General features: G+C 72.0%; 52 protein-coding genes and 2 pseudogenes (2 of these 54 only partly in view). 25 read left to right on the plus strand and 29 right to left on the minus strand.

Annotated features, from left to right (window positions below; all coding sequences use genetic code 11):
* The 3 genes from ACIRF9_RS16435 to ACIRF9_RS16445 all read right to left on the minus strand — a co-directional run.
* On the minus strand, nt 1-464 hold the 5' portion of the coding sequence (locus tag ACIRF9_RS16435; RefSeq protein ID WP_403821687.1) for a GNAT family N-acetyltransferase. It extends 406 nt beyond the left edge of the window; 464 of the gene's 870 nt are visible here — the first part of the coding sequence; its start codon is at nt 462-464; its stop codon lies beyond the left edge, outside the window.
* A 42-nt stretch (nt 465-506) separates the two neighbouring features.
* Nucleotides 507-1,076 (minus strand): GNAT family N-acetyltransferase, encoded by a 570-nt coding sequence (locus ACIRF9_RS16440; protein ID WP_403821689.1) that lies wholly within the window; start codon nt 1,074-1,076, stop codon nt 507-509.
* A gap of 75 nt (nt 1,077-1,151) precedes the next feature.
* Nucleotides 1,152-2,177, minus strand: coding sequence for a chitinase (locus tag ACIRF9_RS16445; protein WP_403821692.1), 1,026 nt, complete (start codon nt 2,175-2,177; stop codon nt 1,152-1,154).
* Between the two features lie 209 nt (nt 2,178-2,386).
* On the opposite strand from ACIRF9_RS16445, the gene ACIRF9_RS16450 reads away from it, so the two are divergent.
* Nucleotides 2,387-3,034 carry a class I SAM-dependent methyltransferase gene (locus ACIRF9_RS16450; protein WP_403821695.1) on the plus strand — a complete coding sequence of 216 codons (648 nt, stop codon included), beginning with the start codon at nt 2,387-2,389 and terminating at the stop codon, nt 3,032-3,034.
* Between the two features lie 6 nt (nt 3,035-3,040).
* Here the strand turns inward: ACIRF9_RS16450 and ACIRF9_RS16455 are convergent, their stop codons facing one another.
* Together ACIRF9_RS16455 and ACIRF9_RS16460 are read right to left on the minus strand one after the other, a co-directional pair.
* The gene (locus ACIRF9_RS16455) at nt 3,041-3,439 is read right to left on the minus strand and encodes a Zn-ribbon domain-containing OB-fold protein (protein ID WP_403821697.1); all 399 of its coding nucleotides are present in this window, start codon (nt 3,437-3,439) and stop codon (nt 3,041-3,043) included.
* On the minus strand, nt 3,436-3,885 hold the full coding sequence (locus ACIRF9_RS16460) for a DoxX family protein (protein WP_403821700.1): 450 nt from the start codon (nt 3,883-3,885) through the stop codon (nt 3,436-3,438). The genes ACIRF9_RS16455 and ACIRF9_RS16460 overlap by 4 nt, the downstream gene beginning before the upstream one ends.
* Before the next feature lie 215 nt (nt 3,886-4,100).
* Between ACIRF9_RS16460 and ACIRF9_RS16465 the strand changes: the two genes are divergently transcribed.
* From ACIRF9_RS16465 to ACIRF9_RS16495, 7 genes are all read left to right on the plus strand, one after another.
* Nucleotides 4,101-5,690 (plus strand): subtype B tannase, encoded by a 1,590-nt coding sequence (locus tag ACIRF9_RS16465; RefSeq protein WP_403822430.1) that lies wholly within the window; start codon nt 4,101-4,103, stop codon nt 5,688-5,690.
* Nucleotides 5,691-5,941: 251 nt separating this feature from the next.
* Nucleotides 5,942-7,141 carry a flavin-containing monooxygenase gene (locus tag ACIRF9_RS16470; RefSeq protein ID WP_403821702.1) on the plus strand — a complete coding sequence of 400 codons (1,200 nt, stop codon included), beginning with the start codon at nt 5,942-5,944 and terminating at the stop codon, nt 7,139-7,141.
* Between the two features lie 178 nt (nt 7,142-7,319).
* Nucleotides 7,320-8,837 carry a flavin monoamine oxidase family protein gene (locus tag ACIRF9_RS16475; protein WP_403821705.1) on the plus strand — a complete coding sequence of 506 codons (1,518 nt, stop codon included), beginning with the start codon at nt 7,320-7,322 and terminating at the stop codon, nt 8,835-8,837.
* Between the two features lie 166 nt (nt 8,838-9,003).
* The gene (locus ACIRF9_RS16480) at nt 9,004-11,229 is read left to right on the plus strand and encodes an acetate--CoA ligase family protein (RefSeq protein ID WP_403821708.1); all 2,226 of its coding nucleotides are present in this window, start codon (nt 9,004-9,006) and stop codon (nt 11,227-11,229) included.
* A gap of 39 nt (nt 11,230-11,268) precedes the next feature.
* The gene (locus tag ACIRF9_RS16485; RefSeq protein ID WP_403821711.1) at nt 11,269-11,754 is read left to right on the plus strand and encodes an ankyrin repeat domain-containing protein; all 486 of its coding nucleotides are present in this window, start codon (nt 11,269-11,271) and stop codon (nt 11,752-11,754) included.
* Nucleotides 11,723-12,514, plus strand: coding sequence for an enoyl-CoA hydratase/isomerase family protein (locus ACIRF9_RS16490; RefSeq protein ID WP_403821714.1), 792 nt, complete (start codon nt 11,723-11,725; stop codon nt 12,512-12,514). Before ACIRF9_RS16485 ends, ACIRF9_RS16490 begins: the two co-directional genes overlap by 32 nt.
* A 101-nt stretch (nt 12,515-12,615) precedes the next feature.
* Complete coding sequence (locus ACIRF9_RS16495) at nt 12,616-13,200, plus strand: flavin reductase family protein (RefSeq protein WP_403822433.1); 585 nt, start codon at nt 12,616-12,618, stop codon at nt 13,198-13,200.
* Nucleotides 13,201-13,291: 91 nt separating this feature from the next.
* Here the strand turns inward: ACIRF9_RS16495 and ACIRF9_RS16500 are convergent, their stop codons facing one another.
* Nucleotides 13,292-14,608 (minus strand): MFS transporter, encoded by a 1,317-nt coding sequence (locus ACIRF9_RS16500; RefSeq protein ID WP_403821717.1) that lies wholly within the window; start codon nt 14,606-14,608, stop codon nt 13,292-13,294.
* A gap of 71 nt (nt 14,609-14,679) precedes the next feature.
* Here ACIRF9_RS16500 and ACIRF9_RS16505 point away from each other — a divergent pair, with 71 nt between their 5' ends.
* The 3 genes from ACIRF9_RS16505 to ACIRF9_RS16515 all read left to right on the plus strand — a co-directional run bounded on the left by ACIRF9_RS16505 (nt 14,680) and on the right by ACIRF9_RS16515 (nt 18,784).
* Nucleotides 14,680-15,744, plus strand: a complete 1,065-nt coding sequence (locus tag ACIRF9_RS16505) for a GlxA family transcriptional regulator (protein WP_403821720.1) — start codon at nt 14,680-14,682, stop codon at nt 15,742-15,744.
* A gap of 377 nt (nt 15,745-16,121) precedes the next feature.
* Nucleotides 16,122-18,509: a sensor histidine kinase gene (locus tag ACIRF9_RS16510; RefSeq protein ID WP_403821723.1), complete on the plus strand. Its 2,388-nt coding sequence runs from the start codon at nt 16,122-16,124 to the stop codon at nt 18,507-18,509.
* A 5-nt stretch (nt 18,510-18,514) separates the two neighbouring features.
* Nucleotides 18,515-18,784: a hypothetical protein gene (locus ACIRF9_RS16515; RefSeq protein ID WP_403821726.1), complete on the plus strand. Its 270-nt coding sequence runs from the start codon at nt 18,515-18,517 to the stop codon at nt 18,782-18,784.
* A gap of 18 nt (nt 18,785-18,802) precedes the next feature.
* Here the strand turns inward: ACIRF9_RS16515 and ACIRF9_RS16520 are convergent, their stop codons facing one another.
* The 3 genes from ACIRF9_RS16520 to ACIRF9_RS16530 all read right to left on the minus strand — a co-directional run bounded on the left by ACIRF9_RS16520 (nt 18,803) and on the right by ACIRF9_RS16530 (nt 22,056).
* Entirely contained in the window at nt 18,803-19,852 is a 1,050-nt protein-coding gene (locus tag ACIRF9_RS16520) for a Zn-dependent alcohol dehydrogenase (RefSeq protein ID WP_403821729.1), read from the minus strand.
* An 18-nt stretch (nt 19,853-19,870) separates the two neighbouring features.
* Nucleotides 19,871-21,016, minus strand: a complete 1,146-nt coding sequence (locus ACIRF9_RS16525; protein ID WP_403821732.1) for an acyl-CoA dehydrogenase family protein — start codon at nt 21,014-21,016, stop codon at nt 19,871-19,873.
* A 125-nt stretch (nt 21,017-21,141) separates the two neighbouring features.
* Nucleotides 21,142-22,056, minus strand: a complete 915-nt coding sequence (locus ACIRF9_RS16530; protein WP_403821735.1) for an SDR family oxidoreductase — start codon at nt 22,054-22,056, stop codon at nt 21,142-21,144.
* Between the two features lie 84 nt (nt 22,057-22,140).
* Here ACIRF9_RS16530 and ACIRF9_RS16535 point away from each other — a divergent pair, with 84 nt between their 5' ends.
* Nucleotides 22,141-23,067: a cyclase family protein gene (locus ACIRF9_RS16535; protein WP_403821738.1), complete on the plus strand. Its 927-nt coding sequence runs from the start codon at nt 22,141-22,143 to the stop codon at nt 23,065-23,067.
* Nucleotides 23,068-23,518: 451 nt separating this feature from the next.
* On the opposite strand, the gene ACIRF9_RS16540 is transcribed toward ACIRF9_RS16535, so the two are convergent.
* The 4 genes from ACIRF9_RS16540 to ACIRF9_RS16555 form a co-directional block, all read right to left on the minus strand.
* Complete coding sequence (locus ACIRF9_RS16540; protein ID WP_403822435.1) at nt 23,519-24,085, minus strand: ATP-binding protein; 567 nt, start codon at nt 24,083-24,085, stop codon at nt 23,519-23,521.
* 550 nt (nt 24,086-24,635) lie between these two features.
* On the minus strand, nt 24,636-25,514 hold the full coding sequence (locus ACIRF9_RS16545) for an acyl-CoA dehydrogenase family protein (RefSeq protein ID WP_403821741.1): 879 nt from the start codon (nt 25,512-25,514) through the stop codon (nt 24,636-24,638).
* A gap of 39 nt (nt 25,515-25,553) precedes the next feature.
* Nucleotides 25,554-26,684 (minus strand): acyl-CoA dehydrogenase family protein, encoded by a 1,131-nt coding sequence (locus ACIRF9_RS16550; RefSeq protein ID WP_403821744.1) that lies wholly within the window; start codon nt 26,682-26,684, stop codon nt 25,554-25,556.
* The gene (locus tag ACIRF9_RS16555; protein WP_403821747.1) at nt 26,684-27,877 is read right to left on the minus strand and encodes an amidohydrolase family protein; all 1,194 of its coding nucleotides are present in this window, start codon (nt 27,875-27,877) and stop codon (nt 26,684-26,686) included. The genes ACIRF9_RS16550 and ACIRF9_RS16555 overlap by 1 nt, the downstream gene beginning before the upstream one ends.
* Nucleotides 27,878-28,024: 147 nt before the next feature.
* Here ACIRF9_RS16555 and ACIRF9_RS16560 point away from each other — a divergent pair, with 147 nt between their 5' ends.
* A complete protein-coding gene (locus ACIRF9_RS16560; protein ID WP_403822438.1) occupies nt 28,025-29,527 on the plus strand; it encodes a class I adenylate-forming enzyme family protein in 1,503 nt (500 codons plus the stop codon).
* A 19-nt stretch (nt 29,528-29,546) separates the two neighbouring features.
* Here the strand turns inward: ACIRF9_RS16560 and ACIRF9_RS16565 are convergent, their stop codons facing one another.
* Nucleotides 29,547-30,059, minus strand: coding sequence for an EF-hand domain-containing protein (locus tag ACIRF9_RS16565; RefSeq protein ID WP_403821750.1), 513 nt, complete (start codon nt 30,057-30,059; stop codon nt 29,547-29,549).
* 191 nt (nt 30,060-30,250) lie between these two features.
* On the opposite strand from ACIRF9_RS16565, the gene ACIRF9_RS16570 reads away from it, so the two are divergent.
* On the plus strand, nt 30,251-30,694 hold the full coding sequence (locus ACIRF9_RS16570) for a hypothetical protein (RefSeq protein WP_403821753.1): 444 nt from the start codon (nt 30,251-30,253) through the stop codon (nt 30,692-30,694).
* Here ACIRF9_RS16570 and ACIRF9_RS16575 read toward each other — a convergent pair.
* Complete coding sequence (locus tag ACIRF9_RS16575) at nt 30,691-31,110, minus strand: STAS domain-containing protein (protein ID WP_403821756.1); 420 nt, start codon at nt 31,108-31,110, stop codon at nt 30,691-30,693. The two genes, ACIRF9_RS16570 and ACIRF9_RS16575, sit on opposite strands and share 4 nt — an antisense overlap.
* 340 nt (nt 31,111-31,450) lie before the next feature.
* On the opposite strand from ACIRF9_RS16575, the gene ACIRF9_RS16580 reads away from it, so the two are divergent.
* Both ACIRF9_RS16580 and ACIRF9_RS16585 read left to right on the plus strand, forming a co-directional pair.
* Entirely contained in the window at nt 31,451-32,032 is a 582-nt protein-coding gene (locus ACIRF9_RS16580) for a sigma-70 family RNA polymerase sigma factor (RefSeq protein ID WP_403821758.1), read from the plus strand.
* Nucleotides 32,029-33,357 carry a zf-HC2 domain-containing protein gene (locus ACIRF9_RS16585; RefSeq protein WP_403821761.1) on the plus strand — a complete coding sequence of 443 codons (1,329 nt, stop codon included), beginning with the start codon at nt 32,029-32,031 and terminating at the stop codon, nt 33,355-33,357. Before ACIRF9_RS16580 ends, ACIRF9_RS16585 begins: the two co-directional genes overlap by 4 nt.
* A 105-nt stretch (nt 33,358-33,462) precedes the next feature.
* Here the strand turns inward: ACIRF9_RS16585 and purU are convergent, their stop codons facing one another.
* Both purU and ACIRF9_RS16595 read right to left on the minus strand, forming a co-directional pair.
* A complete protein-coding gene (purU, locus tag ACIRF9_RS16590) occupies nt 33,463-34,347 on the minus strand; it encodes a formyltetrahydrofolate deformylase (protein ID WP_403821763.1) in 885 nt (294 codons plus the stop codon).
* A 46-nt stretch (nt 34,348-34,393) separates the two neighbouring features.
* Nucleotides 34,394-34,894: a hypothetical protein gene (locus ACIRF9_RS16595; protein WP_403821766.1), complete on the minus strand. Its 501-nt coding sequence runs from the start codon at nt 34,892-34,894 to the stop codon at nt 34,394-34,396.
* A gap of 118 nt (nt 34,895-35,012) precedes the next feature.
* Between ACIRF9_RS16595 and ACIRF9_RS16600 the strand changes: the two genes are divergently transcribed.
* Nucleotides 35,013-36,335 carry an ABC transporter substrate-binding protein gene (locus ACIRF9_RS16600; protein ID WP_403821769.1) on the plus strand — a complete coding sequence of 441 codons (1,323 nt, stop codon included), beginning with the start codon at nt 35,013-35,015 and terminating at the stop codon, nt 36,333-36,335.
* A 29-nt stretch (nt 36,336-36,364) separates the two neighbouring features.
* Here ACIRF9_RS16600 and ACIRF9_RS16605 read toward each other — a convergent pair whose 3' ends face one another.
* On the minus strand, nt 36,365-38,074 hold the full coding sequence (locus ACIRF9_RS16605; protein ID WP_403821772.1) for a hypothetical protein: 1,710 nt from the start codon (nt 38,072-38,074) through the stop codon (nt 36,365-36,367).
* Between the two features lie 201 nt (nt 38,075-38,275).
* On the minus strand, nt 38,276-39,661 hold the full coding sequence (locus ACIRF9_RS16610) for a transcriptional regulator (protein WP_403821775.1): 1,386 nt from the start codon (nt 39,659-39,661) through the stop codon (nt 38,276-38,278).
* A gap of 266 nt (nt 39,662-39,927) precedes the next feature.
* Between ACIRF9_RS16610 and ACIRF9_RS16615 the strand changes: the two genes are divergently transcribed.
* The 3 genes from ACIRF9_RS16615 to ACIRF9_RS16625 all read left to right on the plus strand — a co-directional run bounded on the left by ACIRF9_RS16615 (nt 39,928) and on the right by ACIRF9_RS16625 (nt 43,072).
* Nucleotides 39,928-40,590 carry a bifunctional DNA primase/polymerase gene (locus ACIRF9_RS16615; protein WP_403821778.1) on the plus strand — a complete coding sequence of 221 codons (663 nt, stop codon included), beginning with the start codon at nt 39,928-39,930 and terminating at the stop codon, nt 40,588-40,590.
* A 122-nt stretch (nt 40,591-40,712) separates the two neighbouring features.
* The gene (locus ACIRF9_RS16620; protein WP_403821781.1) at nt 40,713-41,486 is read left to right on the plus strand and encodes an ABC transporter ATP-binding protein; all 774 of its coding nucleotides are present in this window, start codon (nt 40,713-40,715) and stop codon (nt 41,484-41,486) included.
* On the plus strand, nt 41,483-43,072 hold the full coding sequence (locus tag ACIRF9_RS16625) for a transporter (RefSeq protein ID WP_403821784.1): 1,590 nt from the start codon (nt 41,483-41,485) through the stop codon (nt 43,070-43,072). Before ACIRF9_RS16620 ends, ACIRF9_RS16625 begins: the two co-directional genes overlap by 4 nt.
* A gap of 31 nt (nt 43,073-43,103) precedes the next feature.
* On the opposite strand, the gene ACIRF9_RS16630 is transcribed toward ACIRF9_RS16625, so the two are convergent.
* Nucleotides 43,104-44,045, minus strand: a complete 942-nt coding sequence (locus ACIRF9_RS16630) for an alpha/beta fold hydrolase (protein ID WP_403821787.1) — start codon at nt 44,043-44,045, stop codon at nt 43,104-43,106.
* Nucleotides 44,046-44,585: 540 nt separating this feature from the next.
* Complete coding sequence (locus ACIRF9_RS16635; RefSeq protein WP_020130217.1) at nt 44,586-45,278, minus strand: metal-dependent transcriptional regulator; 693 nt, start codon at nt 45,276-45,278, stop codon at nt 44,586-44,588.
* 272 nt (nt 45,279-45,550) lie between these two features.
* Between ACIRF9_RS16635 and ACIRF9_RS16640 the strand changes: the two genes are divergently transcribed.
* Nucleotides 45,551-46,306 carry an SIS domain-containing protein gene (locus ACIRF9_RS16640; protein ID WP_403821790.1) on the plus strand — a complete coding sequence of 252 codons (756 nt, stop codon included), beginning with the start codon at nt 45,551-45,553 and terminating at the stop codon, nt 46,304-46,306.
* A 34-nt stretch (nt 46,307-46,340) separates the two neighbouring features.
* On the opposite strand, the gene ACIRF9_RS16645 is transcribed toward ACIRF9_RS16640, so the two are convergent.
* The 3 genes from ACIRF9_RS16645 to ACIRF9_RS16655 form a co-directional block, all read right to left on the minus strand.
* The gene (locus ACIRF9_RS16645; protein ID WP_403821793.1) at nt 46,341-47,768 is read right to left on the minus strand and encodes a PAS domain-containing protein; all 1,428 of its coding nucleotides are present in this window, start codon (nt 47,766-47,768) and stop codon (nt 46,341-46,343) included.
* 105 nt (nt 47,769-47,873) lie between these two features.
* Nucleotides 47,874-48,335, minus strand: a complete 462-nt coding sequence (locus ACIRF9_RS16650; RefSeq protein ID WP_403821795.1) for a GNAT family N-acetyltransferase — start codon at nt 48,333-48,335, stop codon at nt 47,874-47,876.
* Between the two features lie 31 nt (nt 48,336-48,366).
* A complete protein-coding gene (locus tag ACIRF9_RS16655; protein ID WP_403821797.1) occupies nt 48,367-48,771 on the minus strand; it encodes a RidA family protein in 405 nt (134 codons plus the stop codon).
* A gap of 74 nt (nt 48,772-48,845) precedes the next feature.
* Between ACIRF9_RS16655 and ACIRF9_RS16660 the strand changes: the two are divergent.
* The 3 genes and pseudogenes from ACIRF9_RS16660 to ACIRF9_RS16670 all read left to right on the plus strand — a co-directional run.
* Nucleotides 48,846-49,238: pseudogene (locus ACIRF9_RS16660) on the plus strand (LysR family transcriptional regulator); the annotation flags it as partial.
* Nucleotides 49,218-49,562 (plus strand): annotated as a pseudogene (locus ACIRF9_RS16665) (RRXRR domain-containing protein); the annotation flags it as partial. The pseudogenes ACIRF9_RS16660 and ACIRF9_RS16665, both read left to right, overlap by 21 nt.
* 758 nt (nt 49,563-50,320) lie before the next feature.
* Nucleotides 50,321-51,349 (plus strand): isopenicillin N synthase family dioxygenase, encoded by a 1,029-nt coding sequence (locus tag ACIRF9_RS16670; protein WP_403821799.1) that lies wholly within the window; start codon nt 50,321-50,323, stop codon nt 51,347-51,349.
* Between the two features lie 30 nt (nt 51,350-51,379).
* On the opposite strand, the gene ACIRF9_RS16675 is transcribed toward ACIRF9_RS16670, so the two are convergent.
* A complete protein-coding gene (locus ACIRF9_RS16675) occupies nt 51,380-52,480 on the minus strand; it encodes a citrate synthase 2 (RefSeq protein WP_403821801.1) in 1,101 nt (366 codons plus the stop codon).
* Nucleotides 52,481-52,713: 233 nt separating this feature from the next.
* Between ACIRF9_RS16675 and pdxH the strand changes: the two genes are divergently transcribed.
* Nucleotides 52,714-53,394 carry a pyridoxamine 5'-phosphate oxidase gene (pdxH, locus tag ACIRF9_RS16680; protein ID WP_403821803.1) on the plus strand — a complete coding sequence of 227 codons (681 nt, stop codon included), beginning with the start codon at nt 52,714-52,716 and terminating at the stop codon, nt 53,392-53,394.
* A gap of 6 nt (nt 53,395-53,400) precedes the next feature.
* On the opposite strand, the gene ACIRF9_RS16685 is transcribed toward pdxH, so the two are convergent.
* The 4 genes in view from ACIRF9_RS16685 to ACIRF9_RS16700 are tightly spaced (each overlapping or abutting the next) and all read right to left on the minus strand, a layout consistent with a single transcriptional unit that may run on beyond the window.
* Nucleotides 53,401-53,949, minus strand: coding sequence for a hypothetical protein (locus tag ACIRF9_RS16685; RefSeq protein ID WP_403821805.1), 549 nt, complete (start codon nt 53,947-53,949; stop codon nt 53,401-53,403).
* Nucleotides 53,949-54,575: a TetR/AcrR family transcriptional regulator gene (locus ACIRF9_RS16690; protein ID WP_403821807.1), complete on the minus strand. Its 627-nt coding sequence runs from the start codon at nt 54,573-54,575 to the stop codon at nt 53,949-53,951. Before ACIRF9_RS16690 ends, ACIRF9_RS16685 begins: the two co-directional genes overlap by 1 nt.
* Nucleotides 54,563-55,342, minus strand: a complete 780-nt coding sequence (locus tag ACIRF9_RS16695) for an enoyl-CoA hydratase family protein (protein WP_403821809.1) — start codon at nt 55,340-55,342, stop codon at nt 54,563-54,565. Before ACIRF9_RS16695 ends, ACIRF9_RS16690 begins: the two co-directional genes overlap by 13 nt.
* On the minus strand, nt 55,339-55,782 hold the 3' portion of the coding sequence (locus ACIRF9_RS16700) for a 4-coumarate--CoA ligase family protein (protein ID WP_403821811.1). Its footprint extends 1,125 nt past the window's final position; the window shows 444 of its 1,569 coding nt (coding positions 1,126-1,569); the start codon falls outside the window, past its right edge; it ends in the stop codon at nt 55,339-55,341. Before ACIRF9_RS16700 ends, ACIRF9_RS16695 begins: the two co-directional genes overlap by 4 nt.

The raw sequence follows: 55,782 nt of genomic DNA on the forward strand, positions 1-55,782 counted from the left end.
ATCCGCGGGGCGCCGTCGGGCACGGGCTCGGGGACCGTCAACTCCTCCAGGCGATAGAGGCGTTGCGCCTTCCAGAGGCCGGCCTCGGCGCCGGTGCGACGCTTCCAGGCGGCCACGAAGGCGTCGGCCGTGCCGCGCTCGGCGGAGACACCGGGGAGACGGTGTCCGGCGGACGCCAGCCGGGCGGCGAGGGCGTCGGCCTGTACCTCGGTGAGGGGGGTGAGAGAGATCCAGTACGGCGGCGTACGGAGGAACACCGCGGCGACCTCGCCGTCCGCACCGTCGGGCTCCAGCGTGCCGAAGACGGGGGCCTCCTCACCGTAGGTGTGCACCCCCCTGCTCCGGAGGTTCTCCGTCACCGTGAGCAGCACGGTGTGCATCGCCGGCCGGGAGGCGAGGAAGTCTCCGGCGCGGTCGAGGAACGCGTCGAGGTCGTGGGTGAGGTGCCAGTCGTCTGGATGCATGCCCCGCATGGTCGCGCAGCCGCCGCCTGCACCGCCCTCGATTTACGGCGCCTTCGGCTCCGGGTCGGTCGCCAGGCGGCCGTGGCGGTGGACGTCCCGGAAGGCGTCCCGGCGCTCCGCCTCCCACATCGCGCCGCGCAGGGTCCCCTCGTAGAGGAACCCGCATCGCTCGGCGACCCGGCAGGAGACCTCGTGGCCGAGGGCGTGGCCCAGTTCGAGGCGGTGCAGTCCGACCTCGTCGAACGCCCAGCGGGCGGCGAGCAGCAGACAGCGGGTGGCGACCTGCCGGCCGCGCGCCTCGGGCAGCACCCAGTAGCCGACGATGCCGTTGCTCAGGATCCGGTCGATCGCGTTGACGGAGACCTGTCCGAGGACCGTCCCGTCGTCGGCGTCGGTGACACAGAACGTCATGGCGCGCCCGGCGTCCACGTCCGCGGCCTTGGCCTGGATCGAGGCCCGGGCGGTGGCGGTGTCGGTGATCGTCCTGATCGGTGTGTTCCAGCGCCGGAACTCGGGATCGAGGTGCCCGCGCAGCCAGGCGTCCACATCGGTGGCGGAGGCGGGGTCCCAGGGCCGCAGGGCGAGGCCGTAGCCGTCGAGAACATCGGTCATCCGGCCATTGAACACCTGAACGCCTCCGGTCCGGTCCGCACTCCGCCCCCTCGGAGCACGGACCGGGAAAGACCGTCAGTGTCGTGCGAACCGCTCGAACACGTGGCTGAAGTACCAGGTGTCCTGGGCGACGCCGGAGCAGGAGTCGGAGCCCCCGGTGCCCACGCAGCCGCCGTTGTCGCGCTGGAGCGCCCAGAAGGAGAGCGTGTTGACCCCCTTGGCCTCGGCCCACTTCTCCACCGTGACGGCGTTCTGCGTGGTGAAGGTCTCCTCGGGGCCGTAGTCGTCGATGCCGGGCATCTCGATGACGCCGATCATGTTCCACAGCTTCTTGGGGCTCTTCTTCGGGTAGAGCGCGGCCAGTTGGCCGTACAGCCCCTCGGCGGCCGTCTCGGTGTCGGCGGCCATGTCGTGGGTGGCGCCGTCGTAATAGTCGAACGTCATGAGGTTCACGACGTCCACGCGCGCGCCGTTGTCGCGGGCGTTCTGCAGCACGGCCAGGCCGTTGGCCTCGAGCCCCTTCGTGGAGGTCGGCAGGGTGTAGGAGAACTGCACGCTGCGGCCGGTGCGTTCGGCCCAGCGCTGCACCTTGGCGATGGCCTTGTTGCGGCGGTCGATGCCGGCCGCGTTGTCGATGGAGTCGCCCTCGACGTCGAGGTCGATGCGGGTGATGCCGTAGGTGGTGACGAGGCTCTTGTACACGTCGGCGATCGCGTCGACGCTGGTGCAGCTGTCTGCCAGTTCGGTGCCGGTGGTGTCCGCGGTCCAGCCGCCGAAGGACGGGATGACGTTGCCGCCGCGGGCCTGGATCGTGGCGATGTCCTCGCCGAAGGTCTTCCGGGAGATCGGCTGGTCGGTCTCGCCGTTCCAGTACGTGTCGCACGAGCCGGCCGTGGCCGTCTGCAGGAAGGCCAGCGTGAGGTACTTGTTGCCCGAGGCGGCGGCGAGCGCGGCCGGGCTCTCGCCGGTCCATGCCTCGAAGTACGGCGCCGCCACATGAGCCGGCAGGGGCTTCGCGAAGCCGGAGGCGGGGAGCGCGTGCGGTGCGGCGAGCGCGCTCCCTCCCCCGAGCCCGACGAGCCCGGCGGACAGCGCGGTCACGCTCAGACAGGACAACAGCGCACGAAAGGAACCAGGTCGTCTCACTGACGCTCCCAGGGTGGAAGGGCTGGCGGGGAGAACAGCGACCATGTTTGGACTAGACCATTTAACTGTCAAGGTTCTTTACAGTTACCTGACCGAGCGAGACGGCCACGGACTCTTCGCCTTCGGGCTCACGGACTCTTCGCCTTCGGGCTACCGTCACGCGCATGGTCGACTCCGATTCCCTGCGAGCCACCCGCGAGGCCTACGACGCCATCGCCCCCGCCTACGCGGAGCAGTTCCGCGACACCCTGCGCGGCAGACCGCTGGAGCGCGGGATGCTGGGCGCGTTCGCCGAGCTCGTCCGGGCGGGCGGCGGCGGGCCGGTCGCCGATCTGGGGTGCGGGCCCGGTCATATCACCGCGCATCTCAGCGAGTTGGGGCTGAAGGCCTTCGGTGTCGACGCCTCCCCCGCGATGATCGCGCTGGCCCACGAGGCGTATCCGGCCCTGCGGTTCGAGGTGGGCTCGATGGGCGCACTGGACCTCGCCGACGGCGAGCTGGCCGGCGTACTCGCCCGCGCCTCCGTCATCCACACCCCGCCGCACGAACTCCCCGCCGTCGTGGCGGAGTTCCACCGGATCCTGGCACCCGGCGGCCATCTGCTGGTCGGCTTCCCGGCCGGCGAGGATCCTTCCCTCCCCGCCCAGCCCTACGACCACAAGGTGGCGACGGCCTACCGGTGGTCGCCGGACCACTTCTCCGGGATCCTCCGCGCGTCGGGGCTGGTCGAGGTGGCCCGCCTGGTCCGCGAGCCCGAGCCCACCGACCTCCGGCAGTTCCGCGAGGTGCAGTTGCTCGCCCGCAGAGCCTGAGCCCCCTCACGCCCTCCGGAACACCGGCACGCCTTCCCGGAAGTCCACCTGGAGCGCCATCCCGGCCGACAACCGGTCGAGCGCCCCCGCCTCCACGTCCACCACTTCCGTCGACATCCGCGGCCCCTCCGCGAGGTCGACGACCGCGGCGACGTACGGGGTCCGCGAGCCGAAGGGCGGCAGGTCGTTCCTGTGCACGACGGACCAGGTGTACAGGGTCGCCCGGCCGCTCGCGTCCTCCCAGGTCACGTCCTCGCTCCAGCAGTTTGGGCAGAACTCGCGCGGGTAGTGGTGGGCTCGCCCACAAGCCCCGCAGCGCCGGACGAGCAGCCGGCCCTCGGCGGCGGCGTCCCAGTAGGTGCGGGTGAAGGTGTCGACCTCGGGGAGGTCGTACCGCGCGCTCACAGGAACAGCCCCAGCGCGCTGTCCACCGACCAGGTCTGCCACGCCATCCCGCCCAGCCCGACCACCGAGATCAGCGCCATCATGCCGTTCTGTCCCTGCTCGGCCCAGTCGTGGATCATGAGGACCAGGTAGATCAGGTTGAGGAGCAGACCTCCGGCCAGCGCGACCGGGGTCAGGAAGCCCGCGATCAGCCCCAGGCCCAGGGCCAGTTCCGCGTAGACGACGACGTACGCCATCACGCGCGGCCGCGGTTTCACGACGACGTCGAAGCCGGAGCGTACGGCGTTCCAGCGGTGCTTGGCCGCCACGTCCGCCGCCCAGGCGATGCCGGAGCCCTCGAACCAGCTCTTCTTCTCCTTGTGCCGCCAGCTCTCCAGCCACCACAGCCCGAGCCCGATCCGCAGCACCGCCAGCCACTGGGCACCGTCGAGCCAGATCGCATCCATAGATCTGACGGTACGTCAGATCCCGGGATCCGGGAACCCCGTGTATTTCCGATGAGAGAAACCTGTACGCCTCCCATGAAGCTGTGGGTCCTCCATGAATAGCCCCGGATTGTTGGCAATCTTGTCCGCACTCTCGGTACGTTCACATCCGCAAGCACAGAACTCGAGGGAGTCGAAGCGTGAAGCACAGGGCAATCAAGCGCAGGTCGGTCGTCATGGGCATCGGTGCCACCGCCGGCGTGGCCGCGGTGGGCGGCATCGCCCTGACCGCGAACGCGTCGGACTCGGCGTCGTCCTCGTCCTCCCCGTCCTCGGACTCCCTGGCCTTCGACCCCGACGCCTACACCGAACTGACGACGACCGTCACGGACACCGACGGCGACGAGCACACCGTGAAGTACCACTTCTGGAAGGCGATCACCTACGTCGCCAACCCGGTGGACGCCACCTACCAGTCCCTCGTCGTCAGCGCCCCGGTCGAGATCGACGGTACGGCGGTCGACGCGAGCGACGCGCCGATCCTGCTCGCGAACTCCATCGGCGGGTACATGCCGGCCTCGGTGGCGGATGCCACCGGTGTCGGCGCCGGCGGGTCCGGCGGCGGTATGCCCGGCGGGGCCGCACCCTCCGGCGCTGCCGACGCCGGCGCCTCGGCCGCCCCCAACGCCAACGAGAACACCAACGCCAACGGCGGTGCCACCTCCTCCAACCAGCTCCTGGCCCTGGCCGCCGGTTACGTCGTCATCGAGCCCGGCGCCCGCGGCCGTACGCTCAAGAACTCCGACGGCGAGTACTACGGAGTCGCCCCCGCGGCGATCGTCGACCTCAAGGCGGCCGTGCGGTACATCAGGTCCAACAAGGGCCGCATCCCCGGCAACACCGACCGGATCGTCTCCGCCGGCACCAGCGCCGGCGGCGCCCTGTCCGCCCTGCTCGGCGCGTCCGGCGACAGCCCCCTCTACGACAAGCTCCTCGAGGAACTCGGCGCGGCCGACGCCTCCGACGCGATCTTCGCGACCGGCGCCTGGTGCCCGATCACCGACCTCGACCACGCGGACGGCGCCTACGAGTGGAACTGGGGCTCCAACGCCACCAGCTCCGGCTCGAAGGTCGACCAGAGCGTGTCGAAGGAGTTGCAGTCGCAGTTCGCCGAGTACCAGGCCGGTCTGAAGCTCAAGGGTCTCGACGGCACCAGGCTGACCGCCCGCAACTACGACGAGTACCTGGTCGAGCAGTACCTGCAGCCTTCGGCCACCAAGTACCTGACCGATCTCTCGGACTCCGACCGCGAGACCTACCTCGCCTCGAACACCTTCATCACCTGGAAGAACGGCAAGGCGACCTTCTCCTGGTCCGACTTCCTCACCCACGTCGGCGCCCGTAAGAAGACCGCCCCGGCCTTCGACGCCTTCGACCTGTCGGCGGGCGAGAACAACCTCTTCGGCAAGGGCACCACCGAGACCCGCCACTTCACGGCGTACAGCCTGAAGAACGACACCACCGGGGTCACCTCCAAGCGCCTCGACAGCGACCTCCCCGAGGTCCTGCGGCTGATGAACCCGATGTACTTCCTCGCCGAGAAGCCCAACCGGGCCCGCACCAAGCACTGGTGGATCCGCCTGGGGACCAACGACTCCGACACCGCGCACACGGTCTCCGCCAACATCGCCGCCGCCGCGCACACCCTCGGCGACGACGTGAACCACCTCTACTACTGGGACGAGGGCCACGGCGCCAACACCGACCCGGGCGACTTCATCAAGTGGATCGCGAAGGTGACCGGCTACAAGAACAATAGGAAGTGACACGTCCCCCCGGCCGGACGCGCCGGGGGACCCCTGATCGCGGCGGCGTCCGTTTCCCGTCATAGCTACAGACGCCGTCCGCCCGCGACGCCTGGCCCAAGCGCACCTGGACCAGGCGTCGCACCTTTTTCACCATCGGAGTGGTCTACGTCACCGGTCCTACCCACAACTCCCCCAAGCGTGATCGATCCGCAACCAATTCCGGTCTTGACCGAGACCCATCAATCGCCTGCGTGATTACGCTCGCGCCCATGGAAGACTCCGCACCGACCGCCCCCACCCCCGCGACCTCGGCGATCACCACCGCGAACCCCGCCGACCGCCCCGTCTACGTCATCGGCGGCGGCCCCGGCGGACTCGCCACCGCGTACGCCCTGCGCGCCCAGGGGATACGTGCCGTCGTCGTGGAGAAGGCCGACGGGGTCGGTGCGTCCTGGCGGCGCCACTACGACCGGCTGCATCTGCACACCACCCGCCGCCTCTCCGCCCTGCCGGGACTGAAGATCCCCCGCCGCTTCGGCCGCTGGGTGGCCCGCGACAACGTGGTGCGGTACCTGGAGAAGTACGCCGAGGTCCACGAACTGGAGATCGTCACCGGAGTCGAGGTCTCCCGGATCGAGCGCACCCCCGACGGCACCGGCTGGCTGCTGCACGCCACCGGCGGCCGCGAGATGACCGGCTCTGCCGTCGTCGTCGCCACCGGCTACAACCACACCCCGCACCTGCCGGACTGGCCCGGCCGCGACACGTTCACGGGCGACCTCGCGCACGCCTCCCGCTACCGCAGCGGCAAGCCGTACGCCGGCCGTGACGTCCTCGTCGTCGGCGTCGGCAACACCGGCGCCGAGATCGCCGTCGACCTGGTGGAGAGCGGTGCGTCCCGGGTCCGGCTGTCCGTGCGCACGGCCCCGCACATCGTCCGCCGCTCCACCGCCGGCTGGGCCGCCCAGTACACCGCGATCCTCGTACGACGGCTGCCCGTCGGGCTCGTCGACCGGCTGGCGCGCCCGATGGCGAGGCTCAGCGTGCCGGACCTGTCGGCGCACGGGCTGCCGCGCCCCACCACCGGTCTCTACACCCGGGTGAAGGAGGGGGCGATCCCGGTGCAGGACGTCGGGCTGATCGACGCGGTCCGCAAGGGCCGGGTGGAGGTCGTGGCCGCCGTCGAGGGCTTCGAGGACGGCGGCAAGGTCGTCCTCGCCGACGGCACCCGGATCTCCCCGGAGGCCGTGGTCGCCGCCACCGGCTATGTCCGCGCCCTGGAGGGCCTGGTCGGCCACCTCGACGTCCTCGACGAACGCGGCCGCCCCCTCGCCCACGGCCCGCGCAGCCCGAAGAACGCCCCCGGCCTCTACTTCACCGGGTTCACCACCCCGATCAGCGGCACCCTCCGCGAACTGTCGATCGACGCGGAACACATCGCGAAGGCCGTACGCCGCCGGCTCCGTTGATCGCGACCGCCGCGGTCACTGCCGACTGCTTCGGCTACTCCCGGTAACTTCCTTCATTCCGCTGCCAGTTACACATGTGCCAGATGTGGCGAGAGCGTTGTCGCGCGCCCTCGCGCGGAGCCAGAATGTGAGCCCTGTTCACCTTTCCGGCTCCGCCCCCTCTCTACGGAGGACGCACGTGGCAAGTGAAAGACACCTCCCCCGCCGCTCCGGCGACGGCCTCTCCCGCCGTTCCCTGCTCGGCCGCACGGCCGCCGTGGCCGCCGGCGCGACCGCCCTCACCGCGACCGCCGCCGGCCCGGCGTCCGCCGCGGCCACCCGGGAGGTGGACGTCGCGATCGTCGGCGCCGGCCTCGCCGGTCTCACCGCGGCCCGCGACCTGGTGGCGGCGGGCAGGACGGTCGCCGTCCTGGAGGCCCGCAACCGCGTCGGCGGCCGGGTCCTCAACCTGCCCCTCGCCAATGGCGGGGTGACCGAGGGCGGCGGCGAGTTCATCGGCCCCACCCAGGACCGCATCAAGGCCCTCGCCGACTCCCTCGGCGTGGCGACCTTCGCCACCTACAACACCGGCAAGAACCTCCTCTACAAGGACGGCAAGAAGACCCCGTACGCCACCGACGGCCTCCTCGGCTCGGTCCCGCCGGTCGACGCCGCCGGACTCGCCAACGCCGCGATCGTGCAGGCCGCGCTGGACGACATGGCCAAGACGATCCCGGTCGACGCGCCCTGGACCGCCGCGAAGGCGGAGGAATGGGACCGGCAGACCTTCGAGACGTATCTGCGCGCCAACGCCGTCATCCCGTCGGCCAAGTTCCTCCTGGACGTGGCCTGCACCTCGATCTTCTCGGCCGAACCCCGTGAGCTCTCCCTGCTGTTCGTCCTCTTCTACATCGCCGCCGCCGGCAACGAGTCCACCGTCGGCACCCTGGAGCGCCTCACCGAGACCGCGAACGGCGCCCAGGAACTGCGCTTCGTCGGCGGCTCCCAGCAGGTGCCGATCAAGCTCGCCACCACCCTCGGCGACCGGGTCGTGCTGAGCGCCCCGGTGCGCACGATCACCCAGTCCGGCAGCAAGTACGTCGTCACGGCCGACGGCATCACCGTCACCGCCAAGAAGGTCGTCGTCGCCGCGCCCCCACCGCTGGCCTCGCGCATCGTGTACGACCCGCTGCTCCCGGCCGGCCGCGACCAGCTCACCCAGCGCCTGCCGATGGCCTCGGTCGCCAAGGCGATCGCGATCTACGACACCCCCTTCTGGCGCGCCGACGGCCTCAACGGCCAGGTGGTCAGCGACACCGGTGTGGTCAGCTCCACCTTCGACAACTCCCCGCCCGACGCCTCGTACGGCGCGCTGATGGGCTTCATCGAGGCCGACGAGGCCCGGGCCTACGACGCGGCGAGCGAGGCGGAGGTCAGGGCGGCCGTCCTGAAGGACTACGTGACGTACTTCGGCGAGAAAGCGGCCTCCCCCACCTCCTTCGTCCTGCAACGCTGGAACAACGAGGCCTACACGCGCGGCGGCCCCGTCTCCATCGCCGCGCCCGGTGTCCTGACCCAGTACGGCCCGGCCCTGCGCAAGCCCGTGGGCGGCATCCACTGGGCCGGGACCGAGACCTCGACCTACTGGATGGGCTTCATGGACGGTGCCGTCCGCTCGGGCGAGCGGGTGGCGAAGGAGGTACTGGCCGCGCTGTAGCCGCCGTGAGCGCCGTGGGAGCGGTACCGGCCGTGGCCGCCGTTCGGTGCCGGGCCGCCGAAAGGTCCGCTCCTTTCTCTCTGCACGCCCATTCCTGACATCCCGTCAGGTATGTAATCTGACTGTGCGTCAGTTACTTGGCAGTCACACAGGAGCGGGCGGACCGATGCTTGGATCAACCCACGGCACCCTCACCACCGACTCCCGCCGGGCCCGGGTCATCGCCTGCGGCGAGCAGCCCGGACCCGCCGTCCACGGCCGGCCGGCCGACGTCGACGACCTGGACGTCAGCGGCCGGCCGTTGTATTCGGCCGTCCCCGATCTGGACCGGTTCTTCCGGCCCGAGTCGGTGGCGGTCGTCGGCGCCTCGGACGCCGAGGGACGCCCGAACACCGGTGTCACCCGGCAACTGGTGGACTGGGCCGAGCGGGTGGGGGCACGGCTGCACCCCGTGCACCCCACCCGCGAGTCCGTCTTCGGCATCCCCTGCGCCGCGTCGGTCGCCGACCTGCCGGAGCAGGTCGACCTGGCCGTGCTCCTGGTCGCCGATCCGCTGCCCGTCATCGAGCAGCTGGCCGAGGCGAAGGTGAGGTTCGCGGTCGTCTTCGCCTCCGGTTTCGCGGAGACGGGCGAGGAGGGCGCCGCGGCACAGGCCCGACTCGCGGCGGCCGTGGAACGCTCGGGCCTACGTCTGCTCGGCCCCAACACCAACCTCAACGCCTTCGAGCGGTTCCGCGAGGATCTCACCGGCCCGTCGATCGCGCTGATCACCCAGTCCGGTCACCAGGGCCGCCCGGTCTTCGCCCTCCAGGAGCTGGGCATCCGGCTCTCCCACTGGGCGCCGACCGGCAACGAGGCCGACCTGGAGACCGCCGACTTCCTGTCCTACTTCGCCGAGCGCCCCGAGGTCGGCGCCATCGCCTGTTACCTGGAGGGCCTGAAGGACGGCCGCGCCTTCCTCCTGGCCGCCGACCGGGCGGCCCGGCGCGGGGTCCCGGTGGTCGCCGTGAAGGTGGGCCGCACCGAGACCGGCGCCCGCACCGCAGCCTCCCACACCGGCAAGCTGACCGGCGCGGACGAGGTGGTGGACGCCGCGATGCGGCAGTACGGCGTGATCCGCGTCGACGGCCTGGACGAGCTCCAGGACACGGCGTCCCTGCTGGCCCGCGCCCGCCCCCCGCGGGCCGACGGGGTCGTCATCTACTCGATCTCGGGCGGCACCGGCGCCCACGCGGCCGACCTGGCGACGACGGCGGGCCTGCGCCTGCCCGCCCTGTCGGCCGCCAAGCAGGCCGAGCTGCACCAGTGGATCCCCGAGTACCTGAGCGTGGCCAACCCGGTCGACAACGGCGGCCATCCGGTGGGCGACTGGCGCGGCCGGAAGATCGTCGACGCGATCCTCGACGACCCCGAGGTGGGCGTGCTGATCTGCCCGATCACGGGTCCCTTCCCGCCGCTGAGCGACCGTCTAGTGCGGGACCTGGTGGACGCGGCGGAGCAGACGGACAAGCTGGTGTGCGTGGTGTGGGGCTCGCCGGTGGGCACGGAACCGGCCTATCGCGAGGTGCTGCTGGGCTCCTCCCGGGTGGCGACCTTCCGCACCCTCGGCAACTGCATCACGGCGGTGCGCGCCCATCTCGACCACCACCGCTTCGTGAGCGACTACCGCTCGCCCTTCGACCAGGCGCCGCGCACCCCGTCCCCGTCCTTCCGCAAGGCGCAGATGCTGATGCGCCCCGGCCAGCAGCTGAGCGAGCACGCGGCGAAGCAGCTGCTGCGGGCGTACGGCATCCGGGTCCCGCGCGAGCAGCTGGTGACGAGCGCGGCGGCGGCCGTCCGGGCGGCGGGCCTGGTCGGCTACCCGGTCGTCATGAAGGCGTCCGGCGCGCAGATCGCCCACAAGACCGAGCTGGGCCTGGTGAAGATCGGCCTGACCTCGGCGAGCCAGGTCCGCGACGCCTACCGCGAACTGACCGACATCGCCCGCTACGAGGGCGTCTCGCTGGACGGCGTCCTGGTGTGCCAGATGGTCGAGCGGGGCGTGGAGATGGTGGTCGGGATGACCCACGACGACCTCTTCGGCCCGACGGTCACGGTCGGACTCGGCGGGGTCCTGGTGGAGGTCCTGCGCGACGCCGCCGTACGCGTCCCGCCCTTCGGCGAGGACCAGGCCCGCGACATGCTCGCCGAACTCCGCGGACGGCCCCTGTTGGACGGCGTCCGGGGCCGCCCCCCGGCCGACATCGACGCCCTCGTCGAGGTGGTCCTACGGGTCCAGCGCATGTCCCTGGAACTCGGCGCCGACCTGGCCGAACTCGACATCAACCCCCTGGTGGTACTGCCGTGGGGGCAGGGGGCGGTGGCGCTGGACGCGTTGGCGGTGTGCCGGTGAGGGGTGCGCGGGAATCGCCGTACCGGCGAAGATCACGCCATGGACGCGACGAACGGGACGGGCCCGGGAGCCCGCAGAAGCCCACGCATCGGCAAGGGTTGGCGCGACGAGCCGATCGAGGAGTGGAGGGCCCGGCAGCCGACGGCCAAGGCGCTCTACGCGGCGGTGCGGCAGAACCACGTCGGCGCGCTCCGCGCCCTCATCGAGGCGGGAGCCGACCCGGACCAGCTCATCGGCGAGTACGACGACTGGACGCCGCTGACCCTGGCGGCGGTCTACGGCCACCTGGCCGTCGTTGATCTACTGCTCGACGCCGGCGTGCACCCCGACTCGCAGAACCGGTTCGGGCTCCTGCCCTCGGTCCTGGCGGCTTCGGGCGACACGGGTCCGCACCCGGAGGTCGTCGACCTGCTGCTGCGGCGCGGGGCCAACCCCGACGCCGAGATGAAGGGAACACCCGCTCGCCACTGGCTGGACCCTGTCAGAACGGAGCATGACCGTGCCCTGGACCAGGAAGACGACTGACCGCCACGTCACCCACCTCACCCTCGACCGTCCCGAGACCCTCAACGCCCTCACCCCCGACGAGCGCGACCACCTGATCGACCTCTTCGCCGAGGCGTCGGCCGACCCGGACGTCAGGGCGGTCGTCCTCACCGGCACCGGCCGGGGCTTCTGCGCGGGCGCGGATCTGCGGGGCGGGGCGCCGACCGGCGAACGCGTCGCCGGTGACGTGGCCCGCACCCTCCGCCTCGGCGCCCAGCGTCTGATGGCGGCCGTCCTGGACTGCGAGAAGCCGGTGATCGCGGCGGTGAACGGCACGGCGGCCGGCCTCGGCGCGCACCTCGCCTTCGCCTGCGACCTGGTCCTGGCCGCCGAATCCGCCCGCTTCATCGAGGTGTTCGTCCGCCGCGGTCTGGTCCCCGACGGCGGCGGCGCCTATCTCCTCCCCCGGCTGATCGGCCCCCAGCGGGCCAAGGAGCTGATGTTCTTCGGGGACGCGCTCACCGCGCCGGACGCCGAACGCCTGGGCCTGGTCAACCGGGTGGTCCCGGACACCGACCTGGACAAGACGGCCCGCGAGTGGTCGACCCGCCTCGCCGCCGGTCCCACCCGCGCCCTGGCCCTCACCAAGCAGCTCGTCAACGCGTCCCTCGACACCGACCGGAGCACGGCCTTCGCCGCCGAGGCCGCCGCTCAGGAGATCAACATGACGACGGCGGACGCGAGGGAGGGAGTGACGAGCTTCGCGGAGCGACGGGCGGCCGAGTTCAGGGGCCGGTGACGGTCAGACGCGTACGCGCGCGTGCGGCAAGGCCGTCCGGCAGCGTCCGGGAACTCCCACCCCTTCCTATCTGACACTCCGTCAGCTTCAATGAGGACATGATGGGACACGCGGGGATGGCGGCCGCCGCCGTCCGTTACCTGAGGGCAGGACCGGTCGAGCCACTGCCCCGCCCCGAACTGCGCTGCGTCCGCGAGGACGAACGGGCGCCGGTGGACCAGGGCGAGTTCCGGCGGGTACTGGGGAACTTCGCGTCCGGCGTGACCGTTGTCACGGCACCCGGCACCAGCCCCGACGACTCCCCCGCCGGCTTCGCCTGCCAGTCCTTCTCCTCCCTCTCCCTCGACCCGCCCCTGGTCGCCTTCATGGTCGGCCGCGCCTCCACCACCTGGCCCCGCATCGCCCGCGCGGGCGTCTTCTGCGTCAACGTCCTGAGCGCACGCCAGGCCGCCCTGTGCCGCGCCTTCGCACAGAGCGGCACCGACAAGTTCGCGGGCGTCGACCACACCCCGTCCCCCGTCTCCGCCTCCCCCCGCCTCGCCGGCACACTCGCCTGGATCGACTGCACGATCCACGCGGTCCACACGGGCGGCGACCACCTCGTCGTCGTGGGCCGGGTGAACGCCCTGGGAGCGACGGACGGAGACGAACCGCCCCTGCTGTTCCACCGGGGCCGGTTCCTCTGACCGCTCCACCGGGAGACGGCGGTCACGGTGAGGCCGCGATCACGGGAGACGGCGGTCACGGTGAGGCCGCGGCTCCCGCCACCCGGGTGTCTCAGGCCGCCACCGCCACCGCGCTCACCGGCCTGCGCCGGATCACCAGCGCCATCAGCGCCGCCGCCGCGCACAGCGCCCCCGACGCGTACCAGACCACGTCGTACGAGCCGAAGGTGTCCCGGGCGACGCCGCCGAGGAAGGCGACGAGGGCCGCGCCGACCTGGTGGGAGGCCAGGACCCAGCCGAAGACGATCGCGCTGTCGTCGCCGTAGTGCTCGCGGCACAGGGCGAGGGTGGGCGGGACGGTGGCGACCCAGTCGAGGCCGTAGAAGACGATGAAGAAGATCATCGGGGGGTGGACGGCGGGAGCCAGCAGCATCGGGAGGAAGAGGAGCGAGACGCCCCGGAGCGCGTAGTAGACCGCCAGCAGCCGGCGCGCCGAGAAGCGGTCGGTGAACCAGCCGGAGGCGATCGTGCCGACCACGTCGAACACGCCTATGACCGCCAGCAGCGAGGCCGCCGCCGTGATCGGCATGCCGTGGTCGTGGGCCGCCGGCACGAAGTGCGTCTGGACCAGGCCGTTCGTGGAGGCACCGCAGATCGCGAAGGTGCCGGCGAGCAGCCAGAACGGCCCCGTGCGCATCGCCGAGAACAGGACGGTGACCGCCCTGCGCGCGGCCCCCCTCGCGGGTGGCGGCTTCTCCACGAACTCCCGTGCGCCGTACGGCTTGAGCCCCACGTCGGCCGGGTGGTCCCGCAGCAGCAGCCACACGAAGGGGACCACGGCGAGGGCGGCGAGCGCGACCGTCACCGCGGCCGGGCGCCAGTCGTAGCGGGTGACCATCCAGGACAGCAGCGGCAGGAAGATCAGCTGGCCGGAGGCGGAGGCCGCGGTGAGGATGCCGCTGACCAGGCCACGGCGCTCGGTGAACCAGCGGTTGGTGACCGTCGCCGCGAAGGCCAGCGCCATCGAGCCGGAGCCCAGACCGACCAGCAGGCCCCAGCACAGCAGGAGCTGCCAGGCCGCCGTCATCCACACCGTCAGTCCCGAGCCGAGCGAGATCACCGTCAGGGCGACGGCCACCACCCGGCGGATGCCGAAGCGGTCCATCAGGGCCGCCGCGAAGGGCGCGGTGAGCCCGTACAGGGCCAGGTTGACCGACACCGCCGCGCCGATCGTGCCGCGCGACCAGCCGAAGTCCTCGTTCAGCGGGTCGATGAGCAGGCCGGGGAGGGAGCGGAACGCGGCCGCGCCGATGATCGTGACGAAGGTGACGGCGGCGACGAACCACGCGCGGTGGACGCGGGGCGCACGGAGTCGGGAAGGGGGCTTCTGGTCCTCTATGGCTGCGGGAGCCTCGCTTGTCTGGGTCACGTCAGTAAGGGTGCGATGTCCGACTCTTCGCGACCACTGGCCCGGTGGCCAGCATTCGATAGGATCGGGCCATGAGCCAAGGCCGCGACTTCCGCCCGCACCGCGTCGTCGTCCTCGCCCTCGACGGCCTGCTCCCCTTCGAGCTGGGCATCCCGCACCGCATCTTCGGCCGCCCCAAGGACGCCGAGCGACGGCATCTGTACGAGGTCGTGACCTGCTCCATCCGGCCGCCCGGGCCGGTACGGACGGACGCCGACTTCGCGATCATGGTCGAGCACGGCCCGGAGGCCCTCGCCACCGCCGACACCGTCATCGTCCCGGCGTCGTACGAACTCGGCCCGGTCTTCGAGGAGGGCGTGCTCACCGACGAGCTCGCCGCCGCGCTCGCGCACATCCGCCCCGGCACCCGTCTCGCCTCCATCTGCACCGGCGTCTACGTCCTCGCCGCCGCCGGCCTGCTCGACGGCCGCCCCGCGACCACCCACTGGGCCGACGCCGACCACTTGCAGCGGCTCTTCCCGAAGATCGACGTCGACCCGGACGTCCTCTTCATCGACGACGGCGACGTCCTCACCTCCGCCGGCGTCGCCGCCGGCCTCGACCTGTGCCTGCACATGGTCCGCCGCGACCACGGCACCGCCGTCGCCAACGAGGTCGCCCGCCGTACGGTCGTACCGCCGCACCGCGACGGCGGTCAGGCGCAGTACATCGAGCGGCCCGTGCCCGATCCGCAGCAGACCGGCACGACCACCGCGCGCGCGTGGGCGCTCGGCCGCCTGCACGAGCCGATCCAGCTGCGGGACATGGCCGCGCAGGAGGCCATGTCCGTACGGACGTTCACCCGCCGCTTCCGCGAGGAGACCGGCGTCAGCCCGGGCCAGTGGCTCACCCAGCAGCGCGTCGAACGGGCCCGGCACCTGCTGGAGTCCACCGGTCTGTCCGTCGACCAGGTCGCGAGGGACGCCGGATTCGGCACCGCCCAGTCGATGCGGCAGCACCTACAGGCGGCCCTCGGAGTCACCCCGACCGCCTATCGCCGAACCTTCCGCACCGGCACCGGCACCGGCACCGGCGGTGGCGGTGGCGGTGGCGGTGGCGTCTTCGAGAGCTACGGCGATGTCGGCGCCCTGAGCTGAACGGGCCGTGCGCCGCACCTCGCCCCACCAGCCCACCCCCGTGAGCGCCAGGGTCAGCCCGACCCCGGCCAGGACGGCCGTGGACGGCGCCACCACCTGGAGCAGAGCACCGGCGAGGGACCCGGTGGCCGCGTAACCCGCGCCCGCGGCCGCGTACATGACGGAGTCGGAGCCGAGCGCGCACCATGGGCTTTCCGGCCCGGTGGGCGGGGCGAGGGCGGCCACGGGGCCGCCACCCCGACGGGCGGGGCCGAGGGCGCCCTTGGGTATCCCGGCCCGGCGGGCGGCGACGCCGTCAACTGACGTGCTGTCCGGTGGACATGCCAAGATGCTGCTGCCCCGGGTCCCTCACGGGGATGGGGAGCGGGAACAGAGCCATGCCTGAGACAGAGACGATCCGCGACTGGTCGCTCCCGGCGCTGCTGGCGGCTGCCCAGCTCGCCTGGTTGTGGGCCTACGGCCCTTGGCGGGACGGTGACCTGCCCGGAGCGGTCGCGACCGTGGCCGTCGGATGCGCCCTCGCGGTGGAGACCGCGGCCCTGGGGTGGCGACGGCGGACGCCCGTGCGCTCCCTGGCGGGGTCGGTCGGTGCCCTGGCCGTGGGGCTGGTCGCCTGGGAGGACGGCTACTTCGCGCTGGGCTCCCTGGTGTCCCTGTACTCGGTCGCGGTCCGGTGCCCCCTTCCCGTGACCCTGCGGGCCGTCGCCGCCGTCATCGGCGCCGAATGGCTCCTGGCCTTCGCCATGGCGGGCTTGCGCACCGCACCTCTCGCGGAGTGGGCGGTCGCGGCCTTGGTGTACGTGCTCTGCGCGGGTCTGGGCGAGGCGCGGCGCCAGTGGCGCGCGAGGCGTCTGACCGCGGCCCGTCGGCTGGCGGGCGCCGAGGAGAGCAGACGGCGCGCCGGGGAGAACGAACGGCACCGCCTCGCCCGTGAGTTGCACGACGTGAGCGCGCACCACCTGACGTCGGTCGTGGTCACCGTGGACGCGGCGGGCAGGCTCGGCGGCACGCGGCCGGAGCCGGCGGCCGAGGCCCTGGAGTTCGCGGAGCGGACCGGCCTCGAGACACAGGCGTCGCTGCGGCGGCTGGTGGGGCTCATGCGGGAGCCGGAACCGCGCGAGGCCGAGTCGATGACCGGGCGCATCCAGGAACTGGTCGCGGGATTCGGCCGGTTGGGCCGTCCGATCGCCACGGAGCTTCCGCCGGACCTGACCGGCCCGGTGGGAGAAGCCGTCCACGGGATCGTGCGCGAGGCGCTCACCAACGCGATCCGGTACGCCCCCGGGGCGGCCGTGCGGGTCGCTGTCGTGCGCGACGAGGGGCGGCTGCTGCTGACGGTGACCAACGGCCCGTCGGGGACGCGGGCACCGCACGCGGCCGGCGGCCTGGGGTCGGGTCATGGCATCGCGGGGATGCGGCAGCGCGCGGCCGCCGTCGGCGGCGAGCTCAGCACCGGTGCGACGGCCGACGGCGGCTGGCGGGTCGAGGCGGCGCTGCCCGACACCCTCACCCCTCGGGCACCGGAGGGATGGCGGCGGGACGTCCTGCAGGAGCAGTTGCTGGTCGACCCCGCCCTCGCGTTCACCGCGGCGGTCCTGCCCGTCTTCTTCCTCCTGATCGGGGCCGAGGACTGGAGCCGGCAGACCCGGCATGCCGCGATTCCCGGACTCGTCCTCGTGTCCGCCCTGTTCGCCCTGCACGCGCTGCCCCTGGTGTGGCGGCGGCGGGCGCCCCGGGCCGCCCTCGCCGGCGTCCTGGCAAGCTCCTCGCTCTGGCCGGCGGCCATTGCACTGGCACCGGTCTCGCCGAGACTGTCCCCCTACTTCGCCGTGGGCCTGATCGCCGAATGCCTCGCCGTGTACGCGCTGGGCGCCTACGGCCACAGCGCCGCCCGCACCTGGCCCTGGGTGCTCGCGGCGGGGACGGTGAGCACGTGCGCGCTCGTCGCCACGGCGGCCGCCGACGGAGAACTGACGGGCGGGGGACCTTTCTGGGTCATGGTCGCGGTGCTGGTCGTGCCGTTGAGCATCCTGTCGTGCGCGGGGTTCGTCCTTCTCTGGGGCGTCGGCCTGATGGTCCGCAGGCACCGGCTGCGCGTGCTCGCGCGGGACGACTTCGCGCTCGCCGGCTCGGCCTGGCAGGCCGTCCAGTCCGCCGGGGCCGAACGGCACCTGCTGGCCACGCGGCTGAGCGACGCCGTCCTGCGCCATACGGCGCACCTCGTGGAACTCGCCCGTGCGGGGCGGCTGGACGACGTCGCGGCCGAGGCCCGCGCCGCTCTGGCCGCCATGCGCGAACTGCTGCACAGCCTGGACGAGCCGGCGGAGCCGGGCGTCGCACCACCGCCGACGGCCACCGACCTGGAGGCACTCTGCGAGTCGCTGCGGTCGGCGGGCCGGCAGGTCGTCCTCAGGGGGCTGCCGAAGACCGCGGCGGGCATGGGCCCGGCCGTCACCCGGTCCGTGTACGGCATCGTCGAGACCGCCCTCGGCGCCGGCGACCGGGACCGCGCCCGGATCCGCCTGCACCGGCGCCGCGACACCCTGCATCTGACGATCTCCGGCGTCCGCCTCGCCGTCGTCGGCCCGGTCGCCGAACGCCTGAAGGCGCAGGTGACCGCGGACGAGGGCCGGCTCGCGCTGGAACCGGCGGGCACCGTACGGGTGTCCCTGCCCCTCGCCTCCGCCCCGTCGCCTCTACCCAGAGGTGCAGACGGGGTTCGTTCCCCGAGCGGATGGGAGGGCGTGCGTCCGCCGGAACACTGATGCGTATGAATCTCACCCTGTTCATAGCGCTCTGCGTCCTCGTGTCCCTCGCGGGCGCCCTGGTCTCCGTCTTCAACGAACCGCCGATGTGGGTCGTGGTCACCGGGGGGATCGTCGCGTTCGCCGTGAGCACCGCGCTGCTCCGGCTCCCCGCGCTCTCCGAGGTCGGCGATTCCTCCGTCGCCTACTGGAGCCTGCTCTGCGCCGTCTTCTCCGTGGTGGAGGCGCTGCTGAGTCTCGTCGTGGCGGATCGCCTCCGGCCGGACCGGAGCTGACGCAAGGATCCCCGCCGCCTAGAACGTGAGCACCCCCCGGGCCACCCGCCCCGCCTCCGCGTCCGCCGCCGCCTTCTCGAAGTCCTCGACCGGATAGGTCTGGGTGATGAGTTCGTCGAGGAGCAGCCGGCCCTCGCGGTACAGGTCGGCGTACAGGGCGATGTCCCGCTGGGGACGGGAGGCGCCGTAGCGGCAGCCCAGGATGGACTTGTCCAGGAAGAGGGAGGAGACCAGGAAGGACGCCTCCGCGCTCGCCGGCGGCACCCCCAGCAGCACCGCCTGACCGTGCCGGTCCAGCAGATCGACGGCCGCCCGGATCAGCTCCACCCTCCCCACGCACTCGAAGACATGGTCGGCCCCCGTCGGCAGGACGTCCCGCACACCCTCCGTCGACGGCAGGAAGTCGGTGGCCCCGAACCGCCGCGCCACCGCCTCCTTCGCCGGGTTCGCGTCGACCGCGACGATCCGCAGCGCGCCCGCGATCCGCGCGCCCTGGAGGACGTTGAGCCCGATGCCGCCGGTCCCGATGACGACGACGCTCTCGCCGTACCCCACGCGCGCGCGGTTGAGCACCGCGCCCACCCCGGTCAGCACCCCGCAGCCGATCAGCGCGGCCGACGGCAGCGGAATGTCCTTGGGTATCCGCACCGCCTGGACGGCCTTCACCACCGTCCGCTCGGCGAACGCGGAGTTCGACGCGAACTGGTACACCGCCCGCCCCGCGCGCGTGAACGGCTTCTGCGGCCGCCCGATCGCCTGCCGGCACATCGTGGGCCGCCCCCGGTCGCACTCGGCGCAGGTCCCGCAGCTGGCGAGCGTGGACAGCGCGACATGGTCCCCCGGTACGACATGGGAGACCCCGGCCCCGACGGCCTCCACCACCCCCGCCCCCTCGTGCCCCAGCACCACCGGCGCCGGGAAGGGGATCGTCCCGTCCACCACCGACAGATCGCTGTGGCACAGCCCGGCCGCCGAGATCGCCACGAGCACCTCGCCGGGCCCCGGATCGCGTACGTCGAGATCGTCGACGACCTCCGCCCGCTTCCCGTCGAACAGCACGCCTCGCATCACGCCACCACTCCCCTGTCACCTGGGCTGTCTGGGCAGGCCGAGCACGCGCTCGGCGATGATCGTGCGCTGGATCTGGTCCGAGCCGCCGTAGATCGTGTCGGCCCGGGAGAACAGGAACAGGTGCTGCGCGTCGTCCAGTTCGTACGGCGTCGCGGGCGTCCAGTCCGACGGACCCGCGCTCGCCGCCGCACCCCGCACCTGCACCGCGAGCTCCCCGAGCCGCTGATGCCAGCCCGCCCACAGCAGCTTGGCCACACTGGGCGCCCCCGGCCCGCCCGAGCCGCCCAGCGTCCGCAGGGCGTTCCACCGCATGGCCCGCAGCTCGGCCCACAGCCGCACCAGCCGGTCGCGTACGACGGGGTCGTCGGCCGCGCCCGTCTCCACGGCCGTACGGACCACGCGCCCCAGTTCCTCGGCGAACCCGATCTGCTGGGCGAGCGTCGACACCCCGCGTTCGAAGCCGAGGAGGCTCATCGCGACCCGCCAGCCGTCTCCCACGGCACCGACGACGTGCTCCGCACGCGCATGTGCCCCGTCGAAGAAGACCTCGTTGAAGTCGCTGGTGCCGGTCAGCTGACGGATGGGCCGCACCTCGATCCGGCCCGGCTGGTCCATGGGGACGAGAAGGAAGGTCAGCCCGTGGTGCCGCGCCGACTCCGGATCCGTCCGCGCGAGGACGAAACACCAGTCGGCCTCATGGGCGAGGGAGGTCCAGATCTTCTGGCCGGTGACGCGATACGCCCCTCCGCCACCGTCGAGTTCGGCCCTGGTACGGACTCCGGCGAGGTCGGACCCGGCACCCGGTTCGCTGTAGCCCTGGCACCAGAGTTCCTCCCCGGCGGCGACGGGCGGCAGGAAGCGGGCCTTCTGCTCGGCCGTCCCGTGCGCGAGCAGGGTGGGCGCGAACAGGTTCTCCCCGATGTGCCCGGAGCGGGGCGGTGCCCCCGAGCGCGCGTACTCCTCGGCCCAGGCGACCTGCTGGGTGAGACCGACGGTCCGATTCCCGTACCCGCCCTCGGACCAGCCGATACCGATCCAGCCGGCGGCACCGAGCGTGCGCTCCCAGGACCGGCGATCCCGCTCCACGCCGACATGCGCATCGAGCCAGGCACGCGCTTCGGCACGGAACGCGTCATCTTCTGCGGTGAACCCGAAATCCACGTTCAGCTCCTCAAGACGCGGCAACAGCACCCACCCCCAGGGGCGCGGGGCTCTGTCGATATGCGGCTCCGCCGCGTGGGCGCGACCAGCCACACCCAACCCGCACCCGCCGACAAATCCGCAACTCACCCGTTGGGCCGCGCCCCCTCCCCCGCGGCTCGCCGCATCTCCTCCAACCGCTCCAACATCGGCATCGGATCCACCCCCACCGACCCCGGCAGAACCTCCGCAATCCGCGACGGAGTCCACGCACCCCCCTCCGCGTAAGCCGAACGCAGTTCCCGCGGCTGCGCCCACACCGCGATCTTCGCACCGGCGACCGTGTAGACCTGCCCGGTTATCCCCAACCCCCGCGCCCGGTCGGACAAAAGGAAAATCACCATGGCGGCGACATCCTCCGGCTCCCCGATCTCCGTCAGCTCCATCGGCACCCCCGCCGACATCCGCGTCCGCGCGACCGGCGCGACCGCGTTCGCGGTCACCCCGTACTTGTGCAGCCCCAGCGCCGCGCTGCGCACCAGCGAGATGATCCCGCCCTTCGCCGCGCTGTAGTTGGCCTGCGACACCGACCCCTGGTGGTTGCCGCTGGTGAAGCCGATGAGCGTGCCGGACCGCTGCTTCCGCATCACCGCCGAGGCCGCCCGGAAGACCGTGAAGGTGCCCTTGAGGTGGGTGGCGACGACCGGGTCCCACTCCTCCTCGGACATGTTGAACAGCATCCGCTCGCGCAGGATCCCGGCCACGCAGACGACCCCGTCGAGCCGTCCGTACGCCTCCAGGGCGATGTCCACGACCCGCTGCCCGCCCGCCATGGTGGAGATGTCGTCGGCGACCGCGACGGCCTCTCCGCCGGCTGCCTCGATCTCCTTGACGACGGCTTCGGCGACCTCGCTCGTGGGCGCCGCGCCGTCCACGCCCACCCCGTAGTCGTTGACGACGACCCGTGCGCCCTCGGCCGCCGCCGCCAGCGCGACCGCACGTCCGATGCCCCGTCCCGCCCCCGTGACGGCGACGACCTTGCCGGTCAAGAAGTTCCCCACGCCCGGCCCCTTCCCGCGGTTTCTGACGGACCGTTAGATTTTATGACCCGTCAGATAGTTGGAGACAAGCCCCGGGGAGTACCGATGTCACTGCCTCAGGCGTTCCACGACATCGCCAAGCACGTCAACAACTGGGGACGCTGGGGCCCCGGCGACGAGATCGGCACGCTCAACCTGATCACCGACGAGGTCGTGCGCGGAGCGGCCGCCGAGGTCCGCACGGGCCGCCGGATCCCCCTGGCGCTGCCGTTGCGGGAGGACGGCGTGCAGACCGGGATGATCCCTGGACGGGTCAACCCGATCCACACCATGGTGCAGATCAACCAGGAGATCTTCGGGCCGGGCACGGTGGCGTGCAGCGACGACGCCGTGACGATGGGCCTGCAGGCGGCCACGCACTGGGACGCCCTGACGCACGTCTCGCACTCGGGGAAGCTCTACAACGGCCGCCCGGCCGCCACCGTCACCGCCCACGGCGGCGCCGAGTTCAGCGGGATCGACAAGGCGCGGCACGTCGTCTCGCGGGGCGTGCTGCTGGACGTGGCACGCGCGCGTGGCGTCGACCGACTGGCGGGCGGCCACGCGGTCACGCCGGAGGACCTGGAGGCGGCGGAGGAGCTGGCCGGTACGCGGGTGCGTGCCGGTGACGTCGTGCTCGTACGGACCGGGCAGCTCCAGCTCTACCTGGCCGGCGACAAGCACGGGTACGCCTTCCCCTCGCCGGGGTTGTCGGTGCGCACCCCGGAGTGGTTCCACGCGCGCGATGTGGCGGCCGTCGCCAACGACACCATGACGTTCGAGATCTTCCCGCCGGAGATCGAGGACCTGTGGCTGCCGGTGCACGCGCTGGACCTCGTGGAGATGGGGATGCTGCAGGGCCAGAACTGGAATCTCGAGGAGTTGTCCACAGCCTGTGGAGAAGCAGGCCGTTACGCCTTCCTGCTGTCGGCGATGCCCGAGCCGTTCGTCGGCGGCACGGGAACTCCGGTGGCCCCCGTGGCCGTTCTCTGACTCCCCGGACATGTTGGATGGCGGCGCGCCGCTGTCCGCCCCGAGCACGGCACCGCGCGCCGCCATCCGACTCCGGCGTTGTCTCCCCCACTCTCGATTCCGCTCGAGCGAGGGGACCCCCGTCGGCCCCCCTCCGGCCCTGAGGGATCCGACGCCGAATCACGACCCACACTCGGCGAGGGCGCCCGTCACCGATGCCCTCGTCGTCCCCTCGCGGCGAATCGCTGACCACAAGCGTGATCAAACGGACACGCCGCGTCAACACCCGAACGGGGATTTATTACTTACGCCCTATTTGCAACGGGCGCGCACGGAAGCACATCCGGGCGCACCGAGGCCGCGTCGGCACAGCGCGACAGCGCTTTCTGCACCCGCGCCCCGAGCACGCCGCCCACTGCGCCACACGCCGCCGGACATGTCGCATCCCGCGCACGCGCCAACCGGCCGCACCTCACACGACCTCGAACGCGAACCCCTCGTACGCCGGCTCCGGACACACGGGCCGCTTCGAGCACACCGGGGGCTTCGCGTACACGGGCTCCGGGACCTCGCTCCCGCGCCCCGCCGCACTCCCGCGATCCGTCCCGCTCCCGCGGTCCACCGCGCCCTCGGCGGGCCGCTCACAGCGGTCCAGTTCGCACCAGATGCGCTTGCCGCCGCCCTCCACGCTCCAGCCCCAGCGGTCCGCGAGACAGTCGACGAGCGCCAGGCCCCGGCCGCCCGTGGCGTCGTCGCCCACACATCGGGGCACGGGGGCGCGGTCACTGGTGTCCGCCACCTCCAGCCGGACGGTGGCCACCCCGTCCGCGGCGCCCGGTCCGCCGCCCGGCAGGGACAGCCGCACCACGGCCGGACAGCCGGTGTGCACCACGGCGTTGGTGACGAGTTCGGAGACGAGCAGGATCAACGTCTCGGCGAGCGGTTCGTCGTCCCCTATGCCGGACCCGGCAAGGCGCGAACGGGCCCACCTCCGGGCGCGCCCCACCTCTGCGGGGTCGGGCCGGATCTCCAGCTGCACTTGAAGCACCTGCACCGCTCACACCATCCGAACCGGCGGACACATGGCCGTGCGCCACGCGAGCCACGCGAGCCGCGTGGGCACCATGACGACGGGGGCCACGATCGTAGCCATTTTCTGCATGGCCAGAACAACAGCCAGAGGCAGCGTGACGGAACGTGAATCCCTTACGAGACAGCTTGGTTGACGTACAGTCACCTCAACAAGCGCTTCGGGCATATTCCAGCGCGAAGGAGTACTCGTGCGGCATACTGTGCGACGCCCGCGCCGGGGAGTCGAACAGGCGGGGACCCGAGGCCCGTCCGCCCTGCGAGCAGCGGCGTGCACCGCCGGTTTCGGCGCCGCCCCAGGGGCACCACCGGCATGGCTCATGCTCGGAACCACTCGCATCCCACAGAAGGTACCGGAGGGCCCTGCCGACTCCAGGCCGTGACGGGTCACGCATCGGACACAACCCGATATCAACGCTCCGTGATTCCGGTATGCCACAATCCGCGACACGCGTACGGCAGTCCACCGCGAGCCCCGAGCGTCCCCGCAGGCAGAGCCGCTATCGGCCGGCTCCGGCCAGCAGTCCCTCCGCGAGCAGCTCCTCACTCTCCGTGCCGCCTCCCGCACGCCGGGTGCGCACCCAGGCCCGCTTCAGCAGCAGGTGGACGTCCGCCTCCCAGGTGAACCCCATGCCGCCGTACACCTGGAGACAGTCGCGCGCGCCGCGTACGGCCGCCTCGTCGGCGAGCAGCCGGGCGGCCGCGATGTCGGCCGGGTCGGCGGTGACGGCGGCCGCGTAGACCGCCGCACGGGCCACCTCGACCCGCACCAGCAGCTCCGCGCACAGATGCTTGACGGCCTGGAAGGCGCCGATCGGCTGCCCGAACTGCTCCCGAGTCCGGGCGTGTTGCACGGCCAGCTCGCACGCGCGCGTGGCCGTACCGAGCTGCTCGGCGGCGGTGAGGAGGACGGCGACGGGGTCGGTGGACCCCTGGGTCCGGGTCCGGTGCAGGGGTGTCAACGGGTCCACCGATCGCAGCGGTACGGCGGCCGACACGTCTCCGAGGACCACGTCCGCCTCCGCCGACCACTCCACCAGACCGCCACCGTCGACGGCCGCCACGACCGTCTCCCCCTCGGCCGCGCCGGGTACCCGGCCCGCCGCGAGGTGGGTGGCGACCAGCGGCCCCGGCAGCAGCGCCCGGCCGGCCTCCTCGAAGGCCAACACCGCCTCGGGCGGTCCGAGTCCGACCCCGCCGTCCACCTCCGGCAGCCGCAGCGCGAAGAACCCGGCCGCGCCCAGCTCCCGCCACAGCGCCCGGTCGAGCCCGGGCCGCTCCACGGCCGCCCGCAGCGCGTCCCGGTCGAAGCGCCGGGCGAGCAGCCCTCGCACGCCCGCCTTCAACGCCTTCTGGTCCTCGGTCAATTGGAAACGCACGGGAAGTCCACCGCCCCTTTCACCGGCCCGGCACCTCGGTCACCGCCCTTTCGGCAGCCCGAGGATCCGTTCCGCCACGATGTTCCGCTGGATCTGCGAGGTGCCGGCCGCGATGGTGTACGAGAGCGAAGAGAGCCGGTCGAGCACCCAGGGCCGGTCGAGATCGAGGGCCGCGTCGCCGAGGACGTCGGCGGCGGTGTCGTACAGCTCCTGACGGACGTGCGAATACCTCAGTTTGAAAACCGAACCCCCGACGCCGGGTACCCCGCCGTCCGAGGCCTCGCTCACGTTCCACTGCGTCAGCCGCCACAGCGCCCGGAACTCGGCCTCCAGGAGGCCGAGCCGCCGCCGTAGCGCCGGATCGTCCCAGCGGCCGTTCCTTCGGGCCTCCCGGGCCAGTTCGCCGAGCACGCGCCGGCAGGCGACGACCTCGCCCACGAACGCCGTGCCGCGCTCGAAGGAGAGCGTCACCATCGTCACCCGCCAGCCGTCGTTCTCGTCCCCGACCCGGTGGGCGACCGGCACCCGCACCTCGTCGAGGTACACCTCGGCGAACTCGGCGGACCCGGCGAGCGTCCGCAGCGGCCGTACGGTGATCCCCGGGGCGTCCATGGGCATCGCCAGCCAGGTGATGCCCCGGTGTTTCGCGGCCGTGGGATCGGTCCGCACCAACAGCTCGCACCAGTCGGCGACTTCGGCGTGGGAGGTCCAGATCTTGGACCCGCTGACCACGTAGTGGTCTCCGTCGCGCCACGCGCGCGTGCGCAGCGACGCGAGGTCGGAGCCGGCGTCCGGTTCGCTGAAGCCCTGGCACCAGACCTCCTCGCCGCGCAGGATCGGCTCCAGCCAGCGCTCCCGCTGGGCGTCCGTGCCCTCGGCGGCGATGGTCGGTCCGGCGTGCAGCAGTCCGACGAAGTTGGCGCCCACGTAGGGGGCGCCGGCCTTCTCCGTCTCCTCCAGGAAGATGAGCCGTACGGTCGGGGAGGCGTCCCAGTGCACGTGCGCGTATCCGGCGTCGTACAGCATCCGCTGCCAGCCGAGGTCGTAGGCGCGGCGGCCCGGCCAGTCGGCCGGGGACGGCTTCGGCGGGAGCGTGGGCAGCGCCTTGCCGAGCCAGTCCCGCAGCCGGGCGCGGAACTCCTCCTCCTCGGGCGTGTACGACAGGTCCATTACTTGTCGAAGTCCAGGTCCAGCATGCGGATCGCGTTGCCCCGCATCAGTTTGTAGACCGTCTCGTCGTCGAGGCCCTTGACGTGGTCGAGGGCGACCTCCTTGGTGTGCGGGAAGGTCGAGTCGACGTGCGGGTAGTCGGTCTCGAAGGTGGCGTTGTCCCGGCCGACCACGTCCAGGGACGCCACCCCGTGCTTGTCGCGGAAGAAGCAGCAGTAGATCTGCCGGTAGTAGTACGTCGACGGCGGCTCCGGGATCAGGTCGCGGACCCCGCCCCAGGCCCGGTGCTCCTCCCAGACGTCGTCGGCGCGCTCCAGGGCGTACGGGATCCAGCCCATCTGGCCCTCGGAGTAGGCGAGTTTGAGGGCCGGGAACTTCACCAGGACCCCGCTGAAGAGGTAGTCCATCATCGAGGCCATCGCGTTGTTGAAGCTGAGGCTGGCCTGGACGGCGGGGGGCGCGTCGGGCGAGGCGGCCGGCATCTGCGACGACGAACCGATGTGCATGTTGACGACCGTCCCCGTCTCCTCGCACACCGCGAAGAACGGGTCCCAGTAGCCGGAGTGGATGGACGGCAGCCCCAGGTGGGTGGGGATCTCGGAGAAGGTGACCGCGCGCACCCCGCGGGCCGCGTTGCGCCGGATCTCCGCGACGGCGAGGTCGATGTCCCACAGGGGGATCAGGCAGAGCGGGATCAGCCGCCCGCCGCTGTCGCCGCACCACTCCTCGACCATCCAGTCGTTGTAGGCACGCACGCACGCGTGCGCGACCTCCTTGTCGTGCGCCTCGGCGAAGGTCTGCCCGCAGAAGCGGGGGAAGGACGGGAAGCAGAGGGAGGCCTCGACATGGTTGAGGTCCATGTCCGCGAGCCGGGCCTCGGGATCCCAGCAGCCGCGCCGCATCTCCTCCCGGGTGATGCCCTCCAGGGTCATCTCGTCCCGGTCGAAGCCGACGGCGGCGATGTTGCGCTTGTACGGGAACTTCAGGTCCTCGTAGATCCACCAGTCGGTGGGCGGGCCGTCGGGATCCATCGTGATCTGGTACTTCCCGCCGACGTAGGCGAGCTCGCCGATCCCCGCGGTGAGCGGCTGCGGGCCGCGGTCGCGGTACTTCCGCGGCAGCCAGGTCGAGAAGAGGTGCGCGGGTTCGATCACGTGGTCGTCGACGCTGATGATGCGGGGCAGTTCGGTCATGGGGACCCCCACTCGTAAATCTGATGGACCGTCAGATTCGACGTACCAAGAAGGCTAGTGCGGCACCCCTGGACCAGCAAGGCGGCGAGCCCTACGCTCTGCGCAGATCTGACAGTCCGTCAGCTACAGGGGGCCGCCGTGACCGCCTTGAACGACACCGCCCACGCGCTGAGCGCGTCCCGCACCCTCTGGGAGCTGGTGGCCCGCCGGGCCGCCCTCACCCCCGACCGGCCCGTCCTCCTCCAGGAGGACCGCACGCTGACCTTCGGCGAGCTGCACGCGCGCGCGGAGCGGACGGCGGCCGGGCTGTACGGCATGGGCGTGCGCCCCGGCACGGTCGTCGCCTGGCAGCTGCCCACCCGGATCGAGACGGCCGTGCTGTCCTTCGCGCTGGCCCGTCTGGGTGCCGTGCAGAGCCCCGTGATCCCGTTCTACCGGGACCGCGAGGTCGGCTTCGCGCTGCGGGAGTCCAGGGCGGAGTTCTTCGCCGTACCGGGCGTGTGGCGCGGCTTCGACCACGGAGAGATGGCGGTGCGGCTCGGCGCGAAGGGCGTCTTCGAGGCGTACGACGACCTGCCCGAGGGCGATCCGGGCGTACTGCCCCCGCCGCCCTCCGACGGCACCTCGGTCCGCTGGATCTACTGGACCTCGGGCACGACCTCCGACCCCAAGGGCGTCCTGCACACCGACCGCTCCCTCATCGCGGGCGGCTCCTGTCTCGCCCACGCGCTCCACCTCACCGGCGACGACGTCGGCTCGATGGCCTTCCCGTACGCCCACATCGCCGGCCCCGACTACACGGTGATGCTGCTGCTGTACGGCTTCCCGGCGGTGATGTTCGAACAGTTCGCCATGCCGGACGCGCTGGAGGGGTACCGCCGGCACGGGGTGACGGTGGCGGGCGGGTCGACGGCGTTCTACTCGATGTTCCTCGCCGAACAGCGCAAGCAGCCGGGCGTCCCGGTGGTCCCCACCCTGCGGCTGCTCGCCGGCGGCGGGGCGCCGAAGCCGCCCGAGGTGTACCACGCCGTCGTCCGCGAGATGGGCGTGCAGCTCACGCACGGGTACGGCATGACCGAGGTGCCGATGATCACCATGGGGTCGCCGGACGACACCGCCGAGAACCTCGCGACGACGGAGGGGCGGCCGCCGGAGGGGATGGAGATACGGATCGCCGAGGGCGGGGAGGTGCGGCTGCGCGGGGAGGCGGTCTGCCGGGGCTATCTGGATCCGGCGCAGACGGCGGAGGCCTTCGACGAGGACGGGTTCCTGCGCACCGGCGACCTGGGCCGGGTGACCGGCTCCGGGCACCTGGTCCTCACCGGCCGGCTCAAGGACGTGATCATCCGCAAGGGCGAGAACGTGTCCGCGAAGGAGATCGAGGACCTGCTCGCCGCGCATCCGGACGTCGGGGACGTGGCGGTGGTCGGGCTGCCGGACGCGGAGCGCGGGGAGCGGGTGTGCGCGGTGGTGGAGCAGCCGCCGGGGGCGCGGGCGCTGACCCTGGAGGCGGTGACGTCGTATCTGCGCGGGGAAGGGCTGTCGGTGCACAAGCTGCCGGAGCAGCTGGAGCTGGTGGACGCCCTTCCGCGCAACGAGACGCTCCGGAAGGTGCTCAAGTACAAGCTGCGGGAGCGGTTCTCCCGGTGACCGCCCCTCGGGGCGACCGCTACTCCGGGACGGTGAAGTAGCGGGCGAACGCGGGCACGATGTCCGCCTCGCCGATCCTGCCGTCCGCGTCGGTGTCGAGGGCGCCGGCGAGGGTGCGGGCGAGGTCCTCCCGGACGCCCAGGACCCTCAGCACGCGCGCGGTGTCCTCGACCGTGGCCAGGCCGTCGCCGTCGGCGTCCACGATGTCCAGGGCGGCGTGCAGGAAGGGGCGGGCGATCTCGCCGAAGCGGTCGGGGTTGTCGTGCAGGCGCTTGACCGCGCCGCCGACGAACTCGTCCCGGGTGATGCGCTGGTCGCCGTCCCGGTCCGCGATGCCCGCCATGCCCTGCCAGAACGCCTCCGCGCCGGCGTACAGCGCCTGGCCCTTGTCGGACCGGGCCGCCGTGCCGAACTCGGCGAGCAGGGCCTTGGCGGCCGCGCCGAAGTCCTCGCGGTCGATGTAACCGTTGCCGTCCTGGTCGAAGGTGGCGAACCGGTCGGCGATCCTGCGTTCGTACTCGCTGCTGACCATGTCTTCTCGGGCCGCCTTACGTCCTCGTGTGGGGATGCTTCCGGACAGGGAGCGTACGACGCCGCGGGCGCTTCGGCAGCGGATGGGTGAGGTCTGTGCCAGGACCGGGGGAATTTCGGGACAGCGTTGTGGCAGAGCGATGATGTGATCAACTGTCCGGCGTGGAGGCAGTGGCGGCAAGTGTCATAGCGGTGCTGGGGACTCTGCTGGGCGCCGGGGTGACCCACCGGTTCCAGTTGCGGGCGGTGGAGCGCACCGAGCGGTTCACCCGTGACGAGAAGCTGCGCCAGGAGCGCATGGACGCCTACGGCTCGTACGCCGGGGCGCTCGTGAACTACCGGCGCGCTCTGGTGCACCGCTGGTTCCGCGAGCGCGAGGGCGGCTCCCCCGAGGAGGTCACGGAGAACCGCATGGCGGGCTACGAGCTGCGGTCCGTGGCCCAGGAGGCGCTGTTCCGGGTGCAGATGCTGTCGCCGGACGAGTCGCTCGTGCAGCGGGCGTGGGAGGTCCTCCTGGAGATCGACCAGGTGCACAAGGCAGCGGACCGCGAAGCCTTCGACGCCCTCCGGGACACCACCCGGGAGCTGATCAAGACCTTCGTGACCGACGCCAAGAACACACTCGGCCTGCCCTAGGCCGACAGCGGCTCCGGGCCGTCCTCGGCCACGGCCTCCGCGAGGTCGCCGTAGACGTCGAACAGGCGCCGGACGCCGAGCGCGCCCAGGACGCGGTTGACATGGGAGTCTCCCCCACGCTCGGCTTCGCTCGCGCGGGAGGTGCCCCCATCCGCCCCGCGCGCGGGCAGGATCAGGCGCAGGCGGCCCCGGCAGGAACGGATGAGGCGACGGGCGGCGATGAGCACGCCGACGCCGCTGGAGTCGCAGAAGTACACCTCGGAGAGGTCCAGGACGAGGCTGTGGCGGCCCTCGGCCACCTCGTCGTGCACCCGCTGACGCAGCACCGGCGACGTCACCAGGTCCAGCTCGCCCGACACATGGAGCACGGCCCAACCCCCGCGCTCGCCGCCGGTCACTTTGAAGGCCACCACCACGCCTTTCGCTCGCTGTAAACGGAAGCTGTCCCTTCGCTTCCTTGCAGCGCGGCTGCCCAGCGGCGGTGCCCCGAAACACCGGGGCAAAAACAGAAACCCAGAGGAAGAGGCTTGTTTCTGTCGGATCCAGTCCTGTTCGATCCACATCAGTCAGAGATGTGTCTAACTTGATCCGGCTTGGTCGGAAGAAGTCTGGGTAGGCGCGCCGCCATACCACCGCCCGGCCGATCAGGGGCGCACATTGAAACAAAGGGGCGTGCGTTGTCGTACGTGCCGACTACATTCGAGGTGACGGTGGACGCAGGCTGGGCACAGGCACGGGCACAGGTGAGGGGGCCGCATGGCGAAGAAGGACGCACCGCCCCGCTGGGACCGCAAGATGCAGCAACGACTCGCGCGCGGTGAGGCGGCCGCCCTCGGTGAGCTCTACGACCGGTTCGCTTCACTCGTGCACGGCCTCGCCCACCGCGTGCTCGGAGACGAACACGCGGCCGACCGCATCACCCGTGACGTCTTCGCCCACGTCTGGCAGCACCCCGACGCCTACGACCCCCGGCAGGGCCCCCTGCGCACCTGGGTCGCCGCTCTGACCCACCACCTCGCCGTGCAGCGGCTGCGCGCCACCGAGACCGCCGCCCTGGCCGAGGGCGGCCCCGGCTCCACCGAGGAACTGGAACTGAAGGTGCGCCACGCCTCGGTCGCCGCCCGCGCCGACTACATCGTCCAGGCCATGCCCGCCCCGCTGCGCGCCGCCCTGGAGCTGGCCTACTTCCAGCGCCGCGACTACCGCCAGACCGCCGTCGACCTCGGCGTCACCGAGGACGAGGCCCGCCGCCGGCTCCGCCTCGGCCTGCAACTGCTGGCCACGGCCCACGACGCCCCGTCGCCAGGGGCACCGCCCGAATACGGGGGTGCGGCGTGAGCGACGGCGACCCGTTCGAGGAGCACGACAGCGGGGGTGAAGCGGGCAAGGAGGGCAAGGAGAGCGAGGACAAGGAGACCCGGGACACGGACGGCAACGGCACGCTCCCGCCCCGCATACCGCTCCCCCGCGCCTCCGTCGAGGACACCGGGCTGCCACTGCCCGCCCTGGAGGCGCTCGCCCCGGCGGAACCGCTCCGGCTGGAGCACCCTGTGCTGAAGGCGCTGCTGGGCGCGTGGGCGCTGGCCGCCTGCTCCGCCGAGGAGACGGCGGCCGTCGAGGACCACCTCGGCAGCTGCGGACCCTGCGCCGACGAGGCACGGCGACTGCGCGAGGCGGTCGGCCTGCTCCAGCGCCCCGAGAGCCTCGACCTCGACCCGGGCCTGCGCACCCGCGTCCTGGAGGCCTGCCTGGACCGCCGCCCGCCACGCATCCCGGTACCGGCGTGGGCGGCCTCGTACGACGCCGAGACCGCGCGGCTGGACGCCCTGCTGCAGGACTTCGGGGACGCCGAGTGGCACGCGCCCGTACGGCTGCGCTGGTTCCGCGGCGAGGGGGAGGCGACCCGCCGGACCACCGTCGCCGGGGTCATCGCCCACCTCCTCGCGGTGGACGGCCTGGTCGCGGTGGCCCTCGGCCTGGAGGACCCGCTGGGCAAGGACGAGGACGACAAGTCCGGGGCGGACCACATCCGCACGCCCGCCGAGCGCACCGAGGCGTTCTGGGAGGCCTCGCACTTCCCGCCCACCCGCTCCGTCCGCGGCCCCTGGCGCGAACAGACCCACGCCCTGGTCCGCACGGTCTCCTTCACCGGCACAGGCCCCGGCACCCAGCCGGTCTCGTACGGCGACTTCGAGCTGCCCCTGCGGGACGCGATGCTGGACCGGGCCTTCGAGTGCTGGGTGCACGCGGAGGACATCGCGGAGGCGGTCGACTATCCGTACGCGCCGCCCGCGCCCCGCCATCTCCACGGGATGATCGACCTGGCCGCGCGGATGCTGCCGCAGGCACTCGCCGCGCGCCGGCGCGCGGGGCTGGCCGCCCCGGCACACAGCCGCCACCTGGTGACCGCCGGCCGCCCCGGCCGCAGCCTGCGGCTGGAGATCGAGGGCGACGGCGGCGGCCAGTGGCTGATCCCCCTGGACTCCCCCGGAGCGGTGGGCTCCGCCGACCACGAGGTGGCCCATGTCGCCCTGGACGACGTGGAGTTCTGCAGGCTGGCGGCGGGGCATGTGCCGCCGGAGGAGGCGGCTGCGGGGCAGCAGGGGGATCGCGGGGCGATCAGGGATGTGCTGTTCGCTGCGGCGAGCTTCAGCCGGATGTAGGCGGAGGCAGGGGCCGGTTGCGGTTCGTGGGCGACTGCGGGCCGTCAGTGGCTGGTCGGCCCACGACCACCCGCACCCGCCCTCGAAAGCGAACCCCCCGCCTCTCTAGGCGAAGACCACCGTCCGGCGGCCGTTGAGCAGGATGCGCCGCTCCGCATGCCACTTCACGGCCCGCGCCAGCGCCTGGCACTCCACGTCGCGTCCGACCGCGACCAGCTGGTCCGGCGTGGCGTCGTGTCCCACCCGCTCGACCTCCTGCTCGATGATCGGCCCCTCGTCGAGGTCGGCGGTGACGTAGTGCGCCGTCGCGCCGATCAGCTTCACGCCCCGCGTATGCGCCTGGTGGTACGGCTTCGCGCCCTTGAAGCTCGGCAGGAAGGAGTGGTGGATGTTGATGATCCGCCCGCTGAGCTGCTTGCACAGGTCGTCGGAGAGCACCTGCATGTACCGGGCGAGGACGACCAGTTCGACGTCCTGCTCGCGCACGATCTCGAGGAACTTCGCCTCGGCCTCCGCCTTCGTCTCCTTCGTCACCGGGATGTGGTGGAAGGGGATGTCGTACGAGCCCACCAGCTCGGTGAAGTCGGTGTGGTTGGACACCACCGCCGCGATCTCCACCGGCAGCGCGCCGATGCGGGCGCGGAACAGCAGGTCGTTCAGGCAGTGGCCGAACTTGCTGACCATCAGGACGATGCGCATCTTCTCGTCGGCCCGGTTGATCTGCCAGTCCATGTGGAAGGAGTCACCGATCGCCGCGAAGCTCGCGCGCAGCTTGTCCACGGTCTGCGGCGACTCGGCCGAGAAGTGGACGCGCATGAAGAACAGTCCCGTGTCGTGGTCGCCGAACTGCTGGCTGTCCTCGATGTTGCAGCCGGTCATGAACAGGTAGCTGGACACGGCGTGCACGATGCCCTGCTTGTCCGGGCAGGAGAGGGTGAGGACGTACTGGTCGGCGGGGGTCGCCGCGGCTCGGGCGGACTGCTCACTCATGCACCACAGGGTCTCACGTCCCCCGGCCACGGCGGCATGCCGTCCGCTACGCGGACCTCGTCATGATCCGCAGCACTTCGAGCGTGCGCGGCGGCGCGTCCGGGTCCTCGCCGTCGGCGGCCGCCATGCGCACATGCGCGTCCCGTGCCGCGTGGACGGCCTCGGGCCAGCCGGGGTGACTCATGTAGGCGGAGACGGGCGCGTCCGGGCCGACCTGGTGCATGATCCGCAGGACACGCAGTACGGCGGTGTCGACGAGGGCCGCCTCCTGCGAGTCGCGGAAGATCGTGCCGACGTACTTCTCGGCGGACCAGCTGTCCAGCCAGGTGTCCTCGACCAGGCGGTAGACGGCGTCGGTGACGTCGCCGTAGCCGTCGAGGCCGGCCAGCCAGACGTTCTGCTGGAACACCGGGTCGGAGAGCATGTGCAGCGCGGAGCGCACATTGCTGCGCCAGCGCCACCACGGCATGTCGTTGAGTGGCATGCCGCCCATGGTGAACGAGCGACGGCCGCGACGGGAAGAGTTCTCCGAACCTTGCACGGTCATCGATCGTACGTTTTCCCGTCCCGGGGGCCTCACGGACCCCCGTAATTCACTCTCACGTCACCACACGTTGACCGTGGGTCACTCCTGGGTTCGCGATGTGGGGGAATCGTGCGTGTGCATGACCGGCAGTCGACGCACGTCCACGCGAAGTACCTCCCTCCCCAGGTTCCTCCGCAAATCGGGCTCCGTCAGAGCGCACGCCCTCGCGGCGGGCGCCCTGGCCGCCTGTGCGTCACTGACCGCCGGATGCGGGGTCGTCCCCGGTATCACGGGGGGTTCCGGGGACGACTCGATCGTCGTGATGACGTGGGCGCCCGCGGGCACCGCCGCGACGAACAAGCCCGGCATGCCCGCCTTCGCCCGCGCCTACGCCCGCTGGATCAACGCCAAGGGCGGCATCAACGGCCACAAGCTCACCGTCCTGACCTGCAACGACCACAACGACACGGTATCCGCGGCGGCCTGCGCCCGGCGCGCGGCCAAGGAGAACGCGGTCGCCGTCGTCGGCTCCTACAGCCAGCACTCCGAGTCCTTCTTCCCCTATCTGGAAGGCGCCGGCATCCCCTACATAGGCGGCTACGGCGTCACCAACTCCGAGTTCACCAGCCCCCTGTCCTACCCCGTCAACGGCGGCCAGCCCGCGCTCCTCGCCGGCCTCGGCAAGGCGCTGGCCGACACCTGCGCGGGCCCCGTCGCGCTCGTCCGTCCCGACACCATCGCGGGCGACGCCCTGCCCCCGATGCTCGACGCCGGGCTGAAGGCGGGCCGGCACGACAAGGCCGAGGACCAGCGGGCGGCGGAGGACGCGACCGAGTACTCGGCGCAGGCCGAACAGGCCCTGAAGGCGGCCACGGGCGGCGGCGGGAAGGGCTGTGTGGTGCCCGCGCTGGGCGACCGCAACAGCACCTTCATGGACTCCTTCCGCCGCAGCCGCGAGGACTACCCCGCCGTGCGCACCGGCACCGTGGTGGGCAGCGTCGACCAGACCCTCATCGACGCCAGCGGTGGCGCGTCCGGGCCGTACGAGGGGGCGTACGTCACCGGCTGGTACCCGGTGGCGAGCGACAAGCGGTGGGACGGCATGAAGAAGGTGATCAGCGAGTCGGCCTTCACCGACACCAGCATCGACCCCTCGGACACCGGTGTGCAGACCACCTGGATCGCCTACAGCGTCTTCCAGCAGGTCGTGGAGTCGCTGGGCGACGGCGAGGTGACCGCCGACACGGTACGCGGAGCCCTCAACAGCGGCCGGAAGTTCACCACCGACGGGCTCACCCCCACCCTGCGCTGGAAGTACACCAGCCGGCTCGCCACCATCGGCCTGCCCCGGCTGTCCAACGCCGACGTGACCGTTCAGCAGGTGCAGCAGGGCCGTCTGGTGGCCGCCCGCAAGGACTTCGTCGACGTGACGGACACCATGGTGAACGCGGACGTGGACTGAGGGCCCTCGGGGGGGAGGGCCCCCAAGGCTCACAGCTGGGTGGGCTGGCGCTGCGTCAGGCCGTACGTCTGGGCGATCGCGTTCCACAGCCTGGCCGCCTGGGTCTTCTGGGCGCTGGCGGTGCCGCTCTCGCGGTTGCCCTGCTGGGTCGAGGCCGTGGTGCGGGCCGTGCCCTTCTTGCAGGCCTTCTTCTTGCTGCCGGCGACCTCGTCGGCCCAGGCCGCGTAGTGGTTGTCGGCGGCCGCCGAGGCCTGCCACGCCTTGGTGAGGGCGGTGGTCAGCGCGGCGTGGTTCGGGAGCTTGTCGACGGCGAGCCCGGACAGCTTGGTCACCAGTTCGGTGCGCTGCCCGGCCGCCGCCCGCAGGTCGGAGGCGGCCTGGGAAAGGTTGTTGCAGGCCTTCACGTTCGCCACCGCGGCGATCACGCTGGCGCGGCTGCTGCCGCTGTCCGCGAGCAGCTTGTCCAGGCCGACCGCCTGCTGCTCGGCCGCGTCGGAGGAGGCCGACCCCTCGGTGGCGGGCGCGGACGCGGCGACGGTCTTGTTGCCGTCCTCCTGGTCGTCGCCGCCGCCTCCGCCGCCGAGCAGCGCGCCCGCGCCGATGCCGACGACGGCGAGCGCGACCCCGATCGCCGCGAACAGCGGGACCCGCGAGCCGGTACGGCCGCCCCGGCCACCCCGGTCGGCGCCGTCGTCCTCCCTAGGGGGCGGCAGGTAGGTGGGCTGGGGGGCGCGTGCGGCGGGCCCCGCGCCGTAGCCCTGCGGGCCGCCGCCGTAGCCGGGGGGCTCCGGCTCGGAGAAGCGCGGCAGCTGCTGCGTGGCCCCGGCCGGGCCCTCGCCGCCCGGCCCGCTGCGGAAGAGGTTCTCGAACCCGGCCGGCGGCTGCGGGTCCCCGCCGGCCCCCGGGTACCCCTGCGCGGGCACGGGCGGGATGTACTGGGTGGCCTCGGCGTCGGGGTGCGCGGCGCCGCCCGGGTGGTGCGGTGCGCCGGTGCCCAGGAAGTGCGTCGACTCGGCCGGCGCCTCGGGCGGCAGCGCGCCCGGTCCGACCGGCGGGATGAACTGCGTCGCCCCCTCGTCGACACCGCCCGGGGCGAGGCCGGAGGCGGTGACCGGCGGCAGGTACTGGGTGCGGCCGTCGTCGACCGGGGCCGCCTGGACCGGCGGTATGTACTGGGTGGCCCCGTCGTCGACGGCCGGCGGCAGCGGCACACCGGCCGCGCCCTGACCGTACGACGGCGGCGAGGCGGGGGCCGGGGCGCTCTGACCGTACGGCGACGGCGACGCCGGGAGCTCCTGGCCGTACGGCGACGCAGGGGCCGGGGTGTCCTGGCCGTACGCCGGGGCCTGCGCGTTCTGGCCGTACGTCTGTGCCGGGGCGCCCTCGGGCGGGAGCGGGCCCGCGCCCCACGCGTCCGGCTGCGGGGTACCCCACTGCTGCTGCGGCTGCTGGTCCGCGGGCAGCGGCCAGCTCTGCTCCGGCTGCGCGGCCGGCGGCTGCTCGGGCCCCCACGGCTGCCCCCAGGTCTGCCCGCCGGCCGGCGGCTGCGGCACGGGCTGCTGCTGCCCGTACGGCTGAGCCCCGTACGGACCGGGCTGCCCGCCCTGGTGCGGGCCCGGCTGCGGTCCGCTGGTGGCCGTCAGCCCCGGAATGAGGGGCTCACCACCGTCGGAGGGCAGCACGATGCCTTCGCGCGCGGGCCGCGCCGAGGGCTCCTCGCCCTGTCCACTCTGCGTCACCGGGACTCCTACGAATGGGGGACTTTCGGAATCGTCGGCTCACGCTACCGGGTCCCCTGAACCCCGTGCCACGCAGCTCAGGACGTGATCTCCCTCCCAGTGACGTCGGTAACAGATCCGGAGCGCCGTGCGCTGTGTCCGTCGCGTCCCGTACGGGGCCTGTCCGTTTCCCGTACGTTCACGCAGCGGCGCCCCGTCCGTTCACGCGGCGGTCTGCAGCTCCAGCCGCGCCCCGAACTCCCGTACCACCGGCTCCTCCCGGAACGGCTCCAGCCGCTGCTGGAGATCCTCCAGGTACTCCGCGCCCCGGTTCGAGCGCAGCGTCTCGAGGAGTTCCACCGCCTTGAGACCGGTGTGGCAGGCCTGTTCGACCTCGCGCCGCTGCACCTGCGCGGTGGCGAGGAGGACGTACCCGATGGCCCTGCGCCGCGCCCGGCCCTCCGGATGCCCGGCCAGGGACTGCTCGGCACACCGCGCCGCCGCCTCGGCCTGGCCCAGGTCGCGGTGGCAGTGTGCCAACTCGTCGGCCAGATAGGCCTCGTCGAAGTGCGCGATCCACGCCGGGTCGTCCCCGGAGGACGGATCGGCCGCCTCCAGCGCCGACGCCGCCCGCCCGGACGCCAGTTGCGTCGCCCGGATGTCGCCCATCAGGGCATGGCCCCGCGCCTCCGCCGCGAAGAACATCGCCTCCGCGCGCGGGGTCACCCGCCCTCGTGCGCCCTCCTGCGCCGCGCGCGCCAACTGGGCGATCTCGCGCGGGTTTCCGAGCTGGGCGGCGAGATGGCTCATGGACGCGGCGAGGACGTAACCGCCGTAGCCGCGGTCGCCCGCGGCCTGGGCGAGACGCAGCGCCTGGATGTAGTAGCGCTGGGCCAGGCCCGGCTGGCCGGTGTCGACGGCCATGTACCCGGCGAGCTCCGTCAACCGGGCCACCGCGGCGAAGAGTTCACGGCCCACCGCCTCCCGGTAGGAGCCGGCCAGCAGCCCCGAGACGACGCTGTTGAGGTAGTGCACGACGACCGGGCGGACGTGCCCGCTGCCGAACTGGTGGTCCAGGTCGACCAGCGCCTGGGTCATCGCCTTCACGGCCGCCACGTCGGACAGGCCCACCCGCGGTCCCGCCGAGCGCGCCACCTGGGCGTCGGGCGACGAGATCAGCCAGTCGCGGCTGGGTTCGACCAGCGCCGAGGCGGCCACGGACGATCCGGAGAGGAAGTCGCGGCGGCCCACGTCGCTGCGCCACAGCTCACAGACCTGCTCGATGGCCCCCAGCACCGTCGGCGAGAACTGGAGACCCACGCCGGAGGCGAGGTTCTTGCCGTTGGCCATGCCGATCTCGTCGATCGTGACCGTACGGCCGAGCTTGCGGCCCAGGGCTTCGGCGATGATCGCCGGGGCGCGTCCGCGCGGCTGCTGTCCGCGCAGCCAGCGGGCCACGGACGTCTTGTCGTAGCGCAGGTCGAGACCGTGCTCGGCGCCGCACATGTTGACACGGCGGGCGAGCCCGGCGTTCGAGCACCCCGCCTCCTGGATGAGCGCCTGCAGCCGTTCGTTCGGCTGCCGCGCGACTAGAGGCCTTGCGGCCATTGGCACTACCCCCTGTGGAGTTCCGCACCGAAAAGTTCCGGCCGAGAAGATCAATGCCCCATGGGCACAACGAAAATGCGAGGCATGTGCGGATTGCCGAGAATTGCCGGGTTACCGGCGGAAGCCCGCCCCCCTCCGTGACTACCCGCTCCCGCGCCCGTTCCTGCCGCGCGCCCCCATGCGTGCACCCATGCGCCCCGGACGCGGAGTCGGTGCTCCTCCCCCGCGCACTGTGGCGGGCGTAACCCCTGGTGACCGCTAGAGTTGTGTTCATCGTGGAAGAGACCATCGCGGGCGCCGAAGCCGTTCACATCCCGAAGCAGCGCGGGGAATCGCTGCTGGAGACCGCTGTTCGCTACGCCGAGGAACGTCACTGGGACGTCTTCCCCGGCACCTGGCTGGAAGCCGTCGAGGGAAGCCAGCGCTGCTCCTGCGGCGACACCGCGTGTGCGACGCCGGGGGCGCATCCCTCGCGGCCGGACTGGGCGACCCAGGCCACGGGCAGCGCGACCGTCGCGCGTCGGATGTGGCAGAAGCAGCCGACCGCGTCGATCCTGCTGCCCACCGGGCGTACGTTCGACGCGATTTCCGTTCCGGAGACGGCCGGGTTCCTCGCGCTGGCGAGGATGGAGCGGATGGAGCTGACGCTCGGGCCGGTGACGTTGACGCCGGAGCGGCGGATGCAGTTCTTCGTGCTGCCGGGTGCGTCGGCCAAGGTGCCGGAGCTGGTGCGGAAACTGGGCTGGTCCCTTGGGTCGTTGGACCTGGTGACGCTGGGCGAGGGCACGTATGTGGCGGCGCCGCCTACGCGGTTCGGGTCCCGTGGGGCTGTGCAGTGGGCCTGCCGGCCGACTGCCGCGAATCGGTGGTTGCCGGATGCGGAGGAGTTGATCTCGCCGTTGGCTTATGCGTGCGGGCGGGATCGGTAGAAGTTCTTCGCCGTTGTCGGGTGCGGGTCCGTCGTGGCTTGTCGCGCCCCCGCGGCGAAGCCGCATATTGGGCACAGCCCCGCGCCCCTAAAAAGCGACTCGGCCGAACGTAGGCTTCGAGCATGACGTCTGCCGTGCGCGTTCGCGATCTCTGGAAGCGGTTCGGGCAGCAAGTCGCCGTGGCCGGGGTCGATCTCGATCTGCCCGCCGGGAAGTTCATCGGGCTCGTGGGGCCGAACGGGGCCGGGAAGACCACCACCCTCTCCATGGTGACCGGGTTGCTGCGGCCCGATCAGGGGTTCGTCGAGGTGGTCGGGCACGACGTGTGGCGGGATCCCGTCGAGGTGAAGGCACGGATCGGGGTGCTGCCGGAGGGGCTGCGGCTGTTCGAGCGGCTGTCGGGGCGTGAACTGCTCGGGTACAGCGGGCGGTTGCGCGGGCTCCCCGGTGCCGAGGTCGACAGGCGGGCCACGCAGCTGCTCGACGTTCTCGATCTCGCGGGGGCCCAGCACAAGCTGGTCGTCGACTACTCGACCGGCATGCGGAAGAAGATCGGGCTCGCGGCCGCGCTCCTCCACAATCCCGAGATCCTCTTCCTCGACGAGCCGTTCGAGGGTGTCGACCCCGTCTCCGCGCAGACCATCCGCGGGGTGCTGGAGCGGTACACCGCCTCCGGCGCCACCGTCGTCTTCTCCTCCCATGTGATGGAACTCGTCGAGTCGCTGTGCGACTGGGTGGCCGTGATGGCGGCCGGGCGCATCCGGGCCCACGGGACGCTGGAGGAGGTGCGCGGCGCGGCTCCCTCGCTGCAGCGGGCCTTCCTGGAACTCGTCGGCGCGCAGGGGCGGGACGCCGGGTCGGATCTGGACTGGCTGGGCGGCGGGACCGCCAGGTGACCCCGCTGACCTCCACCGTCGTACGGCTGAAGCTGTCGCTGCTGAGGAACGGGCTCCGGCAGTCCGGGGGGCGGCGGGCCGCGTACATCGCCTCCGCCGTGTTCACGCTGCTGTTCGCGGCGTTGCAGCTGCTCGGGCTGATCGCGCTGCGGGGGCATGCGCACGCCGACGCGCTCGTGGTGTTGCTGGTGGCGGTGCTGGGGCTGGGGTGGGCGGTGATGCCGCTGTTCTTTCCCGGTGGGGACGAGACGCTGGATCCGACCCGGCTGGTGATGCTGCCGCTGCGACCCCGGCCGCTGGTGGGCGCGTTGCTGGCGGCCTCGCTGGTGGGGATCGGACCGCTGTTCACCGTGCTGATGCTGGTGGGGGCGGTGGTCGCCGTGGCCCACGGGGTGGCGGCGTACGTCGTCGCGGTCGTCGCCGTCGCCCTGGGGCTGCTGGTGTGCGTGGCGCTCGCACGGGCCGTCGCCGCCGCCAACGTACGGCTGCTGACCAGTCGCCGGGGGCGCGATCTGGCGGTGCTGAGCGGGCTGGTCATCGCGATCGGGGCGCAGGTCGTCAACTTCGGGGCGCAGCGGCTGGGCACGACCGGGCTCGGGCAGCTCGATCCGGTGGCGGACGTGCTGCGGTGGCTGCCGCCGGCCTCGGCGGTGGGCGCGGTGGACTCGGTGAGCGAGGGGGCGTACGGGGCCGCGGCCGGGCAGCTGGTGCTCTGCGCGGGCGCGTCGGCGGCGCTGGTGGGGGTGTGGGCGCGGACTCTGACGCGGCTGATGACCTCGCCGGACGGTTCGACGCTGCGGTCCGCCGGGGACGGCACGCGGGACCGGCGGAGCGCGGCGGGATGGGCGCGGCTGCTGCCGGACGGGCGCACCGGCACCGTCATGGAACGCGGCCTGCGCTATGTCTGGCGCGACCCGAAGACCAAGGCGGCCTGGGTGACGTCGCTCGCGATCGGACTGATCGTGCCCGTGTTCAACGCGCTGCAGGGCACCGGCTCGATCTACTTCGCCTGCTTCGCCGCCGGCATGCTCGGCATCCAGATGTACAACCAGTTCGGGCAGGACACCTCGGCGTTCTGGATGGTCGCGATGACGATCTCCTCGCCCCGGGACGCCTACGTCGAACTACGCGCGCGTGCGCTCGCGCTGCTGGTGATCACCCTGCCGTACGCGACGCTGGTGACCGTGGTGACGACCGCGCTGCTCGGGGACTGGCCGAAACTGCCGGAGGTGCTGGGGCTGTCGCTGGCGCTGCTCGGCGCGATGCTGACGACCGGCGCGTGGACGTCGGCCCGCTTCCCCTACTCGATACCGCAGGAGGGCTACAAGAACGTCGCTCCCGGCCAGACCGGGCTCGCCTGGATCTCGATCTTCGGCGGGATGGTCTCGGCGGCGCTGCTGTGCGCGCCCGTCATCGCGGCGACGATCTGGCTGAACGTCAGCGCGGACGGCGAGGCGTGGACCTGGGTGCTGCTGCCGGTGGGCGCGGGGTACGGCACGGCGATCACCCTGCTGGGACTGCGACTGGCGGCGCCGCGCGTGGCGGAGCGCCTGCCTGAGATCCTGGCGGCGGTGAGCAAGGGGTGAGTAAGAGGTGCTCCCCCTGGAGGGGCGGCCCTTACGGTGTGCTGAGTACGGCGTCCAGGAACGGCTCGATCGCCGCGCGCCATCCCTCCGGCTGGTCGTAGTGGACGAGGTGGCCGGCGTCGGCGACCTCCGCGTACTCGCCGCGGGGCAGTACACGGACCATCTCCTGGGCCTCGGCCCGCCCCAGCTCCCCGTCGAGGCCGCGGACGACCAGGGCGGGGCACCGGACCTGGGTCAGCTCCTCCCAGTGGGCGTCGTAGACCCAGGTCTCGCGGGACTTCAGCATCTGCTCGGGTTCGAAGACGGGGCGCCAGCCGTCGGGCGACTCCTGCATCACCTCGGCGTAGAACTCGCCGCGGGAGGGGTTCGGGCGCTCCACCCAGGGGTCGTCCTCGCCGAACCACTTGCGGACGTCGGCGAGGGTGGCGAAGGGAAGGGGCCAGGACTTGAACCAGTCGGCCCACTCGCGCTGCGAGGCCGAGCCGAGCGCGGAGGCCCGCATGTCACAGATGATCACCCCGCGCACCAGGTCGGGGCGTTTCGCGGCGAGCTGCCAGGCGGTGAGGGCTCCCATGGCGTGTCCGATGAGGACGGCCGGGGTGAGACCGAGCTGCTCGAGGGCGGCCTCCGCGTCCTCGACGTAGGCCTCGCGGGTGAAGGCCGCCTCGGGGGGCTTCTCGCTCTGGCCGTGGCCGCGCTGGTCGAGGGCGACCGCGCGATGCCGCTCGGAGAGCCAGCGGGCCGTGGACGCCCAGTGCGAGGCGCGTCCCATCAGCCCGTGCAGTAACAGGACGCCGGAGGTCCGCTCGGGCTCGGACCCGGGCGCGGCGAGCCCGTCCCGCTCGCCGGTGGACTGGGCCGGGATCATGGCGTCCGTCCCGTGCCTGGGCGGGTCGCCCTTGGGAGGGTCGCCGAACTCCCAGGCCGCCAGGCGTACACCGCCCGCCCCGGTCACGTCGATGCGTCGCGCCATGGATCCTGGCACCCCCCTAGCCGTCGTACCGCTGTGCTGCCGATGCCTTGGTGCTGCGTTCAATCACCCGTGGGTGCTGCCTTCAATCACCCGCAGGCTATCGAATGCTCTTTCGAGAAATGCACTCTCCGCGACCAACACCCCTCGTTCGAGTGACCCCCCTCAAGGAATGATTGCCGTCGTCGAGGGGAGATCTTCAGCGGGAGGCGGACCGCTCGGGGAAACCGGTCCGAGGGGAACGACCCTGAGAGCTCGGGGCTCCGGGTCGGAACAGGGGAGGACAGGCCCCGGTGCCATACGGCACCGGGGCCCTCCACTGCTCTGCGGCACATCATCCCCGCCCCCTCAGGTCATATGCCTCACGCGACAGCGTGGCACGGGAAGCGCCGACGCGCTGCCGTTCGACACAGGGAATCTGCGATTCGACGACATCCGCGGAGCATCACAACTACCCCATGCGCCCCAGGAGTTGAACAATGCTCAGCGTTTCAACAGGCCCGGCCGCCGGGCCGTGAGGAGCCGCCCAGCGCTCGGCGCCGCTCAGCGCTTGGCGACGAACACGTGCGACGCGACGTCCGACTCCAGCTCCGCCGCCTCACCACCGCTGCCGACCAGCACACCACCCGCCGACTCCGTCACGCTCACCACCGAACCGGGCTGCACACCCGCCCGGCGCAGCGTGTACATCAGCTGCGCGTCCGTCTGGATCGGCTCGCCGATACGGCGCACGACGACCGTCTTGCCCTCCAGGCCCGGGTCGAGATCGGCGAGCGAGACCATGCCCTCGTCCAGGAACGGGTCGGCGCCGTCCTTCTCGCCGAGCTCCTCCAGACCGGGGATCGGGTTGCCGTACGGCGACTCGGTGGGGTGACGCAGCAGCTCCAGGACGCGGCGCTCCACCGCCTCGCTCATCACGTGCTCCCAGCGGCACGCCTCGGCGTGGACCTGCTCCCACTCCAGGCCGATCACATCGACGAGGAGACACTCGGCGAGGCGGTGCTTGCGCATCACGCGCGTGGCCAGCCGGCGGCCCTCGTCCGTCAGCTCCAGGTGCCGGTCGCTGGCCACGGAGACCAGACCGTCGCGCTCCATGCGCGCCACCGTCTGGCTCACCGTCGGCCCGCTCTGGTCGAGCCGCTCTGCGATCCGGGCACGCATGGGGACCACACCTTCCTCCTCCAGCTCGAGGATGGTGCGGAGATACATCTCCGTGGTGTCGATCAGTCCGGACATTCGTGTGCCCCTCGATGAGATCTGCCGAAGGCTCGACGGCTCTCCGGCGCGTGCGCTGGCCCTGGCTTCAATTCTGCCGGATACCACTGACAACCGTGCCGCGCCGTTGAAACGAGGCGGTTACGCCGGGGCACTCGCACGGCGCGCGGCCCGCGCCACGGCCCCACCGGCCGTATTGACAGCGCACTGGTCCAGACCACACAGTGATCCGCGACACAGGGCGCCGACACGGACGGTGACCCGCCACCCGACACGGCAAAGGGGCCCCTCGGATGAGCGACCACGAGCTCGCCGCCCAGTTCTTCGACGCCGCGATCGGCCTGCTGCGACGGGTCCGCGACGAGGAGGCCGAGACCGTCCGGGCCGCCGGCACGCTCCTCGCCGACACCGTCGCCGCGGGAGGCCGCCTCTTCGCCTTCGGCGCCGGCCACTCCTCCCTCCCCGCCCAGGACCTCGTGTACCGCGCGGGGGGCCTCGCCCTGATGAACCTCCTCCCCGCACCCGGCCTCGTCGGCGTCGACGTCCGGCCCGCCACCCTCGGCTCCGCCCTGGAGCGCGTCGACGGCCTCGCGAGCGTCCTCCTGGACACGTCCCCGCTCCGCGCCGGCGACGCCCTCGTGATCATCTCGCTGTCCGGCCGCAACACCCTGCCCGTGGAGATGGCCCTCCACGCGCGCGCCCTCGGCGTGAAGGTCATCGGCGTGACCTCGGTGGCGTACGCCGCGCAGACGAAGCCCCGCAACCCCTCGGGGACGTTCCTCAAGGACCACTGCGACGTCGTACTGGACTCCAAGATCGCCGTCGGCGACGCCGAGCTCACCCTGGACGGCGTCCCGGCCCCCTTCGCCCCCGCCTCCACCGTCGTCACCTCGGCCCTCCTCCAGGCCGTCATGGCCACCGCGGCCGGCTCCCTCGCCGACCGCGGCATCGAACCCCCGCTGCTGCGCTCCGGCAACGTCGACGGCGGCCACGACTGGAACCGACGCGTGTTCGAGGAGTACGGCGACCGGATCTTCCACCAGCACTAGGGCCTGTCCGGCAGCGGGTACGCGGCGCCGGCGATCAGAAGTCGTCGCCCCGCCCCACCAGGTCCGCCAGATCCAGCGCCGACGCCATGCGTACGGCGACATCCTCGGCGTACGTCGCGTCGGAACGCTCGAAGGAACTCCGGCCGGCACCGCGCAGAAACGTCACCACACCCAGCGTCCGGCCCCGGCTGCGCAACACCGCGCACAACGCGTGCACCGTGTCCTCGGGCCACTGGCGCGCCCGCGCCCACTCCCGCGCCTCCTCCGCCGCCACGCTCCCCGCACCCGCCCGCACGGAACCGGCCCGGGCCACGCACTGCAACGCCGGATGCCCCTCGCCGTAGCGGACGGGCAGCCCGGCATGCCCGGTGAGCGCACTGGGGCCCGGACCGCCGGACGGCGTGGCCGCCACCCGGACCAGCCTGAGCGGCGCCGTCACCGCCTCCCCGTCGGCCGCCGCGCCACCCGCGACACGGTCGATCAGAGCGTGATCGGCGAACCCGGCCAGCGCGAAATCGAGATGGACGGTCGCCGCCTCGGCGGGATCCTCGCACTCCGCCGCCGCACGGGCCGCCCGGTGCAACTGATTCGTACGGAACCGCAGCAGCGCCGCCTCCTGCTCGCCCTGCTTCGCCTCCGTCACGTCCTGGAACAGCCATCCGACCCCGAGCGGCACCGGCTCCTCCGCCAACGGCGAGGCCAACCGCAGGAACCCACTGCGCCAGCACCGCCGCCGCTCGCCCTCCGGGGTGCGCACCCCCACCCACATCTCCGCGGGAGCGGGCGGGGCACCCTCGGCCAGGACATGCGTCAGCGCGTTCTCCAGCTCCTCCACGCCCCGGGTCAGCAGCTCACCCAGCGGACGGCCCAGCACCGCCGTACGCCCCGTCCCCAGCGCGCGGGCGGCATGCGCGTTGACCACGGCGGGACGCAGATCGGCGTCGACCAGGACGACCCCCCACGACGCGTCGTCGAAGAGCGCCTCACTGAGGGCGATGGAACGCTCCAGGTCGATCTGCGCGTGCACCTCGCTGAACGCGCAGTACAGCCCCGCCGGCTTGCCGTCGGGCCCGCGCACGGCCGCGGACTGGGTCCGTACGAGCACCCGCCCGCCGTCCTTCGTCAGCAGCGCGAACTCGTGCACCTGACGACCCGGCGCGTGCATCGCCGCCATCAGGCGGCCCTCGACCTCCACGGCGTCCGCCTCACGCACCGCCCAGCCGGCGAAGCCCTGCCGGCCCACGGCCTCCGCCGCGCTCCAGCCGAGGATGCGCTCCGCCTCGCGGTTCCAGTGGGTGACGACACCCTCGGCGTCGAAGGCACACAGGGCCGCGTCCATGCCGTCGAGCAGCGCGGCCAGCAGATCCGCGCCGTCAGGGCCGCCGGGACCGTCCGGCTGCTCGGGCTCGGGCTCGTCCGGCCCCAGCTCGTCGGTGGTCCCACTACGCCGGGAAGCACTCACCTGGACCCCCTGCAGGTTCGCTCACTTGCCCTCATTCAACTCGAACGTGACGCAGCCCACATATGGTTCCCGCAAGATTGCAGAGGAATCGTTGTACCGCCGCCGTCAGGCCGCAACGACCGGAACGGGCATCAGCCGCAGGTCGACCCATTCCACCGTCTCCCCGTCCAGCACATACCGCTCGACCTCGGCGAACCCCCGCGCGCGGGCGAACCGCAGCCCGTCCTCGTTGGCGGCCAGCACACACGTCTCGACCGCCCGGGCGCCCAGCACACGCGCGTGCGCGAGGACATGATCGTAGAGCGCCGATCCGTACCCCCGCCGCCGGAACCCGGGCAGCACGCGCGCGATGACCGTCACCACCGCGTCCTCCCCCTGCGGCGGCCGCACAGTGGAACAACCGACGAGGACGTCACCGACGTACGCGTTCTCCAACCGATAGCGCCCCGCCCGCTCCCGCACCTCGCCGAGGGACAGCGCGGCCGGCGGCACGACCACGTTGTGGACGTGCCGCCACTCCTCCAGCGCGGCGTCACCCGCGACCCGCTCGACACGAAGATCAGTCACGACAGCAGCGAACCGTGCCCCCACGCGCGCGTCAACGCTTTTCCGCCCGCCCCGAGCCACGCCGCGCGTCGACCTCGATCTCGATCCTCATCCGGGGATCCGCGAGCCCCACCACGAGCATCGTCGCGGCCGGTCGCGCCTCCCCGAACGCCCGCCGCAACACCGGCCAGCACGGCTCGAAGTCCTCCCGCGCCGGCAGCAGGTACCGCACCCGCACCACGTCCCCGAACCCGCACCCCGCCTCCGCCAGCGCCGCCCCGATGTTCCGCACACACTGCTCGGCCTGCTCGACGACGTCCACCGGGATGGTCATGGTCGCGTAGTCGAACCCGGTCGTCCCGGACACGTACACCCGGTCCCCGTCGACCACGGCCCGGGCATATCCGATCCGCTCTTCGAAGGTGGACCCACTGAGGATGGCGCGGCGCTCTGTCATGTCCCGGAACGGTAGGAGGAGCTGGGGACATACGTCCAATAGCCGAATCCCACCCACCTGATATCTCTGAAGATATGAAGCCCTCGGAGCTCGGCAAACTGCCACCCCTCGCCCAGCTGCACGCCTTCGTGACCCTCGCCGAGGAACTGCACTTCGGCCGGGCCGCCGCACGTCTCGGCATCGCCCAGCCGCCCCTGAGCCAGCAGATCCGCCGCCTGGAGGACCGCGTCGGACACACCCTCTTCAACCGCTCCGCGGCCGGCGTCACCCTCACCCCCGCCGGACGGGAGCTCCTGCCCGCCGCCCGGCGCACCCTCACCGGCCTGGCCGACGGCCTCACCGCCGCCCGGGCCGCCGGAGACGGCCGCACCGGCCGCCTGCGCGTCGGCTTCGCCGCGTCCCTCGCCCTCACGGTCCTGCCGGACCTCCTGCGCACCCACCGCGACCGCCTCCCCGGCGTCGAACTCCAACACCGCGGCGACCAGATCCGCACCTGCATGCACCAACGCGCCGGATACCGGAACCGGCGACGCTCAGCAAACCTCCGCTACCGCGCCCGGCGCTCCCACAACCGCACCACCCGGCCAGGATGGCTGCCACCGTCCCTCCGCCACCGCGTCGACACCACCTTCTCCCTGGCCAACCGCCTCTGCCGCTAGGCGCCCGTCACCGAGATCCATGTCGAGCAGGTCGCCTTCGACACGCATTCCATGAGCGCGGGCAGGCCTCTCAGAGGAGCCGAGTACCAGCAAGGCCACCGGGCGCGGCTCCTACGCCAGGACCACCCCTGACCGGTATGGATTCCCTCGCCTGTTGCGTTCCCGCGCCAAGCGGCACTTCGGATACGCCACAGGAGACCTCGTACGTGCCGTCATGCCCTCCGGCAAGTGGGCCGGAACCTGGACCGGCCGTATCTCCGTCCGCGCCCGGGGACAGCACAGCCTCACCACGCGGATGGGCCGGTTCAACGTCTCCCACTGGAATCTCAGGCTCTTGCAGCGGGGGGACGGATACGGCTACAGCATCCGATCCGAGGCGTCGCCGTCAACATCTCAGAAAAACACTTGAGTGTCCGGAGATGGCTTTTTAGGGTGGGGGGACCGAGGGAAGGGAGGTGATCCGGAGCATGTATGCACACCGGACGTCGGAGGTGGCTGCAGGCTAGCGGCCTGTCACCACACACTGTGCGGCGCCGGACCAGCGTGCGTGAGATGCACGCAGTCGGCCAATCCAACGCAGTCACCCGACCCGCGAGTCGCCGGTACGTCCGGCCGGCCCCCTCTTTGAGGAGGACCAGACTCGCGGGTCGTCTGCGTTTTTCGGGGGTTCCCGGGGGTTACTGGGGAGTTTTTCGGGAGCGGTACTCTGGGGGACATGCTTTCGCTCGTTCGACGCCGCCATGTGGACTTCGTCCGCGTCACGAGCATGGGCTGTCGGCGCTCCGCCTGACCCAGCCACCTTCTTCTTTTCTTCCTTCCCCCTTTCGGCAGCTGGGCCCGCCCTACCCTCGGCGGTCGCCCGTGCCCCGTACACCCCGCGGACGCATTCCATGACGCACAACGCGACCACCTCGTCGTACGACCAACTCCCGATCATCGATCTGTCGGCGGCCGATCGTGGCCCTCAGGCCCGGGCGCTGTTGCATGCGCAGTTGCACAGCGCCGCCCATGACGTGGGTTTCTTCCAGCTTGTGGGGCATGGGGTGGGTCGGGAGGAGATCGATCGGCTCGTCGGGGCCATGCATGCCTTCTTCCGGCTGCCGGAGGCCGAGCGGCTCGCCATCGACAATGTGAACTCACCGCACTTCCGGGGGTACACGCGGACCGGTGACGAGCGGACCGGGGGGCGGCAGGACTGGCGGGATCAGCTGGACATCGGGGCGGAGCGGGCGGCGCGGGTGCCGGGGCCCGGTGAGCCGGCGTACTGGTGGCTGGAGGGGCCCAATCAGTGGCCTGCCGCGCTGCCCGAGCTGCGGGTGGCGGCGCTCGCGTGGATCGAGCGGTTGAGCGGGGTCGCCGAGCGGTTGCTGCATGAGCTGCTGGTGGCCATCGGGGCCGCGCCGGACTTCTACGACTCCGTCTTCGGGGAGCGGGCGCATCCGCATCTGAAGCTGGTGCGGTATCCGGGCAGTGCGGGGGACGGGGCCGATCAGGGGGTGGGGGCGCACAAGGACTACGGGTTCCTGACCCTGCTGCTCCAGGACCGGGTGGGTGGGCTGCAGGTGCAGCGGGAGGACGGGCGGTTCCATGAGGTGCCGCCGTTGGACGGGGCCTTCGTGGTGAATCTGGGGGAGTTGCTGGAGGTGGCGACGAACGGGTATCTCGTCGCCACCAATCACCGGGTCGTGTCCCCGCCCGGCGCCACCGAGCGGTTCTCCGTGCCGTTCTTCTACAACCCTCGGCTGGACGCGCGGGTGGAGCCGCTGGTGTTCCCGCATGCGGCTACGGCGCCTGGTGTGACCGACGATCCGGGCAATCCGCTGTTCGCGGAGTATGGCTTCAACGAGCTGAAGGGGAAGCTGCGCGCCCATCCGCTGGTGGCGGAGCGGCATCACGCGGAGTTGCTGACTTCCGCGTGATGCCGTGATGCCCCGCCCTGTGCGCTCGGTTCAGTGGGCGAAGTCCTCGTAGCCCTCGATCTCCTGGAGGCCACGGGCGCTCGGGCCGATGTAGCGGGCGGAGGGGCGGACGAGGCGGCCGGTGCGCTTCTGTTCGAGGATGTGGGCGGACCAGCCGGCGGTGCGGGCGCAGGTGAACATCGAGGTGAACATGTGGGCGGGGACCTCGGCGAAGTCGAGGACGATGGCCGCCCAGAACTCGACGTTCGTGGCGAGGACGCGGTCGGGGCGGCGGGCGTGGAGTTCGGCGAGGGCGGCCTTCTCCAGGGCTTCGGCGATCTCGAAGCGGGGTGCGCCGAGTTCGCGGGCGGTGCGGCGCAGGACGCGGGCGCGGGGGTCTTCGGCGCGGTAGACGCGGTGGCCGAAGCCCATGAGGCGTTCGCCCTTGTCGAGGGCCTGCTTGACGTAGGCCTCGGCGTCGCCGGTGCGTTCGATCTCCTCGATCATGCCGAGGACGCGGGAGGGGGCGCCGCCGTGGAGGGGGCCGGACATGGCTCCCACGGCGCCGGAGAGGGCGGCGGCGACGTCGGCTCCGGTGGAGGCGATGACGCGGGCGGTGAAGGTGGAGGCGTTCATGCCGTGTTCGGCGGCGCTGGTCCAGTAGGCGTCGACGGCGGCGACGTGCTTGGGGTCGGGTTCGCCGCGCCAGCGGATCATGAAGCGTTCGACGACGGACTGGGCCTTGTCGATCTCGCGCTGGGGGACCATGGGCCGGCCTTGGCCGCGGGCGGACTGGGCGACGTAGGAGAGGGCCATGACGGCGGCGCGGGCGAGGTCCTCGCGGGCCTGTTCGGCATCGATGTCGAGGAGGGGTTTGAGTCCCCAGACGGGGGCGAGCATGGCGAGTGCGGACTGGACGTCGACGCGGATGTCGCCGGAGTGGACGGGGATGGGGAAGGGCTCGGCGGGCGGCAGGCCGGGGTTGAAGGCGCCGTCGACGAGCAGGCCCCAGACGTTGCCGAAGGAGACGTGGCCGACCAGGTCCTCGATGTCGACGCCCCGGTATCGCAGGGCGCCGCCTTCCTTGTCCGGTTCGGCGATCTCCGTCTCGAACGCGACGACTCCTTCGAGTCCGGGTACGAAGTCGGACATCGGGCGGCTCCTCGTGATGTGTGCGACGCATGGCGCCGGTGGATCCGCGGTCCCCCGAGGACTCGCGGTCGTGGGCGGTCACCCCTGTGATGCCCCGTGCGGTCGGTCGTCATCCAACCGGGAGGGCACTGGCGTGGCATCTGCACCATATCCCCGAGTGTCACCTTTGGGGAGTGTTGCGGCACTGAGTGCCACCTGTCACGTGGGGGTGTTCCATGCGGCAGGATGACCACGTGACCGACGCAGACGCCGTCTACTCCGGCCCCGTGCCCGATCCCGCAGCCATGCGCAAGCAGTACCGGGCGGAGGGCCTCGACGAGGCCGATCTGGCCGCCACGCCCGTGGAGCAGTTCGCGCGCTGGTTCAAGGACGCGGCCATCGAGGCGCACTTGTTCGAGCCGAACGCCATGGTCGTCTCCACTGCGGACGCGGAGGGCCGGCCGAGTTCCCGTACGGTGCTGTTGAAGCAGTTCGACGAGCTGGGTTTCGTCTTCTACACGAACTACGAGTCGCGCAAGGCCCGGGATCTCGCCGAGAACCCGTATGTCTCCCTGCTGTTCCCGTGGCATCCGATGGCCCGCCAGGTCATCGTGCGGGGTGTGGCCCGGCGTACGGGGCGGGACGAGACGGCGGCGTACTTCCGTACCCGGCCGCACGGCTCGCAGCTCGGGGCCTGGGCCAGTGCCCAGTCGTCGGTGGTCGCCGGGCGTGCCGAGCTCGACGCCTCGTACGCGGAGCTGGTGGCCCGTTATCCGGAGGGTGAGCGGGTGCCGGTGCCGCCGCACTGGGGTGGTTTCCGGGTGACGCCGGAGTCGGTGGAGTTCTGGCAGGGCCGGGAGAACCGGTTGCACGACCGGCTGCGGTACGTGTCCCAGGCCGACGGCTCCTGGAGGGTGGAGCGGCTCAACCCTTGAGGGGTCTCAGAGCTTGCCCCAGAGGTAGGCCGTGCGGTGGCCGTCGAGGAGGTCGGTCAGGCGGGCCTGGAAGTCCTCTCCGAGGTCGGGCCAGTTCCAGAACTTCAGGCCGAGGTGGCCGAAGGCGAAGGGGGCGTTGTCCCAGGTCCAGTCGGGCAGGGGCGTGGTGGCGGCGCAGGTGGGGCAGGTGAGGTCGGCGGTGCCGGTCTCGCTCCAGGTGCCGATCGCGGTGCTGACGCGGGCCCAGCCTTCGGTGTCCAGTCGGCCGGGGGCGCCGCAGCGCGGGCACACGGCGTGCTCGGGGGCGTCCGTGCCGCTGTGGAAGGCGCCGCGTCCGGTGTGCACGGCGAGTCCGTCCGAGGGTTCCCGGTCCCAGTCGTCGGCGACGGCGTGGTGCCAGGTCGGGCCCGGCGGATGTGCGCCCAGCGTGGGCCCGGTCCGGTCGGCCAGGACGACGCCGTCGGCCACGAGCCGCTCGACCAGCCGCTTCGCGAGCCGGGGTGCCTCGTCCTCGCTCACGTCCAGGTCGACGATCACCTGGAAGTGGTCCCCCATCAGCGCTCCCCCGCTTCCAGCAGCCCGTCCAGCAGTCCCGCCCACTGTGCCACGACGCGCTCGCGGCGGCCGCCGTCGTCGGTGAGGAGGTTGGCGAGGCCGAGGCCGCGGGCCATGTCGAGGAGGCCCTGGACGGTTTCGCGGACGCCGGGGACGGACTCGTCGGCGCCGAGGAGTTCCACGGCTATGCGGTGGGTCTCGCGGCCGACGCGGGCTTCCAGTTCGGTGACGCGGGGTCGGAGTTGTTCTTCGTTGGAGGCGGCGACCCACAGGTGGAGGGCGGCGCGGAACAGGGGGCCGGTGTAGAGGTCGACGAGGGCGGAGACGACCGCGTGGCGTGCGGCGGCGCCTTCGGGGAAGAGGGCGCGCAGGGCGGTGGAGCGTTCTTCGGCGACGTATTCGACGGCCGCGGTGAAGAGGTCCTCGCGGGTGGGGAAGTGGTGCTGGGCGGCTCCTCGGGAGACGCCCGCGCGTTCGGCGACGACGGAGACCGTGGAGCCCGCCCAGCCGTGTTCGGCGAGGCAGGCCACGGCGGCTTCGAGGAGTCGCTGCCGGGTGGCCCGGCTGCGGTCCTGTTTGGGGGCGCGGTCGCCGGGGACACGGTCGGCCGTGGTCACAGCACCCATGCGGGATCCCGTCGTTCGAGGAAGGCGGTCATGCCCTCGCGGGCCGGCGCGGAGGTGAACAGCCGGGCCGAGAGCGCGGTGAGGTCGGCCGCGTCCCGGTCGAATGTCTCCAGCACCCTAGCCGTGAGCAGCCGTTTCGTCTCGGCGAGGCCTTGTGGGGCGGATCTGCGCAGTCCGTCCAGGACGGGTGCGAGTACGGCGTCGATGTCGTCGCCCGTGGCGGTCAGCAGGCCGATGCGGGCGGCCTCGGGGGCGTCGAAGCGTTCGCCGGTGAGGTAGTAGCGGGTCAGGGCGCGGGGGTCGGTGCGCGGGAGGAGGGGGAGGGAGATCACGGCGGGGGCCACGCCGATGCGTACTTCGGTGAAGGCGAAGGTCGACGGGGTGGAGGCGGCGGTGATGTCGCAGGCGGCGAGCAGGCCGAGGCCGCCGGCGCGGACGTGGCCGGTGACGCGGGCGAGGACGGGTTTGGGCAGTTCGACGATCTGCCGGAGCAGGGCCACGAAGGCGTCGGGGAGGTGGGGGTCCCCCCGCTCGAGCGAAGCCGAGAGTGGGGGAGGGTCGCGCAGGTCGGCGCCCGCGCAGAAGGTGCCGCCGGTGTGGGTGAGGAGGACGGCGCGGACGTCGGTGTCCTTGGCGCTGTCGGTGAGGGCGTCGGCGAGTTCGCGGACGAGGGCCGCCGACAGGGCGTTGCGGGTGTCGACGGCGTCGAGGCTGAGGGTCTCGACGCCTCGGGCGCGGGTACGGCCGATCAGGGGTGCGTGGGTCATGGGGTCTCCCTGAGTTGCCGGCGCAGGATCTTCCCGGAGGCCGCCCTCGGTACGGCGTCGATGAAGGTGACGTGGCGGACGCGTTTGTAGGGGGCGACGCGTTCGGCGACGTACATGGCGATCTCTCCTTCGGAGAGGTCGGGGGCGGTGGGCTGGCGGACGACGAAGGCGTGCGGGACTTCGTTGCCGTCGTCGTTGTAGACGCCGATGACGGCCGCGTCGGCGACGGCGGGGTGGGTGAGGAGGAGGGCTTCGAGTTCGGCGGGGGCCACCTGGAAGCCCTTGTACTTGATGAGTTCCTTGACGCGGTCGACGACGAACAGCCAGCCGTTCTCGTCGACGCGGCCGATGTCGCCGGTGTGCAGCCAGCCGTCGGTGTCGATCATGTCGGCGGTGGCGTCGGGGCGGCCCAGGTAGCCCTTCATGACCTGGGGTCCGCG

This window comes from Streptomyces sp. NPDC096132 (assembly GCF_044763345.1).
GTDB lineage: Bacteria > Actinomycetota > Actinomycetes > Streptomycetales > Streptomycetaceae > Streptomyces.

Bases quoted from the DNA above. Each gene is read 5' to 3' on its own strand.
- ACIRF9_RS16440 (WP_403821689.1), bottom strand. From the start codon at position 1,076: ATGACCGATGTTCTCGACGGCTACGGCCTCGCCCTGCGGCCCTGGGAC.
- ACIRF9_RS16450 (WP_403821695.1), top strand. From the start codon at position 2,387: ATGGTCGACTCCGATTCCCTGCGAGCCACCCGCGAGGCCTACGACGCC.
- ACIRF9_RS16460 (WP_403821700.1), bottom strand. From the start codon at position 3,885: ATGGATGCGATCTGGCTCGACGGTGCCCAGTGGCTGGCGGTGCTGCGG.
- ACIRF9_RS16465 (WP_403822430.1), top strand. From the start codon at position 4,101: ATGGGCATCGGTGCCACCGCCGGCGTGGCCGCGGTGGGCGGCATCGCC.
- ACIRF9_RS16470 (WP_403821702.1), top strand. From the start codon at position 5,942: ATGGAAGACTCCGCACCGACCGCCCCCACCCCCGCGACCTCGGCGATC.
- ACIRF9_RS16480 (WP_403821708.1), top strand. From the start codon at position 9,004: ATGCTTGGATCAACCCACGGCACCCTCACCACCGACTCCCGCCGGGCC.
- ACIRF9_RS16485 (WP_403821711.1), top strand. From the start codon at position 11,269: ATGGACGCGACGAACGGGACGGGCCCGGGAGCCCGCAGAAGCCCACGC.
- ACIRF9_RS16490 (WP_403821714.1), top strand. From the start codon at position 11,723: ATGACCGTGCCCTGGACCAGGAAGACGACTGACCGCCACGTCACCCAC.
- ACIRF9_RS16495 (WP_403822433.1), top strand. From the start codon at position 12,616: ATGGGACACGCGGGGATGGCGGCCGCCGCCGTCCGTTACCTGAGGGCA.
- ACIRF9_RS16505 (WP_403821720.1), top strand. From the start codon at position 14,680: ATGAGCCAAGGCCGCGACTTCCGCCCGCACCGCGTCGTCGTCCTCGCC.
- ACIRF9_RS16510 (WP_403821723.1), top strand. From the start codon at position 16,122: ATGCCTGAGACAGAGACGATCCGCGACTGGTCGCTCCCGGCGCTGCTG.
- ACIRF9_RS16515 (WP_403821726.1), top strand. From the start codon at position 18,515: ATGAATCTCACCCTGTTCATAGCGCTCTGCGTCCTCGTGTCCCTCGCG.
- ACIRF9_RS16520 (WP_403821729.1), bottom strand. From the start codon at position 19,852: ATGCGAGGCGTGCTGTTCGACGGGAAGCGGGCGGAGGTCGTCGACGAT.
- ACIRF9_RS16535 (WP_403821738.1), top strand. From the start codon at position 22,141: ATGTCACTGCCTCAGGCGTTCCACGACATCGCCAAGCACGTCAACAAC.
- ACIRF9_RS16550 (WP_403821744.1), bottom strand. From the start codon at position 26,684: ATGGACCTGTCGTACACGCCCGAGGAGGAGGAGTTCCGCGCCCGGCTG.
- ACIRF9_RS16555 (WP_403821747.1), bottom strand. From the start codon at position 27,877: ATGACCGAACTGCCCCGCATCATCAGCGTCGACGACCACGTGATCGAA.
- ACIRF9_RS16565 (WP_403821750.1), bottom strand. From the start codon at position 30,059: ATGGTCAGCAGCGAGTACGAACGCAGGATCGCCGACCGGTTCGCCACC.
- ACIRF9_RS16580 (WP_403821758.1), top strand. From the start codon at position 31,451: ATGGCGAAGAAGGACGCACCGCCCCGCTGGGACCGCAAGATGCAGCAA.
- purU (WP_403821763.1), bottom strand. From the start codon at position 34,347: ATGAGTGAGCAGTCCGCCCGAGCCGCGGCGACCCCCGCCGACCAGTAC.
- ACIRF9_RS16595 (WP_403821766.1), bottom strand. From the start codon at position 34,894: ATGACCGTGCAAGGTTCGGAGAACTCTTCCCGTCGCGGCCGTCGCTCG.
- ACIRF9_RS16600 (WP_403821769.1), top strand. From the start codon at position 35,013: ATGACCGGCAGTCGACGCACGTCCACGCGAAGTACCTCCCTCCCCAGG.
- ACIRF9_RS16610 (WP_403821775.1), bottom strand. From the start codon at position 39,661: ATGGCCGCAAGGCCTCTAGTCGCGCGGCAGCCGAACGAACGGCTGCAG.
- ACIRF9_RS16620 (WP_403821781.1), top strand. From the start codon at position 40,713: ATGACGTCTGCCGTGCGCGTTCGCGATCTCTGGAAGCGGTTCGGGCAG.
- ACIRF9_RS16630 (WP_403821787.1), bottom strand. From the start codon at position 44,045: ATGGCGCGACGCATCGACGTGACCGGGGCGGGCGGTGTACGCCTGGCG.
- ACIRF9_RS16635 (WP_020130217.1), bottom strand. From the start codon at position 45,278: ATGTCCGGACTGATCGACACCACGGAGATGTATCTCCGCACCATCCTC.
- ACIRF9_RS16640 (WP_403821790.1), top strand. From the start codon at position 45,551: ATGAGCGACCACGAGCTCGCCGCCCAGTTCTTCGACGCCGCGATCGGC.
- ACIRF9_RS16655 (WP_403821797.1), bottom strand. From the start codon at position 48,771: ATGACAGAGCGCCGCGCCATCCTCAGTGGGTCCACCTTCGAAGAGCGG.
- ACIRF9_RS16670 (WP_403821799.1), top strand. From the start codon at position 50,321: ATGACGCACAACGCGACCACCTCGTCGTACGACCAACTCCCGATCATC.
- ACIRF9_RS16675 (WP_403821801.1), bottom strand. From the start codon at position 52,480: ATGTCCGACTTCGTACCCGGACTCGAAGGAGTCGTCGCGTTCGAGACG.
- ACIRF9_RS16685 (WP_403821805.1), bottom strand. From the start codon at position 53,949: ATGGGGGACCACTTCCAGGTGATCGTCGACCTGGACGTGAGCGAGGAC.
- ACIRF9_RS16690 (WP_403821807.1), bottom strand. From the start codon at position 54,575: ATGGGTGCTGTGACCACGGCCGACCGTGTCCCCGGCGACCGCGCCCCC.
- ACIRF9_RS16695 (WP_403821809.1), bottom strand. From the start codon at position 55,342: ATGACCCACGCACCCCTGATCGGCCGTACCCGCGCCCGAGGCGTCGAG.